51 protein-coding genes, 1 tRNA gene and 2 pseudogenes (2 of these 54 running past the window's edge) are annotated in these 56,868 nt (G+C 70.9%); 23 read left to right on the plus strand and 31 right to left on the minus strand.

Going from position 1 to position 56,868, the window contains the following annotated elements:
* Positions 1–1,379, plus strand: the 3' portion of a protein-coding gene (locus ACFPCY_RS32360) for a sensor histidine kinase (protein ID WP_378261571.1). It extends 46 nt beyond the left edge of the window; 1,379 of the gene's 1,425 nt are visible here — the last part of the coding sequence; its start codon lies off the left edge, out of view; the stop codon is at positions 1,377–1,379.
* Positions 1,376–2,044, plus strand: a complete 669-nt coding sequence (locus tag ACFPCY_RS32365) for a response regulator transcription factor (RefSeq protein ID WP_378261573.1) — start codon at positions 1,376–1,378, stop codon at positions 2,042–2,044. Before ACFPCY_RS32360 ends, ACFPCY_RS32365 begins: the two co-directional genes overlap by 4 nt.
* Positions 2,045–2,138: 94 nt before the next feature.
* Here the strand turns inward: ACFPCY_RS32365 and ACFPCY_RS32370 are convergent, their stop codons facing one another.
* The 3 genes from ACFPCY_RS32370 to ACFPCY_RS32380 all read right to left on the minus strand — a co-directional run bounded on the left by ACFPCY_RS32370 (position 2,139) and on the right by ACFPCY_RS32380 (position 4,878).
* Positions 2,139–2,951 (minus strand): ABC transporter permease subunit, encoded by an 813-nt coding sequence (locus ACFPCY_RS32370; RefSeq protein WP_378261575.1) that lies wholly within the window; start codon positions 2,949–2,951, stop codon positions 2,139–2,141.
* On the minus strand, positions 2,948–3,886 hold the full coding sequence (locus ACFPCY_RS32375; protein ID WP_378261577.1) for an ATP-binding cassette domain-containing protein: 939 nt from the start codon (positions 3,884–3,886) through the stop codon (positions 2,948–2,950). Before ACFPCY_RS32375 ends, ACFPCY_RS32370 begins: the two co-directional genes overlap by 4 nt.
* A gap of 170 nt (positions 3,887–4,056) precedes the next feature.
* Entirely contained in the window at positions 4,057–4,878 is an 822-nt protein-coding gene (locus ACFPCY_RS32380) for an SGNH/GDSL hydrolase family protein (RefSeq protein ID WP_378261579.1), read from the minus strand.
* A gap of 331 nt (positions 4,879–5,209) precedes the next feature.
* Here ACFPCY_RS32380 and ACFPCY_RS32385 point away from each other — a divergent pair, with 331 nt between their 5' ends.
* Positions 5,210–7,558 (plus strand): collagenase, encoded by a 2,349-nt coding sequence (locus ACFPCY_RS32385; RefSeq protein WP_378261581.1) that lies wholly within the window; start codon positions 5,210–5,212, stop codon positions 7,556–7,558.
* Positions 7,559–7,749: 191 nt separating this feature from the next.
* Here ACFPCY_RS32385 and ACFPCY_RS32390 read toward each other — a convergent pair whose 3' ends face one another.
* Genes ACFPCY_RS32390 through ACFPCY_RS32400 form a run of 3 tightly spaced genes read right to left on the minus strand, consistent with a single transcriptional unit; the run spans position 7,750 to position 11,184 of the window.
* Positions 7,750–8,394, minus strand: coding sequence for a helix-turn-helix transcriptional regulator (locus ACFPCY_RS32390; protein WP_378261583.1), 645 nt, complete (start codon positions 8,392–8,394; stop codon positions 7,750–7,752).
* 52 nt (positions 8,395–8,446) lie between these two features.
* Positions 8,447–9,763, minus strand: coding sequence for an MFS transporter (locus ACFPCY_RS32395; protein ID WP_378261585.1), 1,317 nt, complete (start codon positions 9,761–9,763; stop codon positions 8,447–8,449).
* On the minus strand, positions 9,760–11,184 hold the full coding sequence (locus tag ACFPCY_RS32400; RefSeq protein WP_378261587.1) for an ATP-grasp domain-containing protein: 1,425 nt from the start codon (positions 11,182–11,184) through the stop codon (positions 9,760–9,762). The genes ACFPCY_RS32395 and ACFPCY_RS32400 overlap by 4 nt, the downstream gene beginning before the upstream one ends.
* A gap of 291 nt (positions 11,185–11,475) precedes the next feature.
* Between ACFPCY_RS32400 and ACFPCY_RS32405 the strand changes: the two genes are divergently transcribed.
* The 6 genes from ACFPCY_RS32405 to ACFPCY_RS32430 all read left to right on the plus strand — a co-directional run bounded on the left by ACFPCY_RS32405 (position 11,476) and on the right by ACFPCY_RS32430 (position 16,722).
* Positions 11,476–11,829 (plus strand): cupin domain-containing protein, encoded by a 354-nt coding sequence (locus ACFPCY_RS32405; RefSeq protein ID WP_378261589.1) that lies wholly within the window; start codon positions 11,476–11,478, stop codon positions 11,827–11,829.
* Entirely contained in the window at positions 11,826–13,262 is a 1,437-nt protein-coding gene (locus ACFPCY_RS32410; RefSeq protein ID WP_378261591.1) for a class I tRNA ligase family protein, read from the plus strand. The genes ACFPCY_RS32405 and ACFPCY_RS32410 overlap by 4 nt, the downstream gene beginning before the upstream one ends.
* The gene (locus ACFPCY_RS32415) at positions 13,259–14,287 is read left to right on the plus strand and encodes an NAD(P)/FAD-dependent oxidoreductase (protein WP_378261593.1); all 1,029 of its coding nucleotides are present in this window, start codon (positions 13,259–13,261) and stop codon (positions 14,285–14,287) included. Before ACFPCY_RS32410 ends, ACFPCY_RS32415 begins: the two co-directional genes overlap by 4 nt.
* Before the next feature lie 20 nt (positions 14,288–14,307).
* A complete protein-coding gene (locus ACFPCY_RS32420) occupies positions 14,308–15,576 on the plus strand; it encodes a lysine N(6)-hydroxylase/L-ornithine N(5)-oxygenase family protein (protein WP_378261595.1) in 1,269 nt (422 codons plus the stop codon).
* A 5-nt stretch (positions 15,577–15,581) separates the two neighbouring features.
* Positions 15,582–15,926: an avidin-fold protein gene (locus ACFPCY_RS32425; RefSeq protein WP_378261597.1), complete on the plus strand. Its 345-nt coding sequence runs from the start codon at positions 15,582–15,584 to the stop codon at positions 15,924–15,926.
* Between the two features lie 418 nt (positions 15,927–16,344).
* The gene (locus ACFPCY_RS32430) at positions 16,345–16,722 is read left to right on the plus strand and encodes a hypothetical protein (RefSeq protein ID WP_378261599.1); all 378 of its coding nucleotides are present in this window, start codon (positions 16,345–16,347) and stop codon (positions 16,720–16,722) included.
* Between the two features lie 79 nt (positions 16,723–16,801).
* Here the strand turns inward: ACFPCY_RS32430 and ACFPCY_RS32435 are convergent, their stop codons facing one another.
* On the minus strand, positions 16,802–17,566 hold the full coding sequence (locus ACFPCY_RS32435) for an isocitrate lyase/PEP mutase family protein (protein ID WP_378261601.1): 765 nt from the start codon (positions 17,564–17,566) through the stop codon (positions 16,802–16,804).
* 102 nt (positions 17,567–17,668) lie between these two features.
* Positions 17,669–18,376, minus strand: coding sequence for a peptidylprolyl isomerase (locus ACFPCY_RS32440; RefSeq protein WP_378261603.1), 708 nt, complete (start codon positions 18,374–18,376; stop codon positions 17,669–17,671).
* Positions 18,377–18,463: 87 nt separating this feature from the next.
* Between ACFPCY_RS32440 and ACFPCY_RS32445 the strand changes: the two genes are divergently transcribed.
* Positions 18,464–18,679: a DUF2277 domain-containing protein gene (locus ACFPCY_RS32445; RefSeq protein ID WP_378261605.1), complete on the plus strand. Its 216-nt coding sequence runs from the start codon at positions 18,464–18,466 to the stop codon at positions 18,677–18,679.
* A 196-nt stretch (positions 18,680–18,875) separates the two neighbouring features.
* Here ACFPCY_RS32445 and ACFPCY_RS32450 read toward each other — a convergent pair whose 3' ends face one another.
* Positions 18,876–19,895 carry an aspartate-semialdehyde dehydrogenase gene (locus ACFPCY_RS32450; RefSeq protein ID WP_378261607.1) on the minus strand — a complete coding sequence of 340 codons (1,020 nt, stop codon included), beginning with the start codon at positions 19,893–19,895 and terminating at the stop codon, positions 18,876–18,878.
* A 150-nt stretch (positions 19,896–20,045) separates the two neighbouring features.
* Positions 20,046–21,200 (minus strand): acyl-CoA dehydrogenase family protein, encoded by a 1,155-nt coding sequence (locus ACFPCY_RS32455; protein ID WP_378261609.1) that lies wholly within the window; start codon positions 21,198–21,200, stop codon positions 20,046–20,048.
* Positions 21,201–21,332: 132 nt separating this feature from the next.
* Here ACFPCY_RS32455 and ACFPCY_RS32460 point away from each other — a divergent pair, with 132 nt between their 5' ends.
* Positions 21,333–21,674, plus strand: coding sequence for a PspC domain-containing protein (locus tag ACFPCY_RS32460; protein WP_378261611.1), 342 nt, complete (start codon positions 21,333–21,335; stop codon positions 21,672–21,674).
* An 81-nt stretch (positions 21,675–21,755) separates the two neighbouring features.
* Positions 21,756–21,920, plus strand: a pseudogene (locus ACFPCY_RS32465) (pentapeptide repeat-containing protein); the annotation flags it as partial.
* A 684-nt stretch (positions 21,921–22,604) separates the two neighbouring features.
* On the opposite strand, the pseudogene ACFPCY_RS32470 reads toward ACFPCY_RS32465, so the two are convergent.
* Positions 22,605–23,762 (minus strand): annotated as a pseudogene (locus ACFPCY_RS32470) (MFS transporter); the annotation flags it as partial.
* Between the two features lie 139 nt (positions 23,763–23,901).
* Complete coding sequence (locus tag ACFPCY_RS32475; RefSeq protein WP_378261613.1) at positions 23,902–24,243, minus strand: metallopeptidase family protein; 342 nt, start codon at positions 24,241–24,243, stop codon at positions 23,902–23,904.
* A gap of 31 nt (positions 24,244–24,274) precedes the next feature.
* Between ACFPCY_RS32475 and ACFPCY_RS32480 the strand changes: the two genes are divergently transcribed.
* The 3 genes from ACFPCY_RS32480 (at position 24,275) to ACFPCY_RS32490 (ending at position 27,455) form a co-directional block, all read left to right on the plus strand.
* Complete coding sequence (locus tag ACFPCY_RS32480; RefSeq protein ID WP_378261615.1) at positions 24,275–25,996, plus strand: metallophosphoesterase; 1,722 nt, start codon at positions 24,275–24,277, stop codon at positions 25,994–25,996.
* A gap of 67 nt (positions 25,997–26,063) precedes the next feature.
* Positions 26,064–26,136, plus strand: a tRNA-Glu gene (locus tag ACFPCY_RS32485).
* Positions 26,137–26,456: 320 nt separating this feature from the next.
* A complete protein-coding gene (locus ACFPCY_RS32490) occupies positions 26,457–27,455 on the plus strand; it encodes a C40 family peptidase (protein ID WP_378261617.1) in 999 nt (332 codons plus the stop codon).
* 99 nt (positions 27,456–27,554) lie between these two features.
* Here ACFPCY_RS32490 and ACFPCY_RS32495 read toward each other — a convergent pair whose 3' ends face one another.
* The 8 genes from ACFPCY_RS32495 to ACFPCY_RS32530 all read right to left on the minus strand — a co-directional run bounded on the left by ACFPCY_RS32495 (position 27,555) and on the right by ACFPCY_RS32530 (position 37,440).
* Positions 27,555–27,965 (minus strand): hypothetical protein, encoded by a 411-nt coding sequence (locus tag ACFPCY_RS32495; protein WP_378261619.1) that lies wholly within the window; start codon positions 27,963–27,965, stop codon positions 27,555–27,557.
* The gene (locus ACFPCY_RS32500; protein WP_465251244.1) at positions 27,962–29,248 is read right to left on the minus strand and encodes a WXG100-like domain-containing protein; all 1,287 of its coding nucleotides are present in this window, start codon (positions 29,246–29,248) and stop codon (positions 27,962–27,964) included. Before ACFPCY_RS32500 ends, ACFPCY_RS32495 begins: the two co-directional genes overlap by 4 nt.
* Positions 29,245–29,535, minus strand: coding sequence for a WXG100 family type VII secretion target (locus ACFPCY_RS32505; RefSeq protein WP_378261623.1), 291 nt, complete (start codon positions 29,533–29,535; stop codon positions 29,245–29,247). The genes ACFPCY_RS32500 and ACFPCY_RS32505 overlap by 4 nt, the downstream gene beginning before the upstream one ends.
* A gap of 110 nt (positions 29,536–29,645) precedes the next feature.
* Positions 29,646–30,869, minus strand: coding sequence for a S8 family serine peptidase (locus tag ACFPCY_RS32510; RefSeq protein WP_378262061.1), 1,224 nt, complete (start codon positions 30,867–30,869; stop codon positions 29,646–29,648).
* A 2-nt stretch (positions 30,870–30,871) separates the two neighbouring features.
* Positions 30,872–32,200: a WXG100 family type VII secretion target gene (locus ACFPCY_RS32515; protein ID WP_378261625.1), complete on the minus strand. Its 1,329-nt coding sequence runs from the start codon at positions 32,198–32,200 to the stop codon at positions 30,872–30,874.
* A gap of 14 nt (positions 32,201–32,214) precedes the next feature.
* Positions 32,215–32,664, minus strand: coding sequence for a hypothetical protein (locus ACFPCY_RS32520; RefSeq protein ID WP_378261627.1), 450 nt, complete (start codon positions 32,662–32,664; stop codon positions 32,215–32,217).
* A 962-nt stretch (positions 32,665–33,626) separates the two neighbouring features.
* Positions 33,627–34,451 carry a YceI family protein gene (locus ACFPCY_RS32525; RefSeq protein WP_378261629.1) on the minus strand — a complete coding sequence of 275 codons (825 nt, stop codon included), beginning with the start codon at positions 34,449–34,451 and terminating at the stop codon, positions 33,627–33,629.
* Between the two features lie 232 nt (positions 34,452–34,683).
* Complete coding sequence (locus ACFPCY_RS32530; protein ID WP_378261631.1) at positions 34,684–37,440, minus strand: MFS transporter; 2,757 nt, start codon at positions 37,438–37,440, stop codon at positions 34,684–34,686.
* Between the two features lie 330 nt (positions 37,441–37,770).
* Between ACFPCY_RS32530 and ACFPCY_RS32535 the strand changes: the two genes are divergently transcribed.
* The 3 genes from ACFPCY_RS32535 (at position 37,771) to ACFPCY_RS32545 (ending at position 42,691) form a co-directional block, all read left to right on the plus strand.
* Positions 37,771–38,376 carry a TetR/AcrR family transcriptional regulator gene (locus ACFPCY_RS32535; RefSeq protein ID WP_378262063.1) on the plus strand — a complete coding sequence of 202 codons (606 nt, stop codon included), beginning with the start codon at positions 37,771–37,773 and terminating at the stop codon, positions 38,374–38,376.
* Positions 38,377–38,828: 452 nt separating this feature from the next.
* Positions 38,829–41,789: an alpha/beta fold hydrolase gene (locus tag ACFPCY_RS32540; protein WP_378261633.1), complete on the plus strand. Its 2,961-nt coding sequence runs from the start codon at positions 38,829–38,831 to the stop codon at positions 41,787–41,789.
* The gene (locus ACFPCY_RS32545; protein ID WP_378261635.1) at positions 41,786–42,691 is read left to right on the plus strand and encodes an ABC transporter permease; all 906 of its coding nucleotides are present in this window, start codon (positions 41,786–41,788) and stop codon (positions 42,689–42,691) included. The genes ACFPCY_RS32540 and ACFPCY_RS32545 overlap by 4 nt, the downstream gene beginning before the upstream one ends.
* Positions 42,692–43,125: 434 nt before the next feature.
* On the opposite strand, the gene ACFPCY_RS32550 is transcribed toward ACFPCY_RS32545, so the two are convergent.
* Complete coding sequence (locus ACFPCY_RS32550; RefSeq protein ID WP_378261637.1) at positions 43,126–43,521, minus strand: thioesterase family protein; 396 nt, start codon at positions 43,519–43,521, stop codon at positions 43,126–43,128.
* Positions 43,522–43,679: 158 nt separating this feature from the next.
* Between ACFPCY_RS32550 and ACFPCY_RS32555 the strand changes: the two genes are divergently transcribed.
* Positions 43,680–43,904: a DUF397 domain-containing protein gene (locus ACFPCY_RS32555; protein WP_378261639.1), complete on the plus strand. Its 225-nt coding sequence runs from the start codon at positions 43,680–43,682 to the stop codon at positions 43,902–43,904.
* Positions 43,905–43,975: 71 nt separating this feature from the next.
* On the opposite strand, the gene ACFPCY_RS32560 is transcribed toward ACFPCY_RS32555, so the two are convergent.
* Entirely contained in the window at positions 43,976–44,842 is an 867-nt protein-coding gene (locus ACFPCY_RS32560) for a helix-turn-helix domain-containing protein (protein ID WP_378261641.1), read from the minus strand.
* A 387-nt stretch (positions 44,843–45,229) separates the two neighbouring features.
* Here ACFPCY_RS32560 and ACFPCY_RS32565 point away from each other — a divergent pair, with 387 nt between their 5' ends.
* Both ACFPCY_RS32565 and ACFPCY_RS32570 read left to right on the plus strand, forming a co-directional pair.
* A complete protein-coding gene (locus ACFPCY_RS32565; protein WP_378261643.1) occupies positions 45,230–45,859 on the plus strand; it encodes a hypothetical protein in 630 nt (209 codons plus the stop codon).
* A 127-nt stretch (positions 45,860–45,986) separates the two neighbouring features.
* A complete protein-coding gene (locus ACFPCY_RS32570) occupies positions 45,987–46,397 on the plus strand; it encodes a hypothetical protein (protein ID WP_378261645.1) in 411 nt (136 codons plus the stop codon).
* Here the strand turns inward: ACFPCY_RS32570 and ACFPCY_RS32575 are convergent.
* The 5 genes from ACFPCY_RS32575 to ACFPCY_RS32595 form a co-directional block, all read right to left on the minus strand.
* Positions 46,394–47,449 carry a serine hydrolase domain-containing protein gene (locus tag ACFPCY_RS32575; protein WP_378261647.1) on the minus strand — a complete coding sequence of 352 codons (1,056 nt, stop codon included), beginning with the start codon at positions 47,447–47,449 and terminating at the stop codon, positions 46,394–46,396. The genes ACFPCY_RS32570 and ACFPCY_RS32575 overlap by 4 nt on opposite strands.
* A 151-nt stretch (positions 47,450–47,600) precedes the next feature.
* A complete protein-coding gene (locus ACFPCY_RS32580; RefSeq protein ID WP_378261649.1) occupies positions 47,601–47,930 on the minus strand; it encodes a hypothetical protein in 330 nt (109 codons plus the stop codon).
* Between the two features lie 33 nt (positions 47,931–47,963).
* Complete coding sequence (locus tag ACFPCY_RS32585; protein ID WP_378261651.1) at positions 47,964–48,353, minus strand: hypothetical protein; 390 nt, start codon at positions 48,351–48,353, stop codon at positions 47,964–47,966.
* Positions 48,354–48,627: 274 nt separating this feature from the next.
* Complete coding sequence (gene msrA / locus ACFPCY_RS32590) at positions 48,628–49,287, minus strand: peptide-methionine (S)-S-oxide reductase MsrA (protein ID WP_378261653.1); 660 nt, start codon at positions 49,285–49,287, stop codon at positions 48,628–48,630.
* A gap of 10 nt (positions 49,288–49,297) precedes the next feature.
* Complete coding sequence (locus ACFPCY_RS32595; protein ID WP_378261655.1) at positions 49,298–49,918, minus strand: class I SAM-dependent DNA methyltransferase; 621 nt, start codon at positions 49,916–49,918, stop codon at positions 49,298–49,300.
* Between the two features lie 86 nt (positions 49,919–50,004).
* On the opposite strand from ACFPCY_RS32595, the gene rarD reads away from it, so the two are divergent.
* The gene (gene rarD / locus ACFPCY_RS32600) at positions 50,005–50,928 is read left to right on the plus strand and encodes an EamA family transporter RarD (RefSeq protein WP_378261657.1); all 924 of its coding nucleotides are present in this window, start codon (positions 50,005–50,007) and stop codon (positions 50,926–50,928) included.
* A gap of 207 nt (positions 50,929–51,135) precedes the next feature.
* Positions 51,136–51,528 (plus strand): hypothetical protein, encoded by a 393-nt coding sequence (locus ACFPCY_RS32605; RefSeq protein ID WP_378261659.1) that lies wholly within the window; start codon positions 51,136–51,138, stop codon positions 51,526–51,528.
* A 76-nt stretch (positions 51,529–51,604) separates the two neighbouring features.
* Here ACFPCY_RS32605 and ACFPCY_RS32610 read toward each other — a convergent pair whose 3' ends face one another.
* The 4 genes in view from ACFPCY_RS32610 to nuoL are tightly spaced (at most 20 nt apart) and all read right to left on the minus strand, a layout consistent with a single transcriptional unit that may run on beyond the window.
* Complete coding sequence (locus tag ACFPCY_RS32610) at positions 51,605–52,600, minus strand: polyprenyl synthetase family protein (RefSeq protein WP_378261661.1); 996 nt, start codon at positions 52,598–52,600, stop codon at positions 51,605–51,607.
* 20 nt (positions 52,601–52,620) lie between these two features.
* Positions 52,621–54,210 carry an NADH-quinone oxidoreductase subunit NuoN gene (gene nuoN / locus ACFPCY_RS32615; protein ID WP_378262065.1) on the minus strand — a complete coding sequence of 530 codons (1,590 nt, stop codon included), beginning with the start codon at positions 54,208–54,210 and terminating at the stop codon, positions 52,621–52,623.
* A gap of 2 nt (positions 54,211–54,212) precedes the next feature.
* A complete protein-coding gene (locus ACFPCY_RS32620) occupies positions 54,213–55,778 on the minus strand; it encodes an NADH-quinone oxidoreductase subunit M (protein ID WP_378261663.1) in 1,566 nt (521 codons plus the stop codon).
* A protein-coding gene (gene nuoL, locus ACFPCY_RS32625) for an NADH-quinone oxidoreductase subunit L (protein ID WP_378261665.1) crosses the window boundary here: on the minus strand, positions 55,775–56,868 show its 3' portion. The gene runs 820 nt beyond the window's last position; 1,094 of the gene's 1,914 nt are visible here — the last part of the coding sequence; its start codon lies beyond the right edge, outside the window; the stop codon is at positions 55,775–55,777. Before nuoL ends, ACFPCY_RS32620 begins: the two co-directional genes overlap by 4 nt.

A 56,868-nucleotide genomic window follows, 5' to 3' on the forward strand; every position in this document is an offset into this window, starting at 1 on the left:
TGCCGGTGGTCGTCGGCGGCCTGGTCCCCTTCAAGGGGACGGACTGGCGCTGGTGGGTGGCGCTCGCCGGGGTCGGGATCATCGGGGCCGCGGTGTTCGGACGGATGCGTCCCCGGCTCGCGCTGCTGCTGATGCTGGCGCTCACCGTCGTCCAGGGGAACTTCGCGTTCGCGGTGCCGGTGATGGCCTACCTGACCGGACGGCGCGGCGATCAGGTCCGGTCCGTGGTCTGGCTGTTCGCGGCGGTCTGCGTGGGCGGGACGGCGCTGAACCTCCTGCGCGGGATCGACGTGACCCGCTGGTTCCCGCTGACGATCTGGCTCGTCCTGCTCGGGGTGCTGCCCTGGCTGGCGGGACGGTACCGCAAGCAGTACGGGGAGCTCGTCCGCGCGGGCTGGGACCGGGTCGAGCAGCTCGAACGCGAGCAGCGGATCGTCGCCGAGCGGGAGCGGCTGCGCGAGCGCGCCCGGATCGCGCAGGACATGCACGACTCGCTCGGGCACGAGCTGGCGCTGATCGCCGTCCGGGCCGGGGCGCTCCAGGTCGCGGCCGACCTGCCGGAACGGCACCGCAAGGAGGTCGCCGAACTGCGCGCCGGAGCGGCGGACGCGACCGACCGGCTGCACCGCATCATCGGTCTGCTGCGCAACGAGCCGGACGGGTCGCTCGCCGAACTGGTGCAGCGTGCGGCCGCGTCCGGGATGGACGTCCGGCTGGTCGAGGACGGGGTTCCGGTCGATGAGCGGGCGGCGTACCGGGTCGTCCGGGAAGGGCTGACCAACGCGGCCAAGCACGCGCCGGGGGCGAAGGTGCTGGTGCGCGTGGACGCGTCGTCGGTGTCCGTGACCAACGGCCCGCCGAGCGAGAAGCCGCTGCTCAGCGGAGGCGGGCGCGGGCTCGCGGGGCTCGCCGAGCGGGTGCACGAGCTGCGCTCCGGGGAGACGCCGGACGGCGGGTTCGAGGTGAAGGCCGTCCTGGCGCGTCCGCGCGAGGAGCCGCCGGACGAGCTGGCGCGGCGCAGGCAGCAGGTCCGGCGCGGGCTGCTGATCACGGTCGCGGTCCCGGCCGGGCTGCTCGCGGCGCTGTCGGCGGTGATGGCCGGCTACTACGCCTACGCGAGCCTCAACTCGGTGCTGGAACCGGCCGACTACGCCGCGCTGGACGTCGGGCAGCCGCAGCGCGAGGTCGAACGCGTCCTGCCCCGGATGGACCTGATCGGCGCCGACGCCGACCGGGTGCGCTCGTTCCCGCCCGCTCCCGCCGGAGCCCGCTGCCGCTATTTCCGGTCGGACGGGAACCCGCTGGGCCTCGGGGAGGTTTACCGGCTGTGCTTCCTGAACGAACGGCTGGCGGCCAAGGACGCGAGGACGGCGGGATGATCAGAGTGCTGCTCGCCGACGACGAGGCGATGATCCGGGCGGGGGTGCGGGCGATCCTGTCCGCCGATCCGGGCGTCGAGGTGGTCGCCGAGGCCGCGGACGGGCGGGCCGCGGTGGAGCTGGCCCTCGCCCACCGGCCCGACGTCGCGCTCCTGGACATCCGGATGCCCCGGCTGGACGGACTGTCCGCGGCGGCCGAGCTGAGGCGCGCCGTCCCGGCCGTCGCCGTCGTCATGCTGACCACGTTCGGCGAGGACGAGTACATCGAGCGGGCGCTGGCGGACGGCGCCGCCGGGTTCCTGCTGAAATCCGGGGACCCGCACGAGCTGATCGCGGGCGTCCGGGCCGTGGCGGACGGCGCGGCGTACCTGTCGCCGCGGGTCGCGCAGCGGCTGATCAGCGAGTTCGGCGGCGGACGGCTGACCCGGCGCGCGGCGGCCCGGCGGCGCATCGCGGTGCTGTCACCGCGCGAGACCGAGGTGCTCGCGCTGGTCGGAGCCGGAATGTCCAACGCGGAGATCGCCGCCCGGCTGCACGTCGTCGAGGGGACCGTGAAGGCCTACGTGAGCGCCGTGCTCGCCCGGCTGGACGTCCGGAACCGCGTCCAGGCCGCGATCATCGCCTACGAGGCGGGGATGGTGCACGAACCCGGCGACCCGCCGTAGCAGCGGATCGCCGGGTCGGCCAACGCGCGTCAGGCGGACGCGGGTCAGGCGTTCGCGGTCGGTCAGGCGTCGCGGCGCGTCAGGCGGACGCGGGTCAGGCGTCGCGGCGGGTCAGGATGTACCGGGCGGCGAGCAGGGCCGCCGCCGTCCACGCGACCAGGACGAGCAGCCCGACCGAGCCCGGGTACGGGGCGTCCTCGGCGATGCCCATGAACGTCCGTCCGGCGCTGCTGGGCAGCGACTGCGCCAGCGGGCGCGTCACCACCGGGCCGGTGAGCAGCATCGGCGCCGCGAGCAGGCCGAGGAACGCCGTGGTCAGCGCGCCCGCCGTGCTGCGCAGCAGGGTCGCGAGGCCGAGCGTGAAGACGCAGATCAGCACCAGGTACACGGTGAGGGACAGGACGTCGGACGACGCGTCCGCCCAGTTGAAGCGGCCCCAGTCGCCCAGCGCCACGCCGGCGGCGAGCGTGCCGAGCGCGCCGAGCAGCAGGCCCAGCGGGACGACCACGGCCGTGATGACGAGCGCCTTGGCGGCCAGGACGCGTCCGCGCGGCGGCACCCAGGTGAGCGTCGGGCGGATCGTCCCGGACGCGTACTCCCCCGTCATCGCCAGGATCGCCAGGGCGATCGGGACGAACTGCACCAGGTCGACCGCGCCGAGCGCCGTGCCGCTGACGGACACGACGCCCTGGTCGTCCGATGTCAGGGTGTTGGTGTTGTTGTCCACGACCGACCGGCCGAGGGTGAACGTCATGATCCCGGTCAGGCCGACCGACACGGCGAGCGCCCACCACGTCGAGCGCAGCGACCAGAGCTTCGTCCACTCCGCCGCGCAGGCGTTCCGCAGGCTCGCGCCGGCTCCGGCCGTGGTCCCGTCCCGCCGCGCGTCCGCGGTCACGGCGCTCATGCCCGCGCCTCCGCCACGCCGAACTCCACGCTCGCGCCGGTCAGTTCCATGTACGCCTCCTCCAGCGAGCGTTTCCGTACGCTCAGTTCGAACAGCGGTATCCCGGCCTCGTGCGCGAGCAGCCCGATCCTCTCGGCGGACACCCCCGGCGCCCCGGCTCCCGCCCTCGTTCCGTCGGACACGGTCAGCTCGCCGTCCGGCCCGGCGGTCACCGCGAAGCCCGCGGCGGTCAGGCGGGCGGCAAGCTCCCCCGAGCGCGGGCTGCGCACCAGGACCCGCGTTCCGGACGCGACGACCTCCCCGATCGGCGCGTCCGCCAGGAGCCGCCCGCGCCCGATCACCACGAGCCGGTCCGCCGTCAGCTGCATCTCGCTCATCAGGTGGCTGGACACGAAGACGGTCCGTCCCTCGGCGGCGAGCGACCGCATGAGCCGCCGCATCCACAGCACGCCGTCCGGGTCGAGGCCGTTCACCGGCTCGTCGAACATCAGCACCGCCGGATCGCCGAGCAGCGCGCCGGCGATGCCGAGCCGCTGCCCCATGCCCAGCGAGAGCGTCCCCGCGCGCCGGCGGGCGACCGCCTCCAGGCCGACGAGCTCCAGCACCTCGTCCACGCGCCGTCCGGGGATGCCGTTGCTGCGCGCCGCCGCCAGCAGGTGCGCCCGGACGGACCGTCCCGGATGGACGGCCTTGGCGTCCAGCAGCGCGCCCACCTCGCGGAGCGGATGCCGCAGCTCCGCGTAGGGACGGCCGTTCACCAGCGCCGTGCCCGCGGTCGGCCGGTCGAGCCCGAGGACCATCCGCATGGTCGTCGACTTCCCCGCGCCGTTCGGGCCGAGGAAGCCGGTCACGCGTCCGGACGCGATGTCGAGCGTCAGGCCGTCCACGGCCGTCCGCTCGCCGAACCGCTTGGTCAGACCGTTCATCGTGATCATGCGGTCCACGCTAGGAAGCGGCCCCGCCCCCGCGAAGCGGACGAACGGCACCTCCGGCACCCCACTTTCGTCAGCAGGACGCGGAGAGGCCGTCACTCCCCCGGACGACCCGGGGAAGTGACGGCCCGAGGAAGTGACGGCCTGAGGGAGTGACGGCCCGAGGCCGGGGATCAGCCGTTGGCAGCGCGGGCCGCGGCGCCGACGCCGTTCTTGAAGCCGGGCAGGTAGCCGCTGGACTGGCCGAGCGCGGTCGGGTGGTAGGAGTTGCCGATCGGGATCGTGACCGAGTTGAGCCAGTTGTCGCCCGAGCAGAGCTCGTGGGTGTTGAAGATGGGCCTGACGTCGGAGAACGTGAAGGACGCGCGGGACGCCGCGCTGGCGATCGTGCTGTCCAGCGTGTCGGCGGCGGAGTTGAGGGCGGTCCGCTTGGTGGTGCTCAGCCCGATGCAGATGCCGCCGTTCATGTAGTAAAGGTGCGGGTATCCGAGCACCACGAATCGGGCGGACGGGGCCTTGGCGCGCATCGCCGAGTAAAGCGCGTCGAGTTTGCCGGGCAAGGTGTTCTGCGCGTAGGTCTTCGCGTTATTGACCGCCGTCAGGCAGGCCGAGTCGGAGTTCAGCACGCAGGTCTGCATGACGCTGGAGAATCCCGCGTCGTTCCCGCCGACGGTGATGCTGGCGAGGGTGGTCGTGGAGTTCAGCGCGCCGAGCTGGCCGCTGGTCACGCTGTCGGTCGTGGCGCCGGAGCAGGCCACGAAGCTGAACGACGCCGGGGCGTTCGCGTTGGCCCAGAGCTGCGGGTACGCCCTGGTGCTGCGCGAGCAGGACCCGCTGGACGAGTCGTAGGACCCGGCGCCGACCCCGGCCGAGTAGGAGTCGCCGAGCGCGACGTAGCGCTGGCCCGCGGCGGACGCGGCGCCGGCGGGGACGAGGGTTCCGGCGAGAACGGCGGCGGACGCGGCGGAGAACGCGAGCAGGCGGGGGACGCGCATGGGCACTCCTGGGAAAAGGGCTGGGCGAGATCACCTCTCTTATACATCGCAAATGAATTGCAGTCCCGGTCAAAAAGCGCGCGCTTTTTAGCGAGTTTCGCCATTGACGGCGACGGATTTTGAACGTTCCAGCGACGCGCGGGTGAACGGCGCCCGGCGCGGTCGCGGTGCGGCGCGGGGCGACCACCGGGAGTGCTGGTGCGCATGTCGGTGAACGGGCCGTGAATTGGGCCTTGTTAGGACATGTCGCATGTGACATTTTACAGCCGTCACCGCAGACCGGCCGGTCTCGTCCACTCTCCACTCCCCCCGTTCAGAGGAGAAGCTGGCCATGTCCCCACGCCGATGGGCGACCACGCTCCTGGTCACCGTCGCCCTCGCTGCCGGAGGCGCGGGCGCCCCCGCCCTCGCCGCCCCGCGCGACACCGCCCCCGCCAAGCAGCCCACCGCGAACCAGCCCGCCGCCAAGCAGCCCGCCGCACACCAGCCCGTCGCCAACCGGCCCGCCGCACACCAGCCCGCCGCCAAGCCGTCCGCTGCCAAGCCGTCCACCACCGAACCGCCCACCGCCAAGGACCGCGAGATCTCCGGCCCCACCCGCCTCGTCCAGCCCGACGGGGTGAACGTGAAGAAGAGCGCCAAGCTCCGCGCTCCGCTTACGCCGTCCATCGCGAGGGCCCCGAAGAAGCTGCTCAAGGCGCCCGCCGCGGCGGCGTCCTGCGCGGTGTCCGACTTCACCGGCAACACCGGGACGGCGCTGGTCAACGCCGTGAAGCGCGCCTCGGTCGACTGCGTCAACTCGCTGTTCTCGATCACCGGCCAGGACCAGTACGGCGCCTTCCGCGAGGCGCAGATGGTCACGATCGCGAACGCGCTGCGCGCCGACGCCGCGTCCTACAACGGGACGAATGCGACGAGCACCGAGCAGCTCGTCCTGTTCCTCCGCGCCGGCTACTACGTGCAGTACTACAACCCCGGCACGGTCGGCCAGTACACCAAGACGCTGGCAACGGCCACCGAGGGAGCGCTCGACGCCTTCTACGCCAACTCCGCGACGGCCACGGTCAGCGACGCGAACGGCGAGATCCTGGGCGAGGCGGTCGTCCTGATCGACAGCGCCTCGGAGAACGCCCGCTACCTGTACGTCGTGAAGCGCCTGCTCAGCGCCTACAACAGCGCGTATGACGCGAACTGGTACATGCGGAACGCGGTGAACGACGTCTTCACCGTGCTGTTCCGCGGGCAGTGGGTCACCGGCTACCCCGAGGCCGTCCAGGCCGACCCGAGCATCGTGGACGCGGTCTACGCCTTCGCCCGCGACCACAAGAGCCTGCTCGGCACGGACTCGGCGTTCCTCGACGTCAACGCCGGCGGGGAGACCGCCCGGTTCGTCCAGTACGCGGCATTGCAGGGCAAGGTGCGCCCGCTCATCAAGAACCTGCTGGACGGCAGTTCCATCACCGGAACGACCGCCCCGCTGTGGGTCCGCGTCGCGGACGTGACGAACGGCTACGACCAGGCCGACTGCTCCTACTACGGCACCTGCGATCTACCCGACCGGGTCAAGTCGGCGGTGCTGACGAAGAACTACACGTGCAGCCCGAACGTCCTGCACATCGTCGCCCAGGCCGTCACCTCGGACGAGGCGAACGCGGCCTGCGCGAGCATGCTCAACCAGAACGCCTACTTCCACAACCTCGTGAAGGACAACGGGACCCCGGTAGCGAACGACTACAACTCCAACATGGAAGTGGTCGTCTTCGCCTCACCGCAGGACTACCAGACCTACGCGGGCGTCATCTTCGGAATCGACACCGATAACGGCGGCATGTACCTCGAAGGCGACCCGTCCTCGAAGGCGAACCAGCCGAGGTTCATCGCCTACCAGCGTCCCGACGACAACGGCTTCGCGGCCCGCATCTGGAACCTCAACCACGAGTACACGCACTACCTCGACGGACGCTACGACCAGTACGGCGACTTCACCGCCTCCACGGTAAAGCCCGACATCTGGTGGGTGGAAGGCGTCGCGGAATACGTCTCCTACTCCTACCGCAACCTCACCTACACCGACGCGCTGAACGAGGCACCGAAGCACACCTACTCGCTGAGCACCCTCTTCGACACCACCTACGACAACACCAACGTGAACCGCACCTACCACTGGGGCTACCTGGCCGTCCGGTTCATGTTCGAGAAGCACCCGGCCGACGTCACGAAACTGCTCGGCTACTACCGCGCCGGTGATTACAGCGCCGCCTACACCTTCACCAAGTCGCTGAACTACGACGGCGAATTCACCACCTGGCTCGACTCCGTCTCGGGCGGCGGCACCACCCCGACCTACCCGACCTGCGACGGCACCGACACCCGCGTCCTCGGCAAGGACTGCCAGCGCGCGAACATCTCCGCGACGTCCGGGAACTACGCCTACTTCTACGTCTACGTCCCCGCCGGAACCACCAGCATGACCATCACCACGTCCGGCGGCACCGGCAACGCCGACCTCTACTTCAACCCGTCCGCGTGGGCCACCACCACCGCCTACGCCGCCAAGTCGACCCAGCCCGGCAACACCGAAACCCTGACCGTCACCAACCTCCGCCCTGGCACCTACAACTACATCAGCCTCTACGCCACCACCTCCTTCACCGGCGCCACAATCTCCACCCACTTCTAGAACCAAAAGGCCGATGCCCCCGCAGCACGACTGCGGGGGCATCGCCCATCCCACATCACAAAACCGCCGCGCGGATACCGGGCGGCGGGCGGGGGGCGAGCACGGGAGCGCGTGTCCGGGACTACGGGAGCGGGACTGCGAGAGCGCGTGTCCGGGGCGGGGCCGCCGGGCGGGGGCGGCGGCCCCGGGGGTCACGGGTGGGGTGGCGGGCCGAGGAGGCCTACGCGGGCGGCCATGAGGCCGGCCTGGAAGCGGCTGGCGGCGTTGAGCTCGGCCATGATCGACGCGACGTGGCGGCGGCAGGTGCGGACGGACATGCCGAGGCGGCGGGCGATCGTCTCGTCCTTGTCGCCGTTGGCGAGCATGAACAGGATCGCGGTGCGCAGTTCCTCGGGTTCGCCGTCGCCGGGGCAGCGCCAGCCGTGGTCCCAGGTGTAGGCGAGGGTCCACAGGAGCTGGTCCACCACGGGCGCGGCGGTGATCTCGACGGGCTCGGAGCCGGGCGGGCCGACGGTGAGCAGGGCGTGGGAGCGGTCGAGGACGGCGACCGGGGCGGGCAGCCGGTCGACGGTGCGGATCTCTCCCCCGGCCTCGCTGAACATGCGGGCGTAGCCGAGGAAGGCGGGATCGGTGCGGACGGAGTGCGGATAGAGGAGGCGGACGCGGACGCCGCGGTCCAGCAGCGCCAGGTCGCGGCGCGCGGAGTCGCCGCCGGGAGGCCCGGTCGGACGGGCCGCGAACATCTCGACACGGCAGTCGTTCGGGACGCCGGAGCCGGACGTCCCGGCCTTGGCGCCGGTGGGCGCCTCGGCCACGTCGTGCGGTGGGGTTGCCATGCCCTCCATAAGACACAATTTCCGTCCGCCATGGCTGCGGACGCTCATTTCACTATGCATTGTCCTCTGCCGCGACCGGGGCGTCACCGCCCGTACGGATAACACTGGGAGTATCGATTTCTGAATGGTCCAGTGAAGGTTCGTGCTCGATCGGGCGGGGCATTGTTGATTTTTCGACCATGCCGGTGCGGGCGGCGAGCGCGGCGGCGAGGCCGATCGCGCCGCACCAGAGCCAGACGGGACGTCCGGCCGCGTGCCACAGTTCGACGCCGAGTACGGGTCCGAGCGCCGAGCCGAGGCCGAACATGGCGTGCGCGGAGCCGAGGTAGCGGCCGCGCAGGCCGTCCGGGGCGGCCTTGGCCGGGTAGGCGAACATGGTGGGGCCGCCGACGATCTCGCCCAGCGACCACACGACCGTGGCCAGGACGAGCGCGGCGACGCCGAGCGGCACCCAGTACAGGGCGAGGCCGCCGGCGAGCAGCAGGAGCCCGGCGACGCCGACGGCGCGCGCGGGCGAGTTCTGGGTCTTCTTGGTGAGCGGCAGCTCGCACGCGATGACGATGAAGCCGTTCAGCGCGACGAGCGAGCCGTACACCACGGTCGGGTGCCCGGCGGCTCTGACCGCGAGCGGCAGGACCGCGAGGTACTGCACGTAGATCAGCGAGTTCAGCAGGAAGGCGAGCAGGAACAGCAGGTAGCGGCCGTCGCGGAGCACGGCCACGTAGCCGCCCGGCGCCGGCTCCTCAGCCGCCTCGTCCCCCGCCGTGGCAGCGGACGAGCGTCCACCGGGCAGCGTCAGGTACGCGATCACCGCGTAGGCCAGCGCCGCGATCGCCTCGCCCCAGAACAGCAGCGAGTAGGACGCGGCCAGCAGCAGCGTGCCGAACAGCGGGGCCACGGTCGCGCCGACGTTCTGCGCGAGCCGCAGCATCGCGAAGACCATGACCTGCCGCTCGTCCGGGACCATCTCGGCGAGCAGGTTCGCCGACGCCGGCCGGTACACCTGGGCGACCGCGCCGAGCAGCGCGAGCGCGACGAGGATCGCCCAGAACTGCGGCGCGTACAGGACGGCGAGGGTCAGCACGGCCGATCCCGCCATCGACACGACGATCGTCCGGCGGCTGCCGATCCGGTCGGTCAGGCCGCCGCCGACCAGCAGCCCGAGCACCGTCCCGGCGCCGTACACGCCGAGGCCGATCCCGGCCTCGGTGGCGGAGAACCCCCGGTGCGTCAGGTACAGGACGAGGAAGACCTGCACGAACGTGCCGAGCCGGTTGACGAGCAGGCCGACGATGACGGCCCGCACCGGGACGGGCGCCTCCCGCCAGGTCTGCCAGACGCCCGCCGAGCGCGCGTCCCCGGAGCTCACCCCGCGCTCCCGGCGGGCTCGGCGGGCTCGGCGGGCTCGGCGGGCTCGGCGGGCTCGGCGGGCTCGGCGGGCTCGGCGGGCTCGGCGGGCTTGGCGGGCTTGGCGGGCTCGGCGGTGCGGCGCCAGGTGGCCATCGGGGTGGGCTCGGACGGTGCGCCCGACATCGCCGGCCCCGCCGGGACGGACGCCGTGCCGGGCGGGGCCGGCTCCAGCGTGATCGCCTTGGCGGCGGCGTCCAGGGCGGCGCGGCACTCGTCCTCGCTGTCGCCGATCACCAGGGCGGCGGCGTAGCGTGCCCACATGTAGCCGTCCTCGGCGCGCTCGACCAGCTCGCCGGGCTGCGCGATGGGGACGATCTTGTCGGTGGCGGGGTGCAGCAGCGACTCGTCCACCCGGAGCGCGCCGAAGACCGTGGCGACCTCGGGGTAGTAGAACTCGACCGCCGCGACGCCGGTCCGCGTCGGCTCCAGCGAGGGCGTCCGGCCGACGGCGACCGCGGCGGCGGCCAGGCCCGCGTCCACACCGGTGATGCGTCCGCCCAGGTAGGGGATGAAGTCGCCGCCGAGCCGCCCGTTCAGCTCCACGACCCGCGGGCCGCTGTCGGTCAGGAAGATCTCGGTGTGCGTCATGCCGGTGTGGAAGCCGAGCGCGGCGTGCGTGTCCTCCAGCACCCTGATCAGCGCGGGGTCCCGCAGCAGCGGGTCGTCGGCGAGCAGCAGGTGCCCGACCTCCTCGCAGAACGGCTCGTAGCCCTTCCGCTTGTGCGCCAGGTACAGCGGGACGACCTTCCCGTCGAACACCGCCGAGTCGATGCTGATCTCCTCGCCGCGCAGGCACTCCTCGACCAGGACGCCGTACTCGTACTCCTCGACCTCCGGCAGCGTGGTGCCGCGCACCCGCTCGTAGGCGTCCGGCAGCAGCTCGGGCGACTCGACGACGATCACCGCGACGCTCGCGGCGAGCGCGCGGGGCTTCACCACGACCGGGTAGCCGATCCGGTCGGCCTCGCGCACGGCCTCCTCCAGCGACGCGACCGCGACCGACTCCGGCTGCGGGACGCCGGCGGCGGCGAGCGCCGTGCGGGACAGGTGCTTGTCGCGGCAGCGCTCGACCACCTCGGGGGACACTCCGGGCAGCCCGAGGGCCTCGGCGACGCAGGCGGTCGGCCAGATCCGCGCCTCGTCCCAGCACAGGACGCCGTCGAACGGGTCGGTGTCGTGCACCGCGCGGGCGGCGGCGATCGCGAGGTCGGGTTCCAGCGTGTTCACCACGGTCGCGCCGTCCACGTAGCCCAGCTCCCAGGACGGCTCGGACTTGGCGAACAGGTGGATCCGGTACTCCCGCGCGATCGACTCGACGAGGTACTCGCGCCACGCCTGCATGCCGGTGGCGATCAGTGCCAGGTGCGGACGGACATCCATGCCAGGGTCCCCTTCGACTCGGTCATAGGGTTCGCGCGCCGGGCCTCGCCGGGCACTGCGCCGCATGGTCCCCCGGCCGTCACAAGATCGTCAATATTCCCTTTCCGTAGCGGTTCGCGATGCCCGGATCACGGAAAGCGAATGGCGGCAGTTCAGGTCGGGCGACAAACGCCGAAGGCCCGCCGCGGCGGGGTCCCTGTCATCTTCCTGCCACCGGGAAAGCGTCTTATCCGGGTCACAATCCCTCCGTGGCGGCCGCCTCGATTCGGACGACGATTGACGGGAGATCGCGTGCAGAAGTTGCAATATTCCTCCGCGGAGTTGACCGAGGAATACGGAATCCGCATCGGCCGCTGGAGCCAGTACGCGGCCGACCGCGAGCTGCCGTTCGACGCGATGTGGTGCGTGATCCCGCCCGGCGGGTCGAGCGAGCGCGACCAGCATCCGGAGGTCGAGCTGTCGGTGGTGGCGTCCGGCCACGCCGACTACGAGTCGCCGGAGAGCGGCGAGCGGACCGAGGCGGCGCAGGGCGCGGCGGTCCTGCTGCCCAGCCGCGAGCCGCACGTCATCCACAACCGCTCCGACAGCGAGCCGCTGGTGCTGCTGAGCATCTACTGGATGCCGGAGGAGGAGATGGCGGAATGACGGTCGTCATCACCACGCCCCCGCCGACGCCGAACGGCCCGCTGCACGTCGGGCACCTCAGCGGGCCCTACGTCGCGGGCGACATCGCGGCGCGGGCCCTGCGCGCCGCCGGCGCCGACGTGCTGGCCATGACCGGCCTCGACAGCAACCAGAACTACGTCCTGGCGAAGGCCGAGGCGCTGGGCCGTCCGGTGGACGAGACCGTGCGCGACTACTCCGACCAGATCCGGACGGCCTTCGCCAAGGCCCGCATCGAGTACGACGTCCTGCTCGATCCGACCGAGGACGCCGACTACCGCGACGGCGTCCGGCGGCTCGTCGGCGAGCTGTTCGACGGCGGCGGCGTCGGTGCCGCTGCCGGTGAGGAGACCGTCCTGCATCGCTGCCCGTCCTGCGGGCGGACGATGCACCACGCGTACGTCGCGGGCCTCTGCGGGACGTGCGGGGCGGGCGCCGCCGGCGGCGCGTGCGAGGCGTGCATGGCCTACAACACCGCCGCGACGCTCCGCGAAGCCCGCTCGACCTGCTGCGACGCGATCCCGGAGGAGTACACGGCGCGGGTGCCCGTGCTGCGCCTGGAGGATCACCGCGACCAGCTCACCCGCGTCTGGGCGGAGGCCGAACTGCACCCGCGCGTGGTCGATCTCGTCCGGCGGCTCCTCGCGGACGGCCTGCCCGCCGTCCCCGTCGCCTACCCGACCGACTGGGGCATCGAGCTGGACGGCCCCCACCGCGACCTGCGCCTCGACGTCTGGGTCGAGATGGCGTTCGGCTACCTGTACGTGATCGCGCGCGCTCTCGACCCGTCCGTGCGCACGCTCGCCGACTGCGTCGCCGCCTGGAACGGCGTGGACGAGCTGTGGCACTTCCTCGGCGTCGATAACGCGTTCTACTACAGCGTGCTCATCCCCGCCGTGTTCGCGGCGGCGGGCGTGAAGCCGGGCGTGCTGCGCGGCCTGGTCGTGAACGAGTTCTACCGGCTGGACGGCCTCAAGTTCTCGACCAGCCGGAACCACGCCGTCTGGGCGCTGGACTTCCTGGACGAGCAGGACCCCGGCGACATCCGCCTCTTCCTCGCCCAGGACCGTCCCGACCGGTACGAGAGCGACTTCACGCGCGACGCGTTCAAGACGGGCCGCCCGTCCGCCGACGCCGACCTCGAACGCGCCCGGCACGCGCTCACCCCGTCCGGCTTCGACCCGTCCCTCGCCGCGCGCCTGCTCCTCCCCCACCGCGACGACCCGCGAGCAAGCGCCCTCCTGTCCCTCATCACCGCCACCCCGCCCAGCGCAGGAAGCGCCGCACCCGCCGAAAACCCGACGTCCGCCGAAAGCTCGGCACCCACCGAAAGTGCGGCATCCGCCGAGGGCTCGGCACCCACCGAAAGTGCGGCTTCGGCCGCCGATGCGGTGCTCGCCGGGGACGGCTCATGAGGATCTGCGTGGTCGGCGCCGGGCTCGCCGGGGCGCTGCTCGCGTGGCGGGTGCGGCTCGCCGACCGGACGGCCGAGGTCGAGCTGGCCGGACCGCCCGAGCCCGCCGACGCGACCGCCGCGTCCGGGGGCATCGTGCGCGGTTTCGAGCCCGACGCCGCGCTGCGCCGCGAGGCGACCGCCTCGCTCGCCGAGCTGCACGGCAGCCGCCTGCTGCGCGGCTGGGCCGGGTACCGGGAGACCGGGTCGGTGTACATCCAGGCCGGTCCGCCGCCCGCGCCGTCCGACCTGGCGGAGATGTGCGCCGCGCTGCCCGGCTCGGCCGTCCTCGCCGACGCCCCGGGCTTCCCGGACCGTCCGCCGGCGGTGGTCGAGCGACGCGCCGGGCACATCTCGCCGGGCGCGCTCCGCCGCGAGATCGTCGCGGACCTCCTGCGGATCGGCGGACGCCGCACGACCGCGCCGGTCACCGGCCTCACCGAGGAACCGGACGGCTCGCTCACCCTCCACCACGGCGCGGCGAGCGCGCCGTTCGACCTGGTCGTCCTCGCCGCCGGGCCGTGGACGCCGGGCCTGCTCACCCGCCTCGGCCTCGCGCGCGACGGGCTGCGCACCAAGCGCGTCCAGTACACCGTGCACGAGGCCGAGCACGGGCCCGGCGCCGCCTTCGTGGACGAGACGACCAGCCTCTACGGACGCCCGTACGGCGACCACCTGCTGCTCGGCGTCCCCAGCGACCGCTACGACGTCGACCCCGACGACCGGCGGCCCGAACCGGCGCTCGCGCACGCCGCGTCCGCGCTCGCGCGCGTCACCTTCCCGGCGCTGCGGCTCGGACCGGCCGTCCGGACCGTCGTCGCCGCCGACTGCTACCACCCCGATCCCGGCCTGCGGCTGCGGCCGGTCTCCGGCGCGTCCGCCCGGCTGTCGACCTTCACCGGCGGCAGCGGCGGCGCGGCGAAGACCGCCCTGGCCGCGTCCCGGACCGCCGCCGAAGAGCTTCTGCGGCTCCGCACCCCCGCATGACCCTCTGGGAGGCACCGTCCATGTCCGCACTCGAAGTCCCGCACCACCACACCGTCGGCGTCGGCGCCGGTCCGGCGAACCTGAGCCTGGCCGCGCTGTTCGAGGCCGTCGCGCCGCACCGGCTCGTCCTGCTGGAGCGCCGCCCGGTCTCGACGTGGCACCCGCAGCTGCTGCTGTCCAACGTCCGGATGCAGACGTCCTGGCTGAAGGACCTGGTGTCGCTCGTCGACCCCACGCACCGGCTGTCGTTCGTCAACTACATCGTCTCGACCGGACGGATCTACGCGCTGATCAACGCGCAGTTCAACGTCATCCCGCGCCGCGAGTACCAGCGCTACCTCGCGTGGGCGAGCGAGCAGATCGAGGGCATCCAGTACGGCGTCTCGGTGGACGAGATCTCCTACACCGAAGGAGTCGGCTTCTCCTACACCAGCGACGGGCGGACGATCGCGCGCTCGGACCACCTCGTCCTCGGGCTGGGCAGCGTCCCTTACGTCCCGCCGGGCCTGTCCGGAATCCAGGGGGACGACGCGTTCGTGCCCGAGGAGCTGACCGGACGCCTCCCGGCCATGGACCGCGAGGCGCCCGTCGCGGTCGTCGGCGGCGGCCAGACCGGCGCCGAGTGCGTCATGGAGCTGCTCGGCCACGGCTTCACGAACATCACCTGGCTCGGCCGCCGGCCCTGGTTCCAGCCGATGGACGACTCGCCGCCCGCCAACGACTTCTACCGTCCGGCGTACGTCGAGTTCCTCCAGCAGGTCACGCGGGAGACGCGGCGGCGGCTCATCGAGGGCCAGACGCTCACCGGCGACGCGATCACCCCCGGCGTCCTCCAGGCGATCTACCAGGCCAACTACGACGGGATGCTGCGGCTCGACCGCTACCCGCTGACCATGCGGCCGGGCCGGGACGTCACCTCGGCGTCCCGCGACGGCGACCGCTTCGTCCTGGAGGCCACCTCGCCGACCGGGCACGAGCAGATCCCCGCCCGGTACGTCGTGCTCGCCACCGGGCGCACCTTCACCCAGCCGCCGCTCGCGCCGACGCTGACCGAGCTGATCGACCACGACGACGCCGGCGAGATGATCGTCGACTCGGACTACTCGCTGCGCTGGAAGGGCGCCGACCGCAACAAGATCTTCGTGCAGAACCGGGCCCGCTTCACCCACGGCGTCGCCGACGCCAACCTCACCCTGCTCCCGGTCCGGGCCGCGACGATCATCAACTCGCTGTTCGAGCGGGAGGTCTATACGGTCCGCGACGCCGAGCCGAGCGTCGTGTGGGGGTGACCCGGATGCCGATCGACTACGAGGGACGGGTGTTCCGCTCGTCCGCCGCCGAGACCGCGTCCGGAGGGGACGTCCCGGTCGGCCGCTACCACCAGGACGGCGACACCGTCTGGGCCGACTTCGACGGCGGCCGCGTCGTGCGCGGCTACCTGGTCGGCCGCCGCACCCCCGACGACAGCCTGGACCTCGCCTACTGCCAGGTCCTCGCCGACGCCACGGTGGTCAGCGGCCGGGTCCGCTCGACCCCCGAACTCCTCCCGGACGGCCGCGTCCGCCTCCGCGAGGAGTGGGAGCGCTACGGCCCCCACGCCTCCCAAGGCGTCTCGGTCATCGAGGAGATCCCGACCTAGCGCCCGCCCCGATCGAGCCCCGATCGTTCCTCGGCACGGTCGGTGGCGGATGCGGGATGCGGACACGCCGGCGCCGCCAGTCCGTCTGGCGGCGCCGGTCGTCGTCCCCCCGTCCGGAAGGGCCCCGAGCGGTACCGGCCATCGGTAGATCGTCCATCGGGGGACGGTTTTCGGCTGGGTCTGTTTGACGCGGGCGGGTGGTTCGCGGTTCGTCCGTGTGTGGCCGAACCGGTACACCGCGTTCGCGCGGGGGTGGACGGGCGGGCGCCGATACCGGACAGTGACCCTAAAGGGGACTCAAAGCGTCGAGCGGGGGCGAGGCGTGATGATGAGGGCCGTCTTCGCGGCGTGTTCGAGCCTGGCGTGCGCGGTCGCGCCGCTGAGCGGATGCGCGCACGGGTCCGTGACGGGGGGACCCGTGGGAATGGTGACGGTGAAGTCCCACCGCCAGTGCAAACCGGGTTCCGCGGTCGGTAGCTGGCACGGCCGGCCCGAGATCGAGGGGACGGGCCGGAACGCGACCCTCTGGGCGCTCACCGACCAGATGCCCCTGCGGGCCGGACGCGACGTCCGCTTCACGATCCGCATGACGGGCCAGGGAGGTCTCTGGGTCCGCGCGAAGGATCCGGGAGGATCGCCGCTCGCGCCGGTGTCCGGCCCGACACCGGGGAACGTCGCCTACACGCGTCCCGGCGACGGCTGGACGGTCGTCTACCGCTTCCCCTTCGCGGGCTGCTGGCACATCAAGTTCCACCGCTCCCTGTCGGCCGCCAGCCTCTGGCTCAGCGTCCGCTGACCGACCATCGGCCCAGCGGACCGCCCGGTCGCGGAGTCGGCGGCCGGGCGGGTGTCGTCGCTGGTCAGCCGGGGGCTCGTCAGGGGCGGAGTGCCGTCACGAAGTCCTTGAGCGCGGCCATGGCGTGGCGGTGCGCCTGCGGGCCGAGGGAGATGCGGCCGACGCCCAGTTCGGCCAGGCGGGAGATCTCCATGCCCGGAAGGCGCAGGACGTTGATCGGACCCGGCAGCTCCTTGGCGAGGGTCGCGATCACCGACTCGTCGCGGACCAGGATCGGGTAGATCGAGTCGGCTCCGGCCTCCAGGTAGCGGCGGCCCCGGTCGAGGGCGGCGTCGAGGGCGGCGTCGAGGTCGGCGGCGGTCGGCCCGTCCTTGCCGATGAAGACGTCGACGCGCGCGTTGATCACCAGGTCGGTGCCGTTCGCGCGGGCCGCCTCCCGGACGGACGCGAGGAACTCCGCCTGCGCCGACGCGTCCTTCAGGCCGCCCGCGGCGAGGTCGGTGTCCTCCAGGTTGCAGCCGACCGCGCCGATCGCGGCCAGCCGCGCGACCAGGTCGGCGGCGGGCAGGCCGTATCCGGACTCGGCGTCCACGGTGACGGGCAGGTCCCCCGCGGCGCGGACGACCCGTCCGGCGGCGGCGAACATCTCGTCCGCCGGGGCGTTCTGGTCGTCCTCGTAGCCGAGCATGGCGGTGACGGCGGCGCTGGCGGTGGCGAGCGCCGGGTACCCGGCCTCGGCGACGACGCGGGCGCTCGCGGCGTCCCACACGTTGGGCAGGATCAGCGGGTCGCCCGGACGGTGCAGCTCGCGCAGCCGTGCGGCCCGGTCGTTGTGGGCGGTCATCCGACTCCTCAAGATCGATGCTCGACGTCCACCCTAATGACGGACGGGCCGCCCGATCCGTGACATTCCGCAGCCCACGACCGGACGGCCCGTCCCCCGCGGTCAGCCGTGCGCGGTGACCTTGAAGATCTTCACGGGGTGCTTCGGCAGGCCGTCCTCCGGGCCGCTCTGCGGGATGATGCCGCCCGCCGCGATCTCGTCCAGGACGCGCATGCCCTTGGTGACCTTGCCGAGGATCGTGTAGGCGGGCGGGATGTTCGCGTGCGTGTGCACGATGAAGAACTGGCTGCCGTTGGTGTCCGGCCCCCAGTTGCCCATCGCGACCGTCCCGCGCGGGTAGGTCTCCTTGCCGGTCAGCTCGTCCTTGAACTTGTAACCCGGCCCGCCCTTCTCGGCCGCGTAGATGTCGCCGCACTGCAGGACGCCGAGCCGCGCCGAGTTCGTCAGCCGCCAGCACCGGGTGTGGTCGTAGAACCGCTGCCTGGTGAGGCTGACGAAGTTGTGGACGGCGCAGGGCGCGTTCCGGCGGTCCATGCGGATCCGGACCTCGCCGTGGTTGGTGTAGATCCGGACGTCCACCGTGCCGTGCGCGCGGGCCTTCGGCTTCGGCGGGTGGACGGGCTTGGCGGCCGGGTTGTCGGGCGTCGGGGTGAAGACGCAGGTCGCCGTCCGCCCGTGCGACGCGGGCTGCGCGGGCTGCGCGCCTTGCGCGGGCTGCGCGGCGATCGCGGCGGTGGACGGGACGGTGGCGGCCATCGCGGCGACGGCGGCCGTGGCGGTCAGGACGGGGAGCATCCGGCGCGTTCTCATCCCGCCAAACTAGAGATCGCCGCGCCCGGGCGGCTTCGGCAAATCCCCACGAAAGGATCTGTCGGTGGCGTGGGTCACCATGGACCCATGTGCCGCAGCATCAAGACGCTCCGCCCGCCGTACGCCGAGGACGTGACCGAGGACGACGTGCGCGCGGCCGCGCTCCAGTACGTCCGCAAGATCTCCGGCTTCCGCGCCCCGGCCGCCCACAACGCCGAGGCGTTCGACCGCGCCGTCGAGGAGATCACCCGGATCAGCGCCGCCCTGCTCGACTCCCTGGAGGTCCGTGGCGCCAGAACCTGACCCGCGAGCGACGCGCGACGACGAGCAGCGCGCGACGACGAGCAGCGCGCGACGACGAGCGTCCCCGCTTGGCAGGCCAGCCGATGCGAGCCGGCGAGTGCGGGAACGACGAGTGCGGTGACGGGCACGGGCCGGCCGCGTGGGGCTGGCCAGGGCGGGCCGCCGTGGTCACGACGGCCCGCGGGCCGGACGAGCCTTACTCGGCGGCGACGAGCTCGGCGATCTGGACGGCGTTGAGCGCGGCGCCCTTGCGGAGGTTGTCGCCGGAGGCGAACAGCGCGAGGCCGTTCTCGACGGTCTCGTCGCGGCGGATGCGGCCGACGTAGGTCGCGTCCCGTCCGGCCGCCTGGAGCGGGGTCGGCACCTCGGAGAGGACGACGCCGGGCGCGTCCGCGAGCAGCTCGGCGGCGCGCTCCGGGCTGATCGGACGGTCGAACCGCGCGTTGATCTGGAGCGAGTGCCCGGTGAAGACCGGCACGCGCACGCACGTCCCGGAGACCTTCAGGTCCGGGATGCCGAGGATCTTGCGGCTCTCGTTGCGGAGCTTCTGCTCCTCGTCGGTCTCGGCGAGGCCGTCGTCCACGATCGAGCCCGCCATCGGCAGCACGTTGAACGCGATCGGGCGGACGTACACGTTCGGCTCGGGGAACTCGACGGCCGAGCCGGAGTGGGTGAGCGCGTCCGCGCCCTCGACGACCTTCCGCGCCTGCTGGTGCAGCTCGGCGACGCCCGCCAGGCCGCTGCCGGACACCGCCTGGTAGGTGGCCACGACCAGGGCGGACAGCCCGGCCTCGGCGTGCAGCGGGCGCAGCACGGGCATGGCGGCCATCGTGGTGCAGTTCGGGTTCGCGATGATCCCCTTGGGGCGGTTGCGGGCCGCGTCCGGGTTGACCTCGGAGACCACGAGCGGGACGTCCGGGTCCATCCGCCAGCCGGACGAGTTGTCGATCACGACGGCGCCGGCCTCGGCGACCTTCGGCGCGAGCGCGAGCGAGGTGGTCTTCCCGGCGGAGAACAGCACGATGTCCAGGCCGCTGTAGTCGGCGGTCGCGGCGTCCTCGACGGTGATCTCCCCGTCGCCCCACGGGAGCGCGCGCCCGGCCGAGCGGGCCGAGGCGAACAGCCTCAGCTCGTCCACCGGGAAGTTCCGCTCAGCGAGGATCTTCCGCATGACCCCGCCGACCTGTCCGGTGGCGCCGACGATCCCGATTCTCATGCCGCTCCCTACGCTCATGCCTTGACCTGGGACAACAGAGTCTGCCCAGCCCGCGCGCGGACCGTCCAGTCAGTTGTCCTTCAGGACGACTTTAAGCACTGCTACACGGTGTTCGGGCTCACGCGGCGTCCGGAACGGCCGTCCGGAGCCTCAGCGGAAGGCGTCCAGGCCGGTGATCGCCTTACCCAGCGTGAGCAGGTGGACCTCCTGCGTCCCCTCGTAGGTCAGCACCGACTCCAGGTTGTTCATGTGCCTGATCACCGGGTACTCGAGGGTGATCCCGTTCGCGCCGAGGATCGTCCGGGCCTCGCGGGCCACGTCGATCGCGGCGCGGACGTTCGCGAGCTTGCCGAACGAGACCTGCTGCGGTGTGACGCGGCCCTCGTCCTTGGCGCGGCCGATGTGCAGGGCGACCAGCCCTGCCTGCCCCAACGCGACCTCCATCCAGGCCAGTTTCTCCTGCGTGAGCTGGAACGCGCCGATGGGCTTGCCGAACTGCTCGCGCGTGCGCGCGTACTCGACGGCCGCCTCGTAGCAGGCGCGTCCCGCGCCGACCGCGCCCCACAGGATCCCGTAGCGCGCCTCGGACAGGCAGCTCAGCGGCCCCTTCAGCCCGGTCACGCCCGGCAGGACGGCGTCGCCCGGCAGCCGCACGCCGTCCAGCACCAGCTCGGACGTCACGGACGCGCGCAGCGACAGCTTCCGGTGGACGTCGGACGCCGTGAACCCGGGCGTCCCCGCCGGGACGACGAACCCGCGGATCCCCTCGCCCTCGACCTTGGCCCACACGACCGCCACGTCCGCGATCGAGCCGTTGGTGATCCACATCTTCGCGCCGTCCAGCACCCAGCCGGAGCCGTCGCGGCGCGCGCGGGTGCGCATGTCGCCGGGGTCGGACCCGCGGTCGGGCTCGGTGAGGCCGAAGCAGCCGATCGCCTCGCCCGCCGCCATCCGCGGCAGCCACTCGTTCTTCTGCTCCTCCGAGCCGAACTTGTGGATCGCGGCCATCGCCAGCGAGCCCTGCACCGACACGAAGCTGCGCAGCCCCGAGTCGGCCGCCTCCAGCTCCCGGCACGCCACCCCGTAGGCGACGGCGCTCGCCCCGGCGCACCCGTACCCGGTCAGATGCATCCCGAGCAGGCCGAGCTTGCCCAGCTCAGGGGCCAGCTCGCGGGCGGGGAACGTGCCGTCCTCGAACCACTCCGGCAGATGCGGAGCGATCTTCTCGGCGACGAACGCGCGGACGGTGTCCCGCACCATCCGCTCCTCGTCGCCGAGACCGTCGTCCACGCGCAGCACGTCCATGAGGGCATCCCATCGTTCGGGGGCAGGGCGACGCGGCCAGGGTACGACGGCCCTCGTTTCGGGGACGCTCTCAGGGTCGGTTCAGGGCGAATCCCGATACCGCCACCCGCTTCGGAGGGAGAAGATCGAGACATGGACACGCAGAACAGCACCAAGCAGCTCCGCCGCACCCGTGACGGCCGCATGCTCGCCGGAGTCTGCTCCGGCGTCGGCCGCTACCTGGGCGTCGACCCCAACCTCGTCCGCCTGGGCCTCGGCGTCTTCACCCTGTTCGGCGGGGCGGGCATCGCGCTCTACATCATCGCGTGGCTGGTCATGCCGGAGGACGGCGCCGAGACCTCGGTCGCCGAGGACCTCTTCCAGAAGGCGAAGGAGTCCCCGACCGTCCAGGACGCCACCCAGCGCGCCAAGGACGCCGCCCAGGACGCGACCCACAAGGCCAAGGAGACCTTCGCCTCCAAGCCGCGCTCCTGACGCCCCGTCCCCGCCTCCGCGGGCAACGCGCCGGCCGGCGGCTCACACCTCGCCGGCACGCGCCTCGGCACCGGGCGGCTCATCGGCGCGCGGTTCCCCGGCGCGCGGCTCAGCAGCCGCCCGCAGGGCGGCAGCACGCGCGTCGAACGAGCGCACCTCACCAGCGCGCGCCTCGAAGTCACGCGACTCACCAGCGCCGGCCTCGCCGGCGCGCGACTCAACGGCACGCGATTCAAGTGGACGCGACTCACCGGCGCGCGACTCAAGTCGGCCCTGCTCAGCGGCGCGCGGCTCAATGGCCCGCGCCTCGCCCGCGCCCACGTCGAATCCGCGCGCCTCAGCTCCCGCCCCCGCAGCACGCGCGTCAACCACCCGCGAGTCGGCCGAACGCGCTTCAGCAGCGCGCAGGTCAGCGGCACGCGGGTCAGCCGCACGCGCCCCAGTCGCCCGCGCGTCAGCGGCGCCCGGGTCCGCAACGCGCGGATCAACACCGCGCAGGTCGGCAGCACCCGGATTCGCGACACGCGGGTCAACCCCGCGCAGGTCAGCGGCGCTCGGATTGGCGACGCGCGGATCAACACCGCGCGAGTCAGCGGCGGCGCCTGGGTTCACGACGCGCGGGTCAGCACCGCGCGAGTCAGCGGCGCGCGCGTCAGTAGCGCGCGGGTTCTCGGCGTACGAGTCGGCGGCGTACGAGTCGGTGGTGTTCGGGGTGGCGGGACTCGGCTCGGCGCGGGGCGGGTCGAGGACGGCGGCGGGCTCGCGCGAGGACGCGTCGTCCGGGACCCGCTCGGCGGCCCGCGAGGCGTGGACAGGGTGGCTCTCCGTCCGGTCGCGGGAGGCGGCGATCAGCGTGCCGCGCACCTGGTTCCAGGTGAGGGTGAGCATCGCCGCGATCGACAGTCCGAGCACTCCGGCGAGCGCGACGACGGTCTCCGGGCCGAGGTACTGCGCGGCCGCGCCGCCCGCGAGGATGCCGATGCCCTGGCCGGCCAGGATGCCGGACTGGGCGAGTCCGAACGCCTGGGCCCGGCCGCCCGGCGGGACGGCCGCGACGAACGCCGCGTTCGCCGCGAGCTGGAAGGCGCTGCCCACCCCGGACAGCGCGTAGATCGCCAGCACGCCCCACAGCGGCGGATGCGCGCCCGCGGCGATCAGCGGCGCGCAGGCGAGCATGGCCATCCAGCCCATCGACCGCAGCCGGTTCGTCGGGCGGACGAACCGGCTGAACACGAACGCGCCGACGACCATCCCGGTCGGCATCGCCGACATCAGCACGCCGACGGTCACCGCGCCCCGGTCGAAGGTCGCCGCGTAGGGCGCGGCGAGGCCCTCCGGCAGGACGTAGAACGTGCACAGCCAGGCGAACGAGACGAGCGCGCGGAGCACCGGATCGCCGAACACCAGGCGCGCGCCGTCCCGCGTGCCGCGCCACAGGTTCATCGTCTTGCGCTCACGCGCGCGCGGCGCGGGCCTGCCGCGCAGCCCCGCGAGCAGGATCAGCGCGGACGCGCCGAACGTGACCGCGTCGATGCCGAGCGCCTCGTACGTCCCGACCGCGGCGACGATCGCGCCGCCCGCGACGAATCCGAGCATCTGGGTCGCCTGGTGGGTGATGTTGTTGATGGCCGATCCGGCCACATATCTGTCACCGTCCAGGACGTCCGGGAGCAGGGCGGCGCGCGCGGCGGTGAACGGCGCGCCGAGCAGGACGGTGAAGAACACCAGGACGCACAGCACCCCGAACGGCAGCGCGCGCAGCGCCATCAGCGCGACCAGGACGGCCCGCAGGACGTCGCACATCACCATGACCGTCCGGCGCGGGAACAGGTCGGCGAGCCCCGAGAGCACGGGCCCGCCGACGATCGGCGGCAGGTAGGTCAGCGCGTAGGTGAGCGCCGTGTACAGCGCGGACCCGGTCCGCTGGTAGACCAGGACCGCGAGCGCGACCTGCGCGAGCTGGTCGCCGATGAACGACAGCACCTGCGCGAGCCAGAGCGCGCGGAACTCGCCCACCGCGAACACCTCGCGATAGGTGGCCTGCGCCTCCGGCGGCCGCCGGTGCCGACCGCTCTGCCGTCCAGCCACGCGCTCTCCGCTCCGCTCTCCCTCCCTCCATTAACTCACGCTGCGTGGCAGTTATGTGACCTACCGTGCCCAATTCGTGGCACACATTGCCGGACGGACGCCTTGACCGCCCTGTGATCTGCGTGTTCACGTCCGGGGGTCAGTACCCGAGCTCGTGCAGCCGCGCGTCGTCGATGCCGAAATGGTGGGCGATCTCGTGCACCACGGTGATCCGGACCTCCTCCACGACGTCCTCGGGCGTCGCGCAGATTCGCAGGATCTGGTCGCGGTAGATCGAAATGTGATCGGGCAGGACCCCGGCGTACCAGTCACCGCGCTCGGTGAGGGGTACCCCCTGATAAAGACCGAGCAGGCCGGGTTCGGGCGCGACGTCCTCGACCACGATCACGACGTTGCGCATGTGCGCGGTCAGCTCGGCCGGGATGGAGTCGAGGGCCTGCGACACCAGGTCCTCGAAGGCGTCCCGCGACATCTCGATCACACGCCCATTCTGCTCCACGGAGGGACACACCTTGCCGCGCAGCCGGAAGCCCACCGCTTCGGTCTCCCGCGTCCGCCTGCCCGCTCCCGCCCGCGCCCGCCTCGCCTCGGCCCGCACCCGCCTGTCAGCGGCCCGCACCCGCCTCGGGCCGGCCCGCGCCCGCCTGTCAGCGGCCCGGACCCGCCTCGCCGCGCCCCTGCACCCGATCGCCGCCCGCCTGAGGACGCCGCGGATGCGCCGCACCGGCCGCGTCCTCCTCGTGATCGCCGTCGGCCTGCTCGGCGGCTTCGCCGGCCTGCTCCTGGGCGGACGCGTCGACACCCCCGTCGGCCCGACGAACGTGGCGCTGACGCTGCGGGCGTCCTGGCACGGCGGGACGACCATCGCGATCCCGCCGCTCGGCTCCCTCCACCTCGACACGCACTGGGGCCCGATCGCGCTGCGCGCCCAGGTCACCGAGCTGCGGCTGGCCGCGGCCCGCGAGTTCATCGAGAGCTCCAACGTGTCCGACCAGCAGATGACCGACCGGATCGCCGGGCAGCTCTGGCACGGCATCTGGATCATGCTCCTCAAGGCCGTCCTCGCCGCCCTGGCCAGCGCGTTCGTCGCGGGCCTCCTCGTCTTCCGCTCCTGGAAGCGCGCTTTGTCCGGCGCGGGCGTCGCCCTCGCCGGCATGATCGCGATCTCCCTCGTCGCCTGGCTGTCCTTCAGCCCGAGATCCCTCGCCGAACCCCGCTACACCGGCCTGCTCGCGAACGCGCCCCGCGTCGTCGGCGACGCCCGCAACCTCGTCGAGCGCTTCACGTCCTACCGCGCGCAGCTCGCCCGCCTGGTCGGCAACATGTCCCGCCTGTACGCCGCGACGTCCACCCTGCCGACCTACGAGCCCGACCCGTCCACCCTGCGGATCGTGCACGTCTCCGACATCCACCTGAACCCGGCCGCCTGGGACGTCATCCGCTCGGTCGCGAACCAGTTCCAGGCCGACCTGATCATCGACAGCGGCGACCTCATGGACCACGGCACCCGCGCCGAGGACAGGTTCGCCGACGACATCTCGACCTTCCGCGTCCCCTACGTCTACGTCCGCGGCAACCACGACTCGCGCGGCACCCAGAAGGCCGTCGCCCGCCAGAAGAACGGCGTCGTCCTCGACGGCACCACCCGCCAGATCGAGAACCTGAACATCTACGGCGTCGGCGACCCCCGCTACACCCCGGACAAATCCACCCGAGGCGACAACGTCGGCGACGCCCAGATGCACGCCGAGGGCCTCCGCCTCGCCGAGAAGCTCCGCGCATCCGGCTCCCTACCCGACATCGTGATCGCCCACGACCCCGCCGAGGGCTCCGCCTTCTCCGGCCTCACGCCCCTCGTCCTCTCCGGCCACCTCCACAAGCGCGAGACCTCCCTCCTCCCCACCGGCACCCGCCTGTTCGTCCAGGGCTCCACCGGCGGCGCCGGCCTCCGCGGCCTCGAACACGAGGAACCCACCCCGATCGAGCTCTCCGTCCTCTACTTCAGCCGCGCCACCCACCGCCTCCAGGGCTGGGACGACCTCCGCCTCGGCGGCCTCGGCCTCACCTCCGCCCAGATCGAACGCCACCTCGAACCCAAGCCCGACCGCACCATCACCCCGCCCACCCCGGCCCCGGCCCCCACCCCGTCCTCCCCCTTCCCCTCCCTCCCCGCCTCCCAGTGGCCCACGACCCCGCCGTCCGCGTGGCCCACGACACCACCGTCCCGCCCATAACCGTTTGTGCGTCCCCCCACCTTGTCCCCTATGCTGGTCACCACGGTGGTCTGAACCCCACCGCCAGGCCCCCTTCGTCTAGCGGCCTAGGACGCCGCCCTTTCAAGGCGGTAGCGCCGGTTCGAATCCGGTAGGGGGTACACACTTTCGGGGAACGAGCAACTGTTTGGTGCTCGGATTCATCTCGTCTCCTTCCTCTGCCGAACCTGGATCAGGTCCGGCTCCGTCGTCTCGGGCCAGCTCATCGGCCGTCTGTGCGCGCAACGTAACCTGAACGATCGCCCGCGAACCCTCAGCGTCGTACCGCACCCGAAGGCGGAACACTCCGAACAGCTTCTGCTGAAGCCGCACCGGCAGCCGGCTCACTTCGATCTCCGCCTGTGGCAGCAGCTCCAGCAGCCGCGGATCGTTCCCCGCCACGGCCAGGTCGATCGCGGTGATCTCGGACTGAAGTCCGTCGATGTCCTCGCCCAGCTGGGCGAACCGCGTCCGAATCGACTCGCGGAACTCCCGGTCGTCACCGTCAGCCAGTTCCAACTGCGAGATCAGATTCGCCCTGCGTCGCCGCAAGTCGGCGATCTCGGCCTCGAGCCGCCCGCGCTTACGCCCTGTCCAGTCGTCCTGCAGGTGCTGGCCGAGCTGCGCCGCGATCACCGGCACCGCCACCCAGCAGCGCCTTCCCCTCACCCAAGCCGCCCAGACCATCCAGAAGTCGGCCACCCCCGGCGCCTACGCCCACCAGGAGGCCCGCGCCACCCAGATCGTCCGCGCCCTGGCCGGGACAGCCGACCACCCGGCCGCGCTCCCCACCGATACCAGGGACAGGATCACCACCGGGCTCGTCCTCACCGCCGCCCGAAAACTCCCCCGCGACCAGGCACTCACCCAGGTCACCGATTCACTCCGCCGTTCCCCCGCTCCGCCCGGCCCGGACGCAGTCGCACGGCAGTTCCACGACGACGCCACCCAGCTCTGCACCGAACTAATCAAGGACACCCCGGGCGGGCCCGGAAACGCGACTGGTTCCGGGCGCGGGATCGTGGCTGTCCGCGCAGCCATGACCCAACTCGGCGTCCCCTACTCATGGGGCGGCGGCGGAACCGAGGGCCCGAGCGCCGGCACCGCCCAGGGAGCCGACACCGTCGGCTACGACTGCTCGGGCCTCGCCCAGTACGCCTGGGCCAAGGCCGGAACCTCCATCACCCGCACCACCGACACCCAATGGCACGACGGCCCCCACATCCCACAAGACAAGCTCCAGCCCGGCGACCTGATCTTCTTCGCCACCAACCCCAGCGACCCCGCCACCATCCACCACGTCGCCCTCAACATCGACGGCCAACGCATGATCCACGCCCCTCAGACCGGTCGCACCGTCGAGATCACCCGCTGGACCGGCAATGCCTATTACGAGTCCCAGTACATAGGCAGTATCCGCCCCAGTCCCGGTCATCGATGAATCCTCCTCGGCCTCGGTCGCCCAATGACAGGGGAGCCCTTCGCACGACTCTTGCCTACGCAGGATCCTGGCCCTCGGAAATTCTCCCTCCTGCCGAAATCAGCCAGACGCCCCGGAACCGAACTCGGCAGACGGATATGTTATCGGAGAATAGCCTGGGACCTCGAGTCTCCACGTGTCGTTCTCGCGCGGAAAGAGGAGGACATGCCATTCATTTGAAAACACCATCATATGATGTCCGTCATCAAATATCAGCCAGACCAGCGGCCTCGACCCGATCAGGGTCTCCAACTCCTGTCGAGACAGCTTGGCGAAAGAAGTCGTAGGAGCTCCTGCCTCGGGCCCGGACTTCTTGTAGGGCAAAGCCGTAGATTCGAAGGAAACTCCGCGATCGAGTTGGATGACAAAGTGCGGTCGTATCTCCAGGTGCGTGACCAGCAGCGCCCTGAAACGCATGATCTTCCGATCTTCCCACGATTCATAGAACGGATGCTGCTGATTCTCACTCATTCAGATTCACCTTCCGGCTCTGGCTCGGGCGCTGGATCCTTGGCCGGGAGTTTTTCTATGATATTTCCGATACTGTCTTCGGCCGGCTTACCGTTGGGCATTTCCGGATAAACCTCCCCAGTCACCGGATCTACGTACATGTCAGGGTTCCTGTTCTTTCCTAGGCCCCGCCATTTCGGAGGGCCATCCTTGACCTTATGGATGGCATCCTCGATCTCCTTGCGGGTTCGATGTAGTTTCTCAGCCAAATCATTTTCATCCTTCGTCAGCCTCCTGGGGTCGGGAGGACTTGACGAATAATCCTTCCATTCACGAAGGACGCTGTCGTCCAGCTCGGCCTGGAGGATTCTAACATCAGGTACATTGGCCGCACCCACCGTGACCGAGTTGATGATATGGTCGGCAAGAACTCCCGCCGTGATTCCGCTGACCGTTTTCAGAAGTTGGCCCGCAATTTGGGCCAGCATCGCGCGCACAGCCGCCGCCTCGGCTATCAAAGCGATGGGGTTTGCCGTCGCGTCATTAATCTTCATCTTGGCGTCGCGAACGCCCACGGCGTACTGCTCACATGCCCTGGAGAGCGCTAGGCACAGCTGCGGAAGACCTTCCATGACGGTCTCGGGATGGCCGTCTTGGTAGACCTTCTTCCAGTAATATCCGAATGCGTCGACATCGGGGGCATCGCTGTGGCGCGTGACTTGGACTACCGTAACATGCAGGTCACCCCGGGTCCCGACCAGATAATTATGCGCCGCGTTCCAATCGGATGCGACCTTGAGCAGTCCGACCTCGTCCGCCGTGGGAATATTTTCCCCTCCCCCAAGAAGATCAATTCCCGTGATCGATTCGAGTGGGGATTTCGCAGGCTTCTTGTTTGAGTCTCCGGCGGACGGAGCCGGGGCGACATTCAAAGGCCCAGCAACTTTCGGCCCCACCAATAGCCCCAGCGCCGGACTGGAGGGCGCTAAAGAGAATCCATTACCCAAAGTCGAGTGATGGTCCGCCGCCAGGTGGTTGTTCGCAGTTTGCGTGAGCCCCTTGGCCATATCGCCAACCGCGCGGTGGAGGGCACCAAACCCCTGCCAGGCAGCTGCAGCCGCACGATCGTACACCGGGACGAATGCTGCAGCCGACTTATCGATGCCGGGATTGCCGCCCATTCCCTTGGAGTCCGAGAGTTTGGAGCCGAGCCTGCTCCAGAGGCTGCCGATTTCCGTCTGGGCGGCCCCGGCCTTCAGGGCCGCCTGCTCCATCAATGACGTGTCCACCCAGACTTTCGTCATGAGGTCCACATCCGAATGTTGGCTGCGCTGGAGCTGCGGTAATTCTTGTGCGCCCGGAGGATGGCTGCATGCAACCCGTCCAGCCACCCATGCATGTCCCTGGCCTGCTTCGTCCATTCATCGCGGGCTGTCTCGAAAGCCGCACGCGCGTCGCCCTCCCAACGATCCAACGTTCGCAGGAGGTCGACCTCGAGAGAACGCAACTCTTCCTCGAGAGCCCGGAGAACTATTTTGAAATCTCGTTCGCCATCTGCAAATCTGCTGAATTCCGCGCGAATCTCGACCACTGATAACCCTGACTTCTGTATCGAGTTGACTGATTCCCAATACTATTCACTTGGCATCGAATGCCGCAAAGCTCCTATTTCTCCGAAAGCAGCTCGCAGCCGGACCACTCTCAAGAAGTCCTGCCAGTCCTGCGGAACCTCACAATTCCAATACCTGCGGCAAGAGCGACGCTGGTCAACGCGGTTATCACCGCCACCAGAATCCAAAGCCCCCTCGACATCGAGGAACGCTTTCGCAGCGCCGGTGCGGAGTGTGGCGAGGCCGGTGACGAGTTCGGGCCCGGCGATACGGAGGCAGCTTGCCCCTGCCAACGGTCGAAAGCGTCATAAAGTGGATTGGACGCCGACGCGGGAACCGGGTGATGTGCCGGGTCGATCGCGGCAACAAGATCGATCAATCCGAACCCAGCCCGCTCGTTCCAGCCGGAACCACCGATCGGACGTGCAGTGGCGAAGAGGCGTTGAACAAGGACTCGAGCGGGCATGGTCGGGTTCTTCGCCCGGATCAGCGCGATCGCCGCGGAGGTCAGGCCGGCGGCCGAACTGGTACCCGCCCCACCATGGATGACCCCGTGCTTGTCCACCAGGCTCAGGTCCGCGCCAGGAGCGGCGAGGGTCACGTAGTTCTGCCGCTGGGTCTTGCTCCACGGCCGCAACTGCCTGGTGAGGGCGCCGATCCCGAGGACACCCGGGCACGACGCGGGCTGCTCGACACCGTTTTCCTGGTCCCCGGTGTTTCCCGCCCCGGCCACCAGGATGACGTCGTGGCGAAGGGCATAAGTGATCGCGGGAGCGAGCTGCGGGTCACAGTGCACGGGCGTGAACATCGCGGAGTCCTGAACGAAGGACATGTTGACGACCTTCGCGCCCCGGTCGACCGCGGTCGTGATCGCCTTCGCCAGCACATCGCCGGTCAGCGCGGTCTCCGGGATCCGGATGGGGAGCACCCTCGCCCCGGGCGCCACACCCAGGTAGCCGCTGCTACCGCCGCCCTGACCCACCATCTGCGCGGCGGTCGCGGTCCCGTGGCCGGGTGATTCGGTATCCAGGTCGACACGACCGTCGGTGCTCTGGTCTACAAGGTCGGCCCCGGGGAGCACCGCGCCGGAGAGTTCGGGCAGTCTGGCGTTGACTCCAGAGTCCAGGAGCGCGATGGTGACGCCGCCACCGCGAGTTACCGGCCAGATCTTGTCCTGGATCGGCCAGGTCCGGAACCACCATTCGTCCTCACGAGGAGCCGGCCCAGCCGCCGCCGCGGGGTTCAGCGGACCGAGAGCGGCGGCGCTCGCCAGCGCCGCCGCCATCAGTCGATGCCAGGCGCGGACCGTCAGCATCGTCAAGGCGACAAGGGAGGGTCGGAGGCTGGAGACTGGTCGGCATTGCGCGCTTCGAGCTCGACAATGCGCGCCAGAGCCGCCTGCAATAGCACCGCCGGGTCCACCTCGGTCGCCGACTGCTCCGCATCGGTTTCCGTCTCAGCCGCGCGCGGTGCCTCCTCACCAATGAGGCCGGGCACCGACTCCACATCGCCGTCCCAGAGCGAACGCTCTTCAGCCAGCCACGCCCCACGGTTGCGCTCGCGGTTCTTGTCCTCACCAGATCCGTGACCAGGCACGCCGGCAACGCCCGACGTTCCGGAACGCCCCGTGGCGTTCGCCCCCAGGCCCCCGGTACCGAGGACTCCCCGACCGGCGCCTCCCCCGAGTCCGGAACCGATCCCGGGGCCTGGGACGACTCCGATACCGGGCACGCTGCCTGCCCCCGGGCCACCGCCACTGACGGGGAACGACCCCGGCCCCCCGCCGGCACCAGAGGGGCCAGCCCCGAAACCCGGCCCCGTGGCCCCCGGCCCGCCGCCGGACGGATCGTAACTGGACAGGTCGGTTCGATGCGGACCGCCGCCACCGTCGGGCCACCACTGCCCGGGCTGACCATTGCCGTCGGGGTGACGCGTGGGCGACCCGTGGCCCGGACCATGCCCGGGAACGTTCTGTCCCTCGTTCCCGCCGCCATGATGTGGATGCGAATCCGGTGTGGAGACGGAGGGCCGGTATCCGGAGCCGCCAGCCGTGGAGTGAGGCCTCGTATCGCCGCCGCCCGGTCCGCCGTTCCCGGCGGGCCCGCTCCCCGGCCCGCCGCCCGATCCCGAGGACCTGTCACCTGGTGGCAGCCAATCATCGACGTTCGTCTTGCTCGCCGGGGGCAGCTTGGTAGTGAGGCTGTCGGGCATGGCGTTGTAGGTCTGGATGATGCGGCTGTTGGCGGCCTGCATCCACTGCTGGGCTTCTTGGATGCTCTTGGGGGTGGGCATGCTGGAGTGGTACCAGGACAGGTAGCTGTCGCCGTGCGCTTGGACCGCGCGGCCGGCGCTGTCGGACTGCTGGAAGATCTGCATCGCCGCCTCGTGCATGTCCAGCAGCTGCGCCTGGGCGGCGTTGGACGCCGGGCCCGTCCACGCCTCCGCCAACTCGTTGGAGAACCCCTTGAGGTTCGCCACCATCTGCTCATAGGCGCCGGCGAAACTGACGTAGGACTGCCCCGCGCGAGAGACCGCGGCCGGGTCGGTGCCCTTCAGCAGCGCGACGATCTGCTCTTTGGAGGTGTAGGAACCCGGCGATCCGGCAGGCGCGGCGCCCTTGAGCGGCACGTTGTTGAGGTTGCTCACGACTGGGATCCCCTCTACCAGGACGGGCCGGTGGCCTTGGGCCGCGTGGTCAGCGGACTGGGCGTCTGGCTGGGGGCAGGGGCGGACTTCAGGAGCTGGTCGAGCCGCTTGATCTTGGCGTCGATGATCTCTTCATGCTCGTCGTACACGTTCATCGTGACGTGCAGCTTGTGCACCATGTCCCGCAGCGTGTGGACGAACGCCACATGTTGGGCTGTGATACCGCGGTGCGTGGTGGCGACGGTGCCGGCCAGCCCAGTGGCGGCGTCCCACTGGCCGTAGGCCGAGGCCGGAACCGAACCGGCGGTGGTCAGATCCGCGGTCGCCGAGTCCACCATCGTCTCCAGATAGCCCTCGAGCTTGCGGGCGAGGGGGCGCAGGTCCTGGTGAACGATGTCGGTGCCGCCGCTGGCGAGTCCCTTCCAGTTGTCCTGCGGATTGGTGTTCGGGCCATCGTGGGCCATCGACTCCTCCGGGGGGAACGGAGCGGACGAAGCAGGCGCGGGGACTCAGCGAGTGATCATGCCGTAACTCTCCAAACCGAGTCAACCTCTGTCATCCAGCCTGAAAACAGATCAGCAGTGGAACTTTCGGCCAATAGCGCCGACTGTCAAACCGTGATAAGGCATGCGTCATCCCGCCCGGCATCGGGGACCGGCGTCCATTCCCAGCGACCTGCTCCAACGCAGAGCGTCTCCGGAGGCGATCGGTGTTTGAGTTCGACCCGGCCAGTTGGGCGTCCACCGCGCTGGACGCTTCCCTGATCTCACTGACCGTCTCGATCGCGCCACCGGACCCGTCAGGACTTCGACGAGTTGAGCGGTGGTGGGCAAGAGCGGCGCGCAACTCGCACGAGGCGCACTGGACCGCCTCTCGCTTGGGGGGCTCAACGGCGAGCCCAAGGATCCGCTGCTGGGCGGTAAATCGCGATGCAGATGGTCGAACAACATCGAACCGTCCGCCGATGGGGGCCGATCCGCCCCAGCCGAGGCGAAGTCTCACGACCTGGCAACGCCGAGGTGCCCGTCCTAGCGCGAGAAGGACTACGACGACGAGAGTGCTGTTAACCCATCTCTCTTGGAGGCACCCGCATCGTGAGGACCTGCTCACCGCAGATGAGGCAGTGGAACACGCGCTGGAACTGAACGTAGGTCGACGATCGTGCCGCCTCGGCTCGGCACCGCAGCCTCCGGCCGGCTTGCCGTCGCCCTGCGGGGTTTCGGGGCGCCCCTGGGCGCCCCGGAGTGCATCGAAGCCAGGATGCTCATGGCGTCGGCCAGGGGCACCGCGGCCGTGCTGCGCAGGACGAACCCGCCACCGGTTCCTTCGTCGCGGCGAAGGCGACCTGATTCAACTCGATCCACAGGCTGTGGATAACTTTGTGCTTTTCTGAGCGCGGGGTGTGGCGGAGGGGGCCGGGGCGTGGTTACTCGGGGAGGGAGTCGCCTTGGGCGGCTTGGATTTCGAGCTCGACTTTCAGGCTGTCGCCTACGGCGGCGATTCCGGCTTCGAGGATCTGGTTGAAGCGGATGCCGAAGTCGTGGCGGCGCAGCTGGGTGGTGGCGCGGAAGGCGGCGCGGACGCCGCCCCAGGGGTCGGGGCCGGTGCCGAGGTAGGTCAGGTCCAGGTCGACCGGACGGGTGCGTCCGTTGAGGGTGAGGTGGCCGTGGACGGTCCAGCGGTCGGTGCCGCGGGCGGTCAGGCCGTCACCGCGGTACTCGATGTACGGGTGCTCGTCCACGTTCAGGAAGTCCGGCGAGCGCAGGTGGTCGTCGCGGAGTTTGGTGCCGGTGTCGATGGACGAGGCGTCGATGCGCGCTACCACTCGAGACTTCTCTAGCGGCTCGGCCACCAGAATGTGCCCCTCGAAGGACGCGAAGCGGCCTCGGATGCTCGACAGGCCCAGGTGCTGGGCGATCGCGGCGACCGACGAGTGCGCCGGGTCGATCGTCCAGGGGCCGGGCGGGGGCAGCTCGACGCCGCCCGCGCGGGCCAGGACGATCGTGCCGAGGTCGGCGCGTCCGGAAGCGGTCACGATCAGGGTGGACGCGGACGGCGCGAACCCGACGGCGGTCACGATCGCCGTGTAGGTCCCGGGCGGCGGAGCGGACGCCGCGAGCTCGCCGTTCTCGCCCGCCTGCTCGCGGGTGACCTGCGTGCCCGCCAGGTCGGTGATGGTGACGATGGCGTGCGGGACGGCCCATCCGTCCCTGGTGCGCACGGTCGCGCGCAGTCCCCGGCTGTCTTCCATGTTCTGACGCCCGCATTCCGAAGTCGTTGGATCCAGGACCGGCCCGTGGGTCCGGGTGCCCGGCGCGGCGGACGAGGTGGGTCCGCCGCGCCGGGTCCTTGCAGTGCCCCTCGTGGGGGCGGTCTCAGTGCCGTCCACCCCCCGAAGACGGGGGCGGACGGCGCGCGGACCGGACGCGTGGTCGACCGGGACCGCGTGCCCGGGGCCGCCCTGCACGACGGCCCCGGGGGCCTCACTCGGCCGGGTAGCCGAGATGGAGGTCGTGGCCGTCCAGGCTGCCGCCGCCCAGGTTGAGGCCGGTCGCGACCGGCGGGTAGCCGGACGCGATCACCGTGTACTGACCGCCGGTCAGGTCGGTGAAGGCGTACTCGCCGTCCGGACCGGTGGTGCTGGAGGCGGCGACGTTGCCCGCCGCGTCCACGAGCGTGACGCGCGCCTTGGCGACCGGGAGGCCCGCCTCGTCGCGGACGACGCCGCGCACGTGTACGCCCGCCGGGAGCCTGACGTCCTGCCGCGTGTGGCCGGTATCGGCCACCTCCACCTGGAGCGCGGCCGGGCGGTGCCCGTCGGCGCTCACGGCGATCGTGTAGGTGCCGGCGACGACGTCGCGGAACTGGTACTCGCCGTCCGCGCCGGTCCGTCCGGTGCCGACGACCTCGCCGCGGACGTCGGTCACGACGACGGTCGCGCCCTCGATCGGCGTGCCGTCCGCGCCCGTCACGGCGCCCGTGAGGCCGCCGTTGCCCGCCAGCACGATGTCGAACTCGACCGGACGGTCCCCGACCGCGAGGGTCGCGGCCTGCGGCTCGTGCCCTCCGGTCGCCGCGATCAGCACGTACGTGCCGGGGCCGGGGGTGGTGAGCGCGTACGCGCCGTCCGGCCGGGTGAGCGCGCGGCCGAGCTGGCGTCCGCCCACGTCGATCAGGGTCAGCGCGGCGGACGCGACGGGCGAGCCGTCGCCGCCGCGGACCACGCCGCTGACCGTCGCGCCGCCGCCCGCCGAAGCGGTCTCCGTCGCCGGTGCGGCCTGCGCGGCAGGTGCGCTGAACGCGTTCGGGGATACGCCGTACTCAGGCGTCCCGTTAGCAGACGGTCCATATCCGGGTGTCCCGCTAGCAGACGGTCCGTTCGCAGGCGCGCTGCTTGCAGACGGTCCGCTGCCAGGCGCGCCGCTTGCAGATGCACCGTTCGCGGGCGCTGCGCTAAGGCCGTTCGCAGACGCCTCGTAGGACGCTGGAAGACCGTTCACGGACGTTCCGTTAGCAGCGGCGATCCCGTTCGGTGCAGTGGACGCGCCGACGCCAACGAGCTCGTGCTCGATGCGGGCGTGCCGTCCGGGAGCGGAGCCCGGGGCGCCTGCCGAAGCGGAGGGGGCGTCCGCCGGAGCGGGGGCGGCGGACGCGCCCGGAGCCTGTTCGGTGCGTCCCGCGGCGCTGCGCAGCGGCAGCTCCTTCAGGAAGATCACCACGACGAAGCCGACCAGCGCGATCGGGACGCCCACCAGGAACACCGTGTGCAGCGACTGGGTGAACGCCTCCAGGACGATCCCCTTGAACGGCTGCGGCAGGTGCTGGACGGCCTCGGGCGTGCCGAGGGACGCGCCGCCGCCCGCCGGGGGCCGCACGTGCGCGGCGGCCAGGCCGTCCGCCAGGTGGTGGGTGAGCCGGTTGTTGAGGATCGCGCCGAACGCGGCGGTGCCGATCGCGCCGCCGAGGTTCCGGAAGAACGAGACGCCGGAGGTGGTCGCGGCCAGGTCGCTGATCGCGGCGGCGTTCTGCGCGGCCAGGATCATGATCTGGAGCGTGAGGCCGAGGCCCGCGCCGAGGACCGCGATGTCCGCGCCGATGACCAGCTTGCTGGAGTCGACGTGCAGCCGGGACAGCAGGTACATCGAGCTCGCGACCAGCGCGAGGCCGACGACCGGGAACCACTTGTAGCGGCCCAGCCGGGTGACGATCTGGCCGGATCCGGTCGAGGTGACGAACATCGCCGCCACCATCGGCAGCGTCATCAGGCCCGAGTGGGTGGGCGACATGCCCTTGACGATCTGCAGGTACTGCGGCAGGTAGATCATCGCGCCGAACATCGCGACGCCGACGGCCAGCGAGGCGATCGAGCAGAGCACGAAGGTCGGGTTGCCGAACAGCCGCGGCGGCAGGATCGGCTCGCGGGCGGCCCGCTCGGCGAACACCGCGCCGATCAGCAGGACGACCGCGACGGCCCCGAGGATGTAGGTCCACTGGGAGTTCCAGCCGAACTCCTTGCCGCCCATGGTGAGGATCAGCATGACGACGGTCGCCGTGCCGGTGATCGTGAACGCGCCGAAGATGTCGATGCGGGTGTCCCGCTTGATCTTCGGAAGCTTGAGCACCTTCTGCATGACCAGCAGCGAGATGATCGCCAGCGGCACGCAGACGTAGAAGCACCAGCGCCAGCCGAGGCCGTCGGCGTCCACGATGAACCCGCCGAGCATCGGACCGGCGACGGTCGCGACGCCGAACACCGCGCCCATGTAGCCGGAGTAGCGTCCCCGCTCGCGCGGCGGGACGACGTCGCCCAGGATGACCTGGGCCAGCGCCGACACGCCGCCGACGCCGAGTCCCTGGAACGCGCGCGCCCCGATGAGCTGGCCGATGTTCTGCGAGAGCCCCGCGCCCATCGACGCGAGGACGAAGATGACCAGCGCCGACTGGAACATCAGCTTGCGGCCGAGGATGTCCGACAGCTTGCCCCACAGCGGGGTCGAGGCCGTCATCGTCAGCAGCGACGCGCTCGCCACCCAGGACAGCTGGTCCTGTCCGCCGAGATCCCCGACGATCGTCGGCAGCGCGGTGCCGACCACCGACGTCGAGATCATCGTGGTCAGCATCGCGATCATCAGCCCGGAGAGGATCTCCAGGATCTGCCGGTGCGAATAGCGCACCGGCGCCGGCACCTGCCCGGCCGCCGTAGCACCCGGACCCTGCGGTACCACGCCCGCCTGAGCCACTCTGCCCCCTCCATCAATTACCTGTGTTCTGCATGTATCTTATGTAGACGCACGTTTACTTGCAACGCGGGGATACTGGAAGCGACAAGGATCACGTCGGAGCCGGGAGCGATGTCCTACCTCACCAGCAACGCGCCGCGCGGCCGCGAGCCCGCCGGCCAGGGCGAATCCGGGCTTGGCGGCCGTATCTCCGCAGAGGACGACCGTCCGGAGAGCCCGGCTTCTGGGAGCGCGCTAGCGGACGAGCTGCCGTCCCTCAACGCCGCATCGGCTGGCGCAACTGGGCCGGCAGAGGACGTTTCCGCTGGCGCACCTGGGCCGGCAGAGGACATTTCCGCTGGTGAGACGGCTCAGACGGATGAGGATTGCGCGGGCCAGAGCGTCCGGAAGAGGAACCGCGAGGCGACGCGGAGACGCCTGCTGGACGCGGCGCGCGACCTTTTCGGCGAGCACGGATACGACGGCGTGACCGTCCGGATGATCGCCGCCGCCGCGGACGCGAACGTCGCGCTGGTCAACCGCTACTTCGGCTCGAAGGCGGCGCTGTTCGGCGAGGTGCTGACGGGCGAGTCCGCGCTGCGCGAGGTGATCACCGGGACGCCGGACGCCGCCCTGCTCCCCCGCCGCCTGGCCGAACACGTCGTCCGGCAGACCCACCGGGCCCCGCCGAGCCCTCTCGTCCGCATGCTGGACCGCTCGGTCGGCAACCCGGAGGTGCAGGAGATCCTGCGCGAGCACATGAACGAGGTGCTGGTCGAGCCGCTGGTCGCCAAGTTGGACGGCCCCGACCGCCGCACCCGCGCCACCCTCGCCGCAATGATCATCATGGGCGGCGGTCCGGTCCGGCGCATGCTCGACATCGACGACCTCCGCTCCGCCGACCGCGCCGCCCTCACCGCGCGCCTGACGAACATGTTCGCCGCCGCCCTCGGCTGAAACCCGCCTCCCCGCCGTCCCGACGTTTCCGCGCCGTCCCCCGTCTCCGCAACATCCCGCGTTCCCGCGCCGTCCCGCGTCTCCGCGCCGTCCCGCGTCTCCGCAACATCCTGCGTTCCCGCGCCGTCCCGCGTTCCCGCGCCGTCCCGCGTTCCCGCGCCGTCCCGCGTTCCCGCGCCGTCCCGCGTCTCCGCAACATCCCGCGTTCCCGCGCTGCCACGGCAATTCCGCCTCGTCACGGCGTTTGCGCACCGTCCCGCGTCTGCGCAGCAGCCCGCGTTTTCGCGCCGTCACAGCGTCTCGGCGGATCGCGACCCGGCGGGGAGGCCAAGTGGCCGGGGCCGGATCCTGCCTGAGGAGGACGGCCGGGACGGACGTACGTCACCGGGCGCACGGATGATCTCGACCTCCGGTCGAGGGACCGGGGCGAGCGGACACGTAGTCTGCCGGTTATGCGGGTGGGCGGGGGTTTCGTGCGGCGCTGGGCTGCCCTTCGGGGCTCGGGACGGCGCTGGACCGCCGCCGGAGGCGCGGTGGCGCTGCTGGCGGCGGGCGGGCTGGCGTACGGGATCAGCGTGGCGGACGAGCGGCCGATCACCTCGTCCGACCAGTGGATCTCGGTGGTGGACGGCCCGCGCGACGACCAGCACGTCCGCCTGGACACGGCGTTCTACCGTCCGGCCGGGAGCGGGAAGGCGCCAGCGATCCTGCTCGGGCACGGGTTCGGCGGGACCAAGGACGACATGCGCGCCGAGGCGCGAAAACTCGCGCGCGATGGCTACGCGGTGCTGACCTGGTCGGCGCGCGGGTTCGGCCGTTCCACCGGGCAGATCGCGTTGGACTCCCCCGACTACGAGGTCAAGGACGTCCGGCAGCTGATCGACTGGCTGGCGCGGCGTCCCGAAGTCCGGCTGGACGGTCCGGGCGACCCGCGGGTGGGCATGACCGGCGAGTCCTACGGCGGCGCGATCGCGCTGATGACCGCCGCCTACGACCGCCGGGTGGACGCGATCGCGCCGCGCATCACCTGGAACAGCCTCCCGGACGTCTTCTTCCCCAACGCGGACGGCCAGGGTCCAGAGTCGGGCGTCTTCAAGAAGCTGTGGGCCGGGCTCTTCTTCACCAGCGGCTCCAACGGGACGGCCTGCGGGCGTTTCCTGCCCGCACTGTGCACGATGTACCAGCGGGTCGCCGAGTCCGGCCGTCCGACGCAGGAGGCGGTGCGGATTCTGGGCGCGTCCAGCCCGGCCTCGGTGGCGGACCGAATCCGGGTTCCCTCGCTGCTCATCCAGGGACAATCCGACTCATTGTTCCCGCTGGACCAGGCGGATGCGAATGCACGCGCGATCGCCCACAACGATTCGCCCGTCCGAACCGTTTGGTATCAGGGGGGACATGATGGCGGCGATCCCGAGACGAGCCGACTGGAGGGCTATGTAAAGGACTGGTTCGACACCTACCTGAAAAGCGGTAAACCGACTTCCGGCGCAACCGGTGGCGGTCCCACGTCCGGTGTGAACAGCGGCGGTTCGACAACGGGCGCGGGCGCCAGCGGTACGGCGTCCGGCTCGCGCACCGACGGCTCGCGCGCCGGCGGCTCGCGCGTCGGCGGCTCTGCGGGTGACAGTTCGGCGGGTGACGGCTTCACCGTGACGCGCGCGGGCGGGATCGACTCGTCCACCCAGAAGATCGTCGTGCGCGCCGCGTCCGCCGGGACGTATCCGGGCCTGTCCGCGAACCGGCGCACGCTGCCGCTGCGCGGATCCGCGCAGACGATCAACAACCCGGCGGGCGGCACCCCCGCGTCGATCTCCGCGCTGCCCGGCCTGGGCGGTCTGGACGCTCTCGGCTCGCTCGGCGGCCAGCTCATGGGCGGCGGCGGAGCCGGTGGAGGCGCCGGTGGTGGCGGTGGCGGAGGCGGTCTGTCGCTGGACGTCCCGGGCCAGTCGGCGACGTTCGACACGGCCGCGCTCACGGCGCCGGTGCAGCTGACCGGCGCGGCTTCGGTGCGCCTCAAAGTCACGGGCGCTCCGCAGGACGGAGCGTCGCTGTTCGCGAAGATCTACGACGTGCCCCCGGGCGGCGGCGCCACCCCGGCCCGGCGACTCGCCGCGCCCTTCCACGTGACGACATCGAACGAGGTGACCGTCACTCTCCCCGCGATGGACTACCGCTTCGAGCCGGGCCACCGGATCCGCGTCGTCATCTCGACGACCGACATGGGATTCGCCACGCCCACCCGGGCCGCCTCGTACACGGTCGCGGCCACGTCGGGAATCACCGTCCCCTCCGTCCCGGACCTGCACACCCCGGGTGCACCGCTGCCCGCCTGGGTCTGGGCCCTCCCCTTGGCCGCCGCGGCGATCGCCGCGGGAATCCTGCTCACCGGCCGTCGCAAGCCCTCCCTGGCAACCACGTCCACCGCGCCCAAGCCCACGCCCACACCAACCCCCACACCGCACCCGGACGCCAGTAACCGCCTCAACGGCCACGCCCACCCAGCCACAGCTCCCCAAAGCACAATCAACGCGGCTCAGGCACCCGAAAGTGCGACCCCGGACCTACCCGAGAAAGCACAGGGAACCGCAGATTCGGTCGACGTGATCAAGGCGCGCGCGAGAGGCGACGTTCAGCTCACGGCAAGCGGTACCCGCGGAGCCCCCGCGGACGAGGACAAGGACAAGCGGACACCGGCTGAGGTGCCGTTGGAGATCACGGGTCTGACCAAGGCCTATGCCAACGGCTACCGGGCGGTCTCGGATCTGTCCTTCCGGGTCGAGCGGAGCCAGGTGCTCGGGTTGCTCGGGCCGAACGGGGCCGGGAAGACCACGACCTTGCGCATGTTGATGGGGCTGATCCATCCGGACGCGGGCGAGATCAAAATCTTCGGGCATCGGGTGACGCCCGGGGCGCCGGTTCTGTCGCGGCTCGGGTCGTTCGTGGAGGGACCGGGGTTCCTTCCGCACCTGTCCGGGCGGGACAACCTGGATCTGTACTGGCGCGCGACGGGCCGTCCGGCCGGGTCGGCGCATCTGGAGGAGGCGCTGGAGATCGCCGACCTCGGAGCGGCGCTGGACCGGGCCGTCCGGACGTATTCGCAGGGGATGCGGCAGCGGCTCGCCATCGCGCAGGCCATGCTCGGCCTGCCCGACCTGCTGGTGCTGGACGAGCCGACCAACGGCCTCGATCCGCCCCAGATCCGGGAGATGCGAGAGGTGCTGGTCCGGTACGCGGCGTCCGGACGGACCGTGATCGTGTCCAGCCACCTGCTCGCCGAGGTCGAGCAGACCTGCACGCACGCGGTGGTCATGGCGGGCGGACGGCGGGTCGCCGCCGGCCCGGTCAGCGAGATCACCGGGGGCGGACGCCGCCTGGAGGACGCGTTCCTGGAGATCATCGGGGAGGGATCATGACCGCGCGCCTGAACGGCGACGCCCTCGCGCCCCGCGCCGTCCCGGCGGCGGCACCGAATCCGGACGGGTCGTCCGCCGGGTATTCGGTCCGCCGGACGCTGCCGCTGCGGGTGGAGGCGATCCGGCAGTTCCGGCGGCGCCGGACGCTGCTGGCGTTCGCGATCCTGCTGCTCCTCCCCTGGGTCCTGGTCGCCGCGTTCGAGATCGGCGGCGATCCGTCCCGGCAGGGCGCGCCCGGCCTGGTGGACGTCGCGACCGCCGGCGCGCTGAACTTCGCGCTCTTCGCGCTGTTCGTCTCGGCGGGGTTCCTGCTGGTCGTCGCGGTGGCGCTGTTCTGCGGCGACACCGTCGCGAGCGAGGCGGGCTGGTCGTCGCTGCGCTACCTGCTCGCCGCTCCCGTCCCACGCGCCCGGCTGCTGCGGCAGAAACTGATCGTCGCGCTCGCGTACGCGACCGTCGCCGTCCTCTGCCTGCCGCTGATGTCGCTGGTCGCCGGGACGGTCGCGTTCGGCTGGCACGACGTGCGGCTACCCACCGGCGGCAGCGTCCCGGTCGGCACCGCGCTCGGCCGGATGGCGATCGTTGTCGCGTACGCCCTGGTCAGCGAGCTCGTGGTCGCCGCGCTGGCGTTCCTGCTGTCCGTCCTGACCGACTCCCCGCTCGGTGCGGTCGGCGGCGCGGTCGGCCTGGTGATCGTGAGCAACATCCTGGACGCCGTGACCGCACTCGGCGGCTGGCGCGACTTCCTGCCGACGCACTGGATGTACGCGTGGACGGACGCCCTCCAACCGCAGATCCAGTGGACCGGAATGGCCAAGGGCGCCGCCGTCTCGGTCGCCTACGCCCTCGTCCTGCTGGCGCTGGCGTTCCGCCGCTTCCGCAACCGCGACATCGTGTCCTGACACGCCTGACGCCATGGGTGAGACGAAATGCCACACGACCTGCGGTTTCCTGACCCTGAGCGATCTTTCTGGCACACAAAGTACAACCGGCTTCCGCAAATTCGGTCGAACGTGCAGAGGCCGTCGCATAAGCTCATCGAACCTCACCGGCGGCGGGACCGTCGTAAAGGTGAGCGCGACATCGGCTCGATCGAACGGGGTTGAACCCGGCCCGACGGGGGAGATGATCACCATGGCACGGCAGCAGCTCGTCAAACGCCCGAGACCCCCACGTCAACCGAGCCCGCTCGACCTCAGGACGCCCACGGGACGCCTCCTGCCGTACTGACCAGAGCCCTCCGCCGCACGCGGAGTCACGAACAGAGCGCCGGCTCCCTCCCATCCGCGGGGAGCCCGGCGCTCTGCCGTCTCTTGTTCGCTAAGGGCGAACAGCCTTATCCCGCCGCCTCTCCGAGCCGCGCCACGAACCGCTCCCGGTTGACGATCGCCCTCCGCACCCGCCCGGTGGCCAGCACCGTCCCGTCCGAGGCCGTCGCCCGGACGTCGAACGACACCCGCCGCCCGTCCCACTCGACCAGCTCCGCGACGACGGCCACCCGAGCCCCGACCGGACTGGCCGCGAGGTGATCGACCTCCACCCGCGTCCCCACCGAGGTCTCCCCCGCGTCCAGCCGCCCCGCCAGCACCCGCACCGTCGCCGCCTCGAACCAGGCCACCAACCGAGGCGTGGCCAGCACGCCCACATCCCCGCTCCCCACCACCTCAGCCGTGTCCTCATGCGTCACGACGGCTTCGAACTCACACCGTGAATCGGCTTTCGTCATAGCCATAATCTGCCCGCCTGGCCGCCACTGCGAAGCCGAGACCCAACCGATCACTCGGTTCGCAGGATTACCTGGACTGCAGAGAGCTTCCCCAGAGCCCCACTCGGCGATGACGCCGAGCGTGCCGACCCGTCACCGCAGACTGATCAGCTGAGGGAGCAGGGATGAACGACGCCCGCGGAAGCCGCGAGGACCGAGGCGAGACCGTCCACGAAGACGACCCGCGGCGGGCGTTCCGTCGGAGCTCACGCTGCGGGTGCGAGTCCAACTGCGTCGAAGTCGCCTACTCCGCGCCCGGCGTGATCGCCGTCCGGGACAGCGACCGCGGGCCGGACGGACCGGTCCTCCGCCTCTCGGCCCGCCTGCTCAGCGCGCTGAAGCACGCCTAGTGGCCGCCACTCCCCCAACAGCGGGCCGCCACGTCCCCACCAGCGGACCGCCACTTCCCCACAACGGGCCGTCACTTCCACACCGTGTCCGCTATGCGGGAGATGCGCGCGGACGACTTCGCCGGATCGAGGGCCTGGGAGTGCAGCTGTTCCCATGACCGCCGGTACAGGTGCGCGACGTCGTCGGTGTACACCTGGCTGCCCCACACGCTGTCGATGTAGACGGCGTCGGGGAAGGTCACCTCGTAGGCCGGGGCAAACTCCAGGATCGTGAACGCCTCGCCCATGACGGGGCCGTGGAAGCGGTCCAGCGGCAGGACGCGGACGTCGACGTTCGGCAGTTCCATCAGCTCCAGCAGCCGCCGGAGCTGATGGAACATGATCGGCGCGTCCCCGATCGAGCGCAGCAGGACCGACTCGTCCAGGATGCCGTGGAAGTCGAGCGGGTCCGGCCTGGTCAGGACGTCCTGCCTGCGCATCCGCACCTCGACCCGGCGGCGGATGGTGCGGGGCGAGTCGGCCGTGACCAGGCCCGCGCTGCGCAGCGTCTCAAGGGCGTACCGCTCGGTCTGGACGAGCCCGGGCACGGTGAAGATCGAGTAGGACAGCGCCGCGGACGCCTCGTCCTCCAGCGCGACGAACTCGTCGAACTCCGGGGACGTGGCCAGCCTGCGCCCCGACCACCAGCCGGGTTCGGTGGCGGCGTGCGCCAGGGCGAGCAGCTCGCCGCGGTGTCCCTCCTCCACCCGGTACAGTTCCAGCAGCAGCCGGACGTCCGACACGCGCACGCCGATCCGGGCGTTCTCGATGCGGCTCACCTTGGACGGCGACCAGCCGAGCCGCGCCGCGGCCTCCTCGCCGTTCAGCCCGACACGTTCGCGAAGCCGCCTCAGCTCGGCCCCGAGCCGGCGCCGGCGGACGGACGGGACAGCGGCCACTTCGAAACGACCTTCCCCCCACGGGAATTGCAGTGCAACTTGCATTTTCCGCCGGGATGGCCCCGCCGTCCAGACCACACCGGCGAACCGCATCACCGGAATCGCGCGCTCAACCTAATGTCTGAATGATGCGCGGACATTAACCGAACGGTGAGAAAATACTTCTTCTTCGAGTGCACGTGGCCGTGCATCTTGCACAGCGCTGAAATCCGCGCCGATACTGCCGTTACCTCCTCTGGCCGGCAAGGCCAGTGCCACCGTTGCACGCACCGCCCGGGACCCGCGCGGGTCGGCGGGCCGCGTTTCCGCACCGATGCGGCCGGTGTTTTTCCAATCCTGCCCACCGGCAGGGGACGGCCCGCGAGGCCGAGGAGAAGGAGGCTCTCCATGGGGAGCGTTGACCCGGTACACAGGAGCATCCTGGCCGTCGACATCGAGCGCTCGACGGTGGGCGGCCGTACCAACCCGATCAAGCTGGAACTCCGCGCGCAGGTCTACCGCATGTTGCTGCACGCCATGGCGCACGCCGGGATCGACGCGTGCTGGTGCGAGCCCTTCGAGGACCGCGGCGACGGCGTCCTCGTCCTGATCCGCCCTGTGGACGAACTGCCGAAGCCGCGCCTGCTGTCCCAGCTCATCCCCGAGCTCACCCGCGCCCTCGCCGACTACAACCAGGCGCTGCCTCCGGCGGAGCTCCCCCGCCGCGAGCTGCGGCTACGGGCCGTCCTGCACGCCGGGGAGGTCCATCTCGACGACAACGGCTTCTGCGGAGAGGAGGTGGACGTGGCCTGCCGGCTCCTGGACGCCCCGAGCGTCAAACGCTGCCTGCGGACGGCACCGGGACCGCTCGTCCTGGTGGTGTCACAGGAGATCTACTGGAGCATCGTCCGCCACGAATATGACGGAATAGGCCCTGAGAGCTACCGTCCGCACGTCTGCGTCAACGTGGCCGGACGGCGGAGACGCGGATTCGTGCACGTGCCACCGGCGACGCGCGAGGAAGCCGTCCCCGCCTGACTTCCGGGACGCGCCGTCCTTTCCGCACGGAGCCCCGGGTGGGCGCTAGGGCTTTGCGGGGTTTTGGGGTTGGACGGGGTGGTTCGGGCACATCTCTTCCGGTGACGGGCAGGGAAGCGAGGTGTTCATGGACCGCCGACGAAGCAGCGGGGACTCGGGTCCCAACTGGCCGCTCCTCGCCGGGATCGCGGCCGCTCTGGCGGTGGCCGTCGCCGCGGTGCTCGCGCCGCGGCGCCACTTCCCGGCGGTGGGTCATCTGCCGGTGCCGGTGCGCGGAGGCGGTCCGGCACCTCCGCTGCGACTGCGCGAAGGCGGATCCGCGCCCCGAGCGCGTGGACGTTCCGCGCGGACGGCTCGCCTGCGCGGGGCCAAGCCGGAGCGGGCCGGCCGGAGTGAGGCAAGGAGCGACGAGGCCGCGGGCCAGAAGCGCTCCGCGCTGAAGTTCGCCATCAACTGGCCGCTGGCCGTCGGCATCGCCGCCACGCTGTTCCTGGTCTGGCTGTGGTGGTGGTCCGCCACGCGGGGCGGGCCCGGTTAGACGTTGCTTCCCTGGAGTCCTTCGTAGGCGGCCATCAGCATTTCGAGGCCGCGAGTGTCGTCCGAGGGTTCGCGCATCTGGTTCGTCACGTACGCCATGACGAGGCGGCGATCGGGCTCGATCATGACGAGGGATCCGCCCCAGCCGCCCCAGCCGTAGGTGGTGCCGAACAGGCCGTAACCGAGTCCGTAGCGGGCGTGCCTCCCGAGAAGGCGGTCCTCGCCGTTGAACTGCTCTTCCCACGCGCGGTCGCAACCGGCTCGGGACAGCAGCCGCACGCCGCGCGCCGCTCCTCCGCACGCCATCACCGACTGGACGAGCGCGACCGAGCGAGCGTTGCCGAAACCGCTCGCCGCCGGAATCTGGGCCCGGCGCCACGCCACGCTGTTCCCGTCCCGTACCCGGATCCCGGCGACCGAGGTTCCGGGGGCGCTCGCGGCGTAGTCCTCGTCCTTCGTGGGCGGCGGGACGGTCGGGGCGACACGGTGATCGTCCTCGGCGGGCAGGCCGATCTGGAAGTCGGCGTTCAGCGGCCCGGCGATCTCGTCGGCGAAGAATTGCCCGAGACTCCGCCCGGTGATCCGCCGGACGACCTCGCCGACGAGGAAGCCCTGCGTGATCGAGTGGTAGCCGGCGGCGTCGCCCGGCTCCCACTGCGGAGCCTGCGCCGCGAGCCGTGCCGTGGCGGACGTCCAGTCGTAGAGCTCGTCGACCGGGCCTTCCCAGTCGGGCAGGCCCGCGGTGTGCGAGAGCACGTGCCGGACGAGCACCTTCTCCTTGCCGGCCGCGGCGAACTCCGGCCAGTACCGCGCGACCGGCGCCGCCAGGTCGAGCTCACCCCGATCGGCCAGGACGAGCGCGCACAGAGCGGTCATCGTCTTGGTCACGGACCAGACGTTGACGATCGTGTCCCGCTCCCACGGAACGCCGCGCGCCGCGTCGGCGAACCCGCCCCAGACGTCGACCACCGGCTCGCCGTCGACGAACACGGCCACCGCCCCACCGACGTCACCTCCGTCCAGCAGCGCCCCCAGCGCCATGGGAACGGCCACGAAAAGATCATCGTAAGTGCCCCGAATATCGGCCATACAGAGCATTGAGCCCCCGCACCCCGCACAAAACAACCGATTTTCCGTGCGAGCCCCACCGCCAAAGATCCAATTACCCTGGCCGACGCCGCAATCGCTGATCGAACGGGTCAACTCACGATTCGCTCACCTGACGTTCCGTGCCCGTGTCGAAGTACTGCGAGAGGTAGGCGTCCGGGTCGAGGTCGCTGTCGCGGACCAGCGAGAAGACCTCGACGCCCTCGCTCAGCGACTCCTCGCCGCCAATGAAATACGCCTGCGCCAGCCCCAGATACTCGCCACCCAGGAGAGCGGCGTTCTCGCGGGCGGCGTCCTCAGCCTTCGCGATCGCCTCGTCGAAGGACGCCGCCCGCCACACGGTGACGCTCTCCTCGTACGGACGGCCCGTCTCCTCCGTCCAGCGGAGCAGGCAGCGAACGCCGTACCAACCTTCTCGATCCACCACGCCCGTCCCCTCGTTGCCGTCCTCGCCACCTGATCATGACGGCCGGGGAATGACGATGACCACGTCCAGCTTGACGATCTCATCCAGCGCACGGCCCGCCATCTGTCGGATCTCCGCCCACGGCGAATCCTCTGCGAGCCCTTCAGCGTCCCAACGCGCCGAACCGCCCGGGCCGCTCATCTCGGCGAGACGCTCGCCGATCCGAACAAGGACATCCCTCAGAGAGCCAGACAGCAGACCAGGAGCCTGCTCATCCACGCGCGGGACCACCCAACCCGCCGCCCAGTCGAAATCAAGCCCGAGCTCGTCCACGCACCAGCCATGACGCTCACACCAGGCGATCTGCTCTGAAGCAGGCGCGGCCAGCAACACCAAGGATTCAGCGAGGCGCAACATCGAAGTCGCGATGTCCGGCGTTCTCACAGACTCTGCGCCCCATCTAGCTCTCAACGGCGGCGGCGACGCCTGTCGGGCAGGAGTCGCCGGACGACTGGTCACTTTGGGCTAAACCGGTACCGCCGCGCCTGCCGCGCCCCGGCGACCCGCCCTGACTTTCACAGGTGTTCGGAACCCGTAAGCCGCCAGGCGACGATCAGGCCGTCGAGGTCAGCGGCGTCGGCCTTGAGGCTCTGCCTGTAATTGTGTAGGGCCTAGGACCGACCGCTGGCGGACGGTCCTACTCGCCTCACCCAGGAGCTCAGTCGCCTGCGGGGGCCACGCCTACGGGGCAGGAGAGGCCGGTGCCGCCTAGGCCGCAGTAGCCTCCGGGGTTCTTGGTGTCCGAGAGGTATTGCTGGTGGTAGGGCTCGGCGTAGTAGAAGGGTCCGGCCGGGGTTATTTCGGTGGTGATCTCGCCGTAGCCGGCTTCGGTCAGGACCTTCTGGTAGGACGCCTTGGAGGCTTCGGCCCGGGCCGCCTGGGACTCGGAGTGGGTGTAGATCGCGGAGCGGTACTGGGTGCCGACGTCGTTGCCCTGGCGCATGCCCTGGGTGGGGTCGTGGGACTCCCAGAAGACCTTGAGGAGGGTGTCGTAGGAGACCTTCGCGGGGTCGTAGACGACGCGGACGGCTTCGGCGTGGCCGGTCTGGCCGGAGCAGACCTCCTCGTAGGTCGGGTTCGGGGTGTAGCCGCCCTGGTAGCCGGCGGCGGTGGTGATCACGCCTTCGGTCTGCCAGAACTTGCGCTCGGCGCCCCAGAAGCAGCCGAGGGCGAAGTCGGCGATCTCGGCGCCCTCGGGATAGGGCGGGGTGAGGGTGGTGCCCAGGACCTCGTGGCGGGACGGGACGGGCATCGGCTCGTCCCGGCCGGGCAGGGCCTTCTCCGGGGCGACCATCTGGGTCTTCGCGAAGCCGAACATGTCTTTCAGACTACGTCCGCGTCGCGAGGATCGTCGCGCGGGTGGTCTCCACCTCGTGGGCGTAAGGAGTCCGTTCGATGTAGGCGTCGGGCGTGAGGCCCGCGTCCTGGAGGGCGGTCTCGATCTCGGCGCGCCGGTAGAACTGGAAGTCCAGATCGACGGGACGGTCGAACCACTCGTCGAGGTGGCGGACCTCGTCGCCGAGGTGGAACGAGAGCAGGGCGGATCCGCCGGGGCGCAGGACGCGGCGGAACTCGGCGAACGCGGTGGGGAGTTCGGCCGGCGTCAGGTGGATGATCGAGTAGCAGGCCGCGATGCCGCCCCAGATGCGGTCGGGGACGTGCAGGTCGCGCATGTCCCCGACGTGGAAGCCGAGGCCCGGATGGGCGGCGGACGCGATCTCGATCATGCGGGGCGACAGGTCCAGGCCGAGGGACGGCGCGCCGTGGTCGCTCAGGAAGCGGGTCACGTGGCCGGGGCCGCAGCCGAGGTCGGCGATCGGGCCGAGGCCGTCCACGCGCTCGATCAGGTGGGTGAGGACGGCACGGTCCAGCGGCTTGCCGTCGAGCTCGGCCATGAAACGCTCGGCGTACGCCTCGGCCACCTCGTCGTAGCTGTCCCGCGCGTCCATGGTCGTCCCCCTTGCGCAGTCATCACTGTCACCTAGATTGACTGATTACGTCCTGATAGGTTCCTTTTGTGGTTGACCGTCGCGGAATGATATTCGGTGTGGCCGCCTACGTTCTCTGGGGGCTGTTCCCGCTCTACTGGCCTCTGCTGAAGCCCGCCAACGCCGTCGAGATCCTCGCGCATCGCATCATGTGGTCGCTGGTGGCGGTCGCGGTCATCCTCGCGGCCGGACGCAACTGGGCCTGGATCCGGACGCTCGACCGCAGGAAGGCCGGGCTGCTCGCGCTGGCGTCCGTGCTGATCTCGGCCAACTGGGGCACCTACATCTTCGCGGTCAACACCGGCAAGACGATCGAGGCGTCCCTCGGCTACTTCATCAACCCGCTGATCAGCATCCTGTTCGGCGTGGTCATCTTCCGCGAGCGGCTGCGTCCGTGGCAGTGGGTCGCGGTCGGGCTCGGGACGGCGGCCGTCGCCGTCCTCACGGTCGACTACGGACGGCTTCCCTACATCGCGCTCATCCTGGCCTGCTCGTTCGGCGTCTACGGGCTGCTGAAGAAGTTCGCGTCCATGCCGTCCGCGGAGACGCTGGCGGTGGAGACGGCGGTCATGTTCGTCCCGGCGCTCGCCGTGTCGATCGTGATGCAGGCGAACGGGACGGCGGCGTTCGGCCACCACGGCGCCGGGAACATGGCGCTGCTCGCCGCCGCGGGCGTCGTGACGGCCGTCCCGCTGCTGCTGTTCAACGCCTCGGCGGTGCGGGTGCCGATGAGCACGCTGGGCCTGCTCCAGTACCTCGCGCCCGTCCTCCAGTTCCTGATCGGGCTGCTGGTGCAGCACGAGGCCATGCCCGCGAGCCGCTGGGCCGGGTTCTTCCTCGTCTGGACGGCGCTGATCGTCCTCACGGCGGACGGCCTGGTCACCGGACGCCGCACGCGCCGCCTCGCCCGCCGGGCCCCCGCGTCCGCCACGCCCGCCGAGTCGGACACCGTCGCGGAACCGGCCGCCTGACCAGGTCGTCCGGTGCCCGAACCGGGCCCTGGCCCCGTCCCTCCGCCGGCGGTTCGGCAAGAGGTGGGGAAGACGCTGAAAGTTTCCTGGGAGATATGACAACTTTTGGCTGACTAAACCTGTCTATAGAGTGAGTTGCCCCGCACCCGCTAGAGTGCGGGAGATCACACTGAGAACCGTCCACCCCACTTCCCCGAGGAGCCCCGGTTGCGTCTGCTCAGCACGGCCGTCGTCGGCGCGGCCATCGTCGGAGCCGGCCTGCTCGCCCCCGTTTCGGGCGAGGCCACCGCCGCTTCGCGTGACGTCACCTTCAGCCCCTCCGTAGCGCGCCCCGGTCAGCACGTGCAGATCGACGTCCTCGCCTGCGCGGTCGGCAAGAAGAAGCACTACGCGTCCTCGAAGGCCTTCACCAAGAACGTCGTCATCTACGGCAAGGGCGCGGACGGCCAGGGCAAGGCGACCGTGAAGCGCGGCCTGAAGTCCGGCACCTACAAGGTGACCGTGCACTGCGAGAGCCGCAAGCTGGTCGGCAAGCTCCGCGTCTCGAACAAGCCGTGGCCCGCCGTGATCCCGTCGCCGCTCACCCCCGGCGTCCGCTGATCGTGCTGCTGGCCGATAACCGGCCGGACATGCGAAAGGCCCTCCTCGGAGGGCCTTTCTCGCGTCGGGAGGGACGTCAGCCGGTGCGGGAGACCACGTAGTCGCAGAGGCCGATGAAGGCCGCCCGCGCGGGGATGTCCGGAAGGGTCATGAGCTCGGCGCGGGCGTCCTCGGCCCAGGAGCGCATGTCGGCCCGCGCGCGGTCCATCGCCGGGTGGGCGCGCAGGAGCGCGAGCGCCTCGGCGTGCAGGGCGTCGTCGGTGAGGTCGGTGACGAGCAGTTCGCGCAGGCGCGCGTCGTCCGGGCCGGAGCCGACGCCCTCCAGCACCAGGTGCATCGGGAGCGTGCGGATGCCCTCGCGCAGGTCGGTGCCGGGCGTCTTGCCGGACTCCTCGGTCTCGGACGCGATGTCGAGGATGTCGTCCGACAGCTGGAAGGCGATGCCGATCTTCTCGCAGGCGGAGGTGATCGTGTCGACCACGGCCGGGGAGGCGCCCGCGAGGAGCGCGCCGAACTGCCCGGAGACGGCGATCAGCGAGCCGGTCTTGTCGGCCATGACCGACAGGTAGTGCTTGAGCGGGTCCACGCCCTCGGCGGGGCCCACGGTCTCCTGGATCTGGCCGCGGACGAGGCGGGCGAACGCGCGCGCCTGGATCCGGACGGCCTCGGGCCCGAGGTCGGCCAGCAGGTCCGAGGCGCGGGCGAACAGGTAGTCGCCGGTGAGGATCGCGACGGTGTTGTTCCACCGCGAGTTCGCCGACTCCTGGCCGCGCCGGACGGTCGCCTCGTCCATCACGTCGTCGTGGTAGAGCGTCGCCAGGTGGGTCAGCTCGACCACGACGGCCGCCGGGACGACGCCCGGCGCGTCCGGTTCGCCGAAGTGGGAGGCGAGCAGCACCAGCATGGGCCGGAACCGCTTGCCCCCCGCCTCGACGAGGTGCTTGGAGGCTTCGGAGAGCAGCGGATCGTCGCCCCGCACGGAGGAGAGCAGCGTCTCCTCCACCGCGGCGAGCCGCTCCCGCACATCTGAGGCCAGCCCCTCGGGCAGACCGAACGGAACGGCGCTACTCACCCAAACCCCCTACGGAGCCACTACCGGACGAACATCTGTGTCGCGGCGTGTCCCGCCAGGTCCAGCATCGGCTGGGGCAGGACGCCGAGTACCACAGTAGCCGTGACGCCGAGCGCCACGGCAGCCGCGGTCGCGGGTCCCGCGACCACGGTCGGGCCGTCCGCCTCGGGCTCGCTGAAGAACATCACCACGATGACCCGGACGTAGAAGAAGGCCGCGACCGCCGACGACAGGACGCCGACGACGACCAGCGGGGTCGCGTGACCCTCGACGGCCGCCTTGAACACCGCGAACTTCCCGGTGAACCCGGACGTCAACGGAATTCCGGCGAAGGCTAGCAGGAAGAAGGCGAAAACGCCCGCGACGACCGGCGACCGCCGACCGAGGCCCGCCCACCGCGACAGGTGCGCCGCCTCGCCGCCCGCGTCCCGCACCATGGTGATCACCGCGAACGCGCCGATCGTGGTGAAGCCGTAGGCGACCAGGTAGAACAGCGCGCCGGCCAGGCCGTCCCGGGTCACCGCGATCATGCCGGTGAGCAGGAAGCCCGCGTGCGCGATGGACGAGTAGGCCAGCAGCCGCTTCAGGTCGGTCTGGGTGATCGCGATGACCGCGCCCGCGACCATCGTGAGAATCGCCACACCCCACATGAAGGGCCGCCAGTCCCACTTCAGCGTCTCGAACGCGACGTAGTAGACGCGCATCAGCGCGCCGAACGCGGCGACGAGCGTGCAGGACGCCATCAGCGCGGTGATCGGGGTCGGGGCGCCCTGGTAGACGTCCGGCTTCCACATGTGGAACGGCACCGCGCCGATCTTGAACAGCAGGCCGACCGACAGCAGGGCCACGCCCGCGAGCATCAGCGTCTCGCTGCCGGCGTCCTTGCTGAGCTGGGTGGCGATGTCCGACAGCCGGACCGAGCCGGCGTAGCCGTACAGCAGCGCCGTCCCGTACAGGAAGAACGCCGAGGAGAACGCGCCGAGCAGGAAGTACTTGACCGCGGCCTCCTGCGACAGCAGGCGGCGGCGCCGGGCCAGGCCGCACAGCAGGTACAGCGGCAGCGACATGATCTCCAGCGCGACGAACATCGTCAGCAGGTCGTTCGCGGCGGGGAACATCAGCATGCCCCCGACCGCGAACAGCATCAGCGGGAACACCTCGGTCTGGGTGATCCCCGCCGCGGTGGCCAGCTGCTCGGCCTCCTGCTCGGCCTCGGTGCCGGGCAGCGCCGCGGCCTGCGCGGTGAAGTGGCTCTGCTGCCGCTCGGCGATGAGCAGGAGCGACACCAGGGCGAGCACGAGGATCGTGCCCTGGACGAACAGGGTCGGGCCGTCCACGCCGATCGCGCCCATCGCGGCGACGTGGAACGGCTTGTCCCGGGCGGCGAGGCCGATCGTCCAGGCGAACGCGGCGATCAGGCCGATCGCGGCGAGCGGCACCTGCACGTAGTACCGGGTGCGGCGGCCGACGAACGCCTCCGCCAGGACGCCGAGCACGCCCGCGCCGAACACGATCAGCATCGGGGCGAGCTGCCCGTACTCGATGTGCGGCGCGGGCAGCTTGTCCCCGCCGGACGGGGCGGCCGCGAGTCCCGCGGCTACCAGTGACACGCTCACGGCCGGGCTCCGTTCTCGGCGACGTTACCGTTGATCTTCGGTGCCGGGTCGCGGACGTCCACCCGGGCCAAGCCCTGCTCGACCGACGGGTTGATGGCCTTGAGCACCGGCTGGGGGAACAGGCCCATCGCCACGATGATCGCGATGATCGGGGCGATCGCGACCTTCTCCCGGACCGACAGGTCGGGCATGCCCTTGACCTCGTCCCGGGCGGGGCCGCCCATGGTCCGCTGGTAGGTCCACAGGATGTAGATCGCGGCGAGGACGATCCCGGACGCGGCGAGCACGGCGGGCACCCGGTGCCGGCTGAAGGTGCCGATCAGCACCATCAGCTCGGACACGAAGGTGGACAGGCCGGGCAGCGAGAGCCCGGACAGGCCCGCCACCAGGAACGTCCCGGCGAGCACCGGGGCGACCTTCTGGACGCCGCCGAACGCGTCGATCCGCGCCGACTTCCGGCGCGCGATCATGAACCCGACCAGCAGGAACAGCGCGCCGGTCGAGAACCCGTGGTTCACCATGTACAGCGTCGCGCCGGACTGCCCCTGCGTCGTCATCGCGAAGATGCCGAGCACGATGAACCCGAAGTGCGACACGGAGGTGTAGGCCACCAGCCGCTTCAGGTCCACCTGCCCGATCGCGAGGACGGCGCCGTACACGATGCTGATCACCGCCAGCGCGAGGACGACCGGGGTCGCCCACTTGGCCGCGCCGGGGAACAGCTCCAGGCAGAACCGGAGCATCCCGTAGGTGCCGACCTTGTCGAGCACGCCCACGACGAGCACCAGCGCGCCCGCCGGGGACTGCGCCGCGGCGTCCGGCAGCCAGGTGTGGACGGGCACCATCGGCGCCTTGATCGCGAACGCGACGAAGAAGCCGAGGAACAGCCACTTGGCGGTCGCGCCGTCCACGTGCATGGTGCGCAGCTCGTCGAACATGAACGTGCCGTGGCCGAGCTCGTCCTGCGACAGCGGGTACAGCCAGACGACGGCGACGAGCATCAGCAGCCCGCCGAGCAGCGAGTACAGCAGGAACTTCACGGCCGCGTAGGACCGCTGCGGACCGCCGTAGGACCCGATGAGGAAGTACACCGGGATCAGCATCGCCTCGAAGAAGACGTAGAAGAGGAAGACGTCGGTCGCCGCGAAGACGCCGACCATCATCGCCTCCAGCGCCAGGAGCAGCGCGAAGTACGTCTTCACCGAGCGCTTCGGCGGGGTCTCGACGCCGCCGGAGCGGCCCGCCTCGTCGAAGGACGCGATGACCACGAGCGGGACGAGGATCACCGACAGCAGGACGAGCACGAGCGCGACGCCGTCAACGCCGACCGCCCAGTGCACGCCGAACTGCTTGATCCACCAGTACTTCTCGGTGAACTGGAAGCGGTCGCCGCCGACCTTGAACGCGGTCGTCATGACGATCGCGAGGACGGCCTCGACCAGCGAGATCCCGAGCGCGGCCTGCTTGACCAGGCCCTCGTTCTCGCGTGGCAGCAGCCCCACCAGCAGCGCGCCGGCGGCGGGCAGCGCGATGAGGACGGTCAGCCAGGGGAAGTCGGTCATGACGCGTTCACCACCAGGAGGGCGGCGACCACGATGGCCGCGCCGAGGTACATCGAGAGGGCGTAGGAGCGGGCGAACCCGGTCTGGATCCGCCGGACCCGGCCGGACGTCCCGCCGACGCCGGCCGCGATGCCGTTGACCGCGCCGTCCACGCCCCGGTTGTCGAACCAGACCGCGAGCCGGGTCAGCCACTGGCCGGGCCGCATCAGCAGCGACTCGTTGAGGGCGTCCCCGTACAGGTCGCGGCGGGCCGCGCGGGTGAGGAAGGACCCGGCGGGGGCCTCGACCGGAACCGGCCGCGCCCCGTACTGCCGCCACGCGATCGCGACGCCGACGATCATCAGCACGAAGGTCGCCGCGCCGGGGACGGTCAGCCACTTGAAGGTGTGCTCCTCCGGCTCGCCGACCACCGGGGCCAGGAAGTCGGAGAACCCGCCGAGGACGAGGAACCCGCCCGCGAACACCGACCCGACGGCCAGCAGGATCAGCGGGACGGTCATCACCTTCGGCGACTCGTGCGGGTGCACGTCCTCCTGCCAGCGCTTCTCGCCGAAGAACGTCATGAACATCACGCGCGACATGTAGTAGGCGGTGATGCCCGCGCCGACCAGGGCGCAGGTGCCGAGGATGTTCCCCGACGTGCCGCCCTTCTCGTACGCGGCCTCGATGATGCCGTCCTTGGTGAACCAGCCGGAGAACGGCGGGCACCCGATGATCGCCAGGTAGCCGAGGCCGAACGTCCCGTAGGTGACGTACATCATCTTGCGCAGCGCGCCGTAGTGCCGCATGTTCACGTCGTCGTTCGTCGCGTGCATGACCGACCCGGCGCCGAGGAACAGGCCCGCCTTGAAGAAGCCGTGCGCGATCAGGTGCGCGATGGCGAAGGCGTAGCCGGGCTTGCCGAGCCCGGCGGCGAGGTGCATGTACCCGATCTGCGACATCGTCGAGCCGGCGAGCGCCTTCTTGATGTCGTCCTTGCCGGAACCGATGATCGCACCGGCGAGCAGCGTCGCCGCGCCGACGATGGTGACCACGAGCTGCGCGTCCGGCGACATCTCGAAGATCGGCGCGGACCGGACGATCAGGTAGA

The sequence above is a fragment of the Actinomadura gamaensis genome (assembly GCF_042652125.1).
GTDB lineage: Bacteria > Actinomycetota > Actinomycetes > Streptosporangiales > Streptosporangiaceae > Spirillospora > Spirillospora gamaensis.

Coding starts and splice junctions, on each gene's coding strand:
- ACFPCY_RS32390 (WP_378261583.1), bottom strand. CDS start 8,394: ATGGCAACCCCACCGCACGACGTGGCCGAGGCGCCCACCGGCGCCAAG.
- ACFPCY_RS32455 (WP_378261609.1), bottom strand. CDS start 21,200: ATGGACGTGCTGCGCGTGGACGACGGTCTCGGCGACGAGGAGCGGATG.
- ACFPCY_RS32595 (WP_378261655.1), bottom strand. CDS start 49,918: ATGGACGCGCGGGACAGCTACGACGAGGTGGCCGAGGCGTACGCCGAG.
- ACFPCY_RS32540 (WP_378261633.1), top strand. CDS start 38,829: ATGCGGGTGGGCGGGGGTTTCGTGCGGCGCTGGGCTGCCCTTCGGGGC.
- ACFPCY_RS32400 (WP_378261587.1), bottom strand. CDS start 11,184: ATGGATGTCCGTCCGCACCTGGCACTGATCGCCACCGGCATGCAGGCG.
- ACFPCY_RS32450 (WP_378261607.1), bottom strand. CDS start 19,895: ATGAGAATCGGGATCGTCGGCGCCACCGGACAGGTCGGCGGGGTCATG.
- ACFPCY_RS32385 (WP_378261581.1), top strand. CDS start 5,210: ATGTCCCCACGCCGATGGGCGACCACGCTCCTGGTCACCGTCGCCCTC.
- ACFPCY_RS32415 (WP_378261593.1), top strand. CDS start 13,259: ATGAGGATCTGCGTGGTCGGCGCCGGGCTCGCCGGGGCGCTGCTCGCG.
- ACFPCY_RS32425 (WP_378261597.1), top strand. CDS start 15,582: ATGCCGATCGACTACGAGGGACGGGTGTTCCGCTCGTCCGCCGCCGAG.
- ACFPCY_RS32460 (WP_378261611.1), top strand. CDS start 21,333: ATGGACACGCAGAACAGCACCAAGCAGCTCCGCCGCACCCGTGACGGC.
- ACFPCY_RS32550 (WP_378261637.1), bottom strand. CDS start 43,521: ATGGCTATGACGAAAGCCGATTCACGGTGTGAGTTCGAAGCCGTCGTG.
- ACFPCY_RS32520 (WP_378261627.1), bottom strand. CDS start 32,664: ATGGCCCACGATGGCCCGAACACCAATCCGCAGGACAACTGGAAGGGA.
- ACFPCY_RS32555 (WP_378261639.1), top strand. CDS start 43,680: ATGAACGACGCCCGCGGAAGCCGCGAGGACCGAGGCGAGACCGTCCAC.
- ACFPCY_RS32525 (WP_378261629.1), bottom strand. CDS start 34,451: ATGGAAGACAGCCGGGGACTGCGCGCGACCGTGCGCACCAGGGACGGA.
- ACFPCY_RS32500 (WP_465251244.1), bottom strand. CDS start 29,248: ATGACGAAAGTCTGGGTGGACACGTCATTGATGGAGCAGGCGGCCCTG.
- ACFPCY_RS32620 (WP_378261663.1), bottom strand. CDS start 55,778: ATGACCGACTTCCCCTGGCTGACCGTCCTCATCGCGCTGCCCGCCGCC.
- ACFPCY_RS32495 (WP_378261619.1), bottom strand. CDS start 27,965: ATGAGTGAGAATCAGCAGCATCCGTTCTATGAATCGTGGGAAGATCGG.
- ACFPCY_RS32440 (WP_378261603.1), bottom strand. CDS start 18,376: ATGAGAACGCGCCGGATGCTCCCCGTCCTGACCGCCACGGCCGCCGTC.
- ACFPCY_RS32570 (WP_378261645.1), top strand. CDS start 45,987: ATGGACCGCCGACGAAGCAGCGGGGACTCGGGTCCCAACTGGCCGCTC.
- ACFPCY_RS32380 (WP_378261579.1), bottom strand. CDS start 4,878: ATGCGCGTCCCCCGCCTGCTCGCGTTCTCCGCCGCGTCCGCCGCCGTT.
- ACFPCY_RS32510 (WP_378262061.1), bottom strand. CDS start 30,869: ATGCTGACGGTCCGCGCCTGGCATCGACTGATGGCGGCGGCGCTGGCG.
- ACFPCY_RS32365 (WP_378261573.1), top strand. CDS start 1,376: ATGATCAGAGTGCTGCTCGCCGACGACGAGGCGATGATCCGGGCGGGG.
- ACFPCY_RS32410 (WP_378261591.1), top strand. CDS start 11,826: ATGACGGTCGTCATCACCACGCCCCCGCCGACGCCGAACGGCCCGCTG.
- ACFPCY_RS32435 (WP_378261601.1), bottom strand. CDS start 17,566: ATGACCGCCCACAACGACCGGGCCGCACGGCTGCGCGAGCTGCACCGT.
- ACFPCY_RS32490 (WP_378261617.1), top strand. CDS start 26,457: ATGTCCTCGCCCAGCTGGGCGAACCGCGTCCGAATCGACTCGCGGAAC.
- ACFPCY_RS32375 (WP_378261577.1), bottom strand. CDS start 3,886: ATGATCACGATGAACGGTCTGACCAAGCGGTTCGGCGAGCGGACGGCC.
- ACFPCY_RS32370 (WP_378261575.1), bottom strand. CDS start 2,951: ATGAGCGCCGTGACCGCGGACGCGCGGCGGGACGGGACCACGGCCGGA.
- msrA (WP_378261653.1), bottom strand. CDS start 49,287: ATGTTCGGCTTCGCGAAGACCCAGATGGTCGCCCCGGAGAAGGCCCTG.
- ACFPCY_RS32565 (WP_378261643.1), top strand. CDS start 45,230: ATGGGGAGCGTTGACCCGGTACACAGGAGCATCCTGGCCGTCGACATC.
- rarD (WP_378261657.1), top strand. CDS start 50,005: ATGATATTCGGTGTGGCCGCCTACGTTCTCTGGGGGCTGTTCCCGCTC.
- ACFPCY_RS32545 (WP_378261635.1), top strand. CDS start 41,786: ATGACCGCGCGCCTGAACGGCGACGCCCTCGCGCCCCGCGCCGTCCCG.
- ACFPCY_RS32445 (WP_378261605.1), top strand. CDS start 18,464: ATGTGCCGCAGCATCAAGACGCTCCGCCCGCCGTACGCCGAGGACGTG.
- ACFPCY_RS32420 (WP_378261595.1), top strand. CDS start 14,308: ATGTCCGCACTCGAAGTCCCGCACCACCACACCGTCGGCGTCGGCGCC.